This is a genomic window from Roseococcus pinisoli, from assembly GCF_018413645.1.
In the GTDB taxonomy this organism is placed as follows: Bacteria; Pseudomonadota; Alphaproteobacteria; order Acetobacterales; family Acetobacteraceae; genus Roseococcus; species Roseococcus pinisoli.
The window spans coordinates 1,716,670-1,772,330 of the sequence record NZ_JAHCDA010000001.1 but is presented as its reverse complement, the minus strand read 5'-3'; the positions used below and the strand labels follow the sequence as shown (position 1 = coordinate 1,772,330).

General features: G+C 70.3%; 54 protein-coding genes and 1 tRNA gene (2 of these 55 only partly in view). 35 read left to right on the top strand and 20 right to left on the bottom strand.

Annotated features, from left to right (window positions below):
• From KHU32_RS08675 to KHU32_RS08665, 3 genes are all read left to right on the top strand, one after another.
• Positions 1-703, top strand: the 3' portion of a protein-coding gene (locus KHU32_RS08675; protein WP_213669586.1) for a sulfurtransferase. 272 nt of this gene lie to the left of the window's left edge; the window shows 703 of its 975 coding nt (coding positions 273-975); its start codon lies beyond the left edge, outside the window; it ends in the stop codon at positions 701-703.
• A 17-nt stretch (positions 704-720) separates the two neighbouring features.
• Positions 721-1,860, top strand: a complete 1,140-nt coding sequence (locus KHU32_RS08670; RefSeq protein ID WP_213669585.1) for a YeeE/YedE family protein — start codon at positions 721-723, stop codon at positions 1,858-1,860.
• A gap of 90 nt (positions 1,861-1,950) precedes the next feature.
• Positions 1,951-3,372, top strand: coding sequence for an FAD/NAD(P)-binding protein (locus KHU32_RS08665; protein ID WP_213669584.1), 1,422 nt, complete (start codon positions 1,951-1,953; stop codon positions 3,370-3,372).
• 40 nt (positions 3,373-3,412) lie between these two features.
• On the opposite strand, the gene KHU32_RS08660 is transcribed toward KHU32_RS08665, so the two are convergent.
• The 4 genes from KHU32_RS08660 to KHU32_RS23435 all read right to left on the bottom strand — a co-directional run bounded on the left by KHU32_RS08660 (position 3,413) and on the right by KHU32_RS23435 (position 8,265).
• The gene (locus KHU32_RS08660) at positions 3,413-4,603 is read right to left on the bottom strand and encodes an MFS transporter (protein ID WP_213669583.1); all 1,191 of its coding nucleotides are present in this window, start codon (positions 4,601-4,603) and stop codon (positions 3,413-3,415) included.
• A 259-nt stretch (positions 4,604-4,862) separates the two neighbouring features.
• Complete coding sequence (locus KHU32_RS08655; protein WP_347265520.1) at positions 4,863-6,116, bottom strand: MFS transporter; 1,254 nt, start codon at positions 6,114-6,116, stop codon at positions 4,863-4,865.
• A gap of 138 nt (positions 6,117-6,254) precedes the next feature.
• Positions 6,255-7,193: a 2-hydroxyacid dehydrogenase gene (locus KHU32_RS08650; protein WP_213669582.1), complete on the bottom strand. Its 939-nt coding sequence runs from the start codon at positions 7,191-7,193 to the stop codon at positions 6,255-6,257.
• 73 nt (positions 7,194-7,266) lie between these two features.
• Positions 7,267-8,265, bottom strand: a complete 999-nt coding sequence (locus KHU32_RS23435; protein WP_213669581.1) for a GlxA family transcriptional regulator — start codon at positions 8,263-8,265, stop codon at positions 7,267-7,269.
• Positions 8,266-8,375: 110 nt separating this feature from the next.
• Here KHU32_RS23435 and KHU32_RS08640 point away from each other — a divergent pair, with 110 nt between their 5' ends.
• From KHU32_RS08640 to KHU32_RS08620, 5 genes are read left to right on the top strand one after another with little or no spacing between them, the layout of a single operon-like run.
• Positions 8,376-9,359, top strand: a complete 984-nt coding sequence (locus KHU32_RS08640) for an aminotransferase class IV (RefSeq protein WP_249680633.1) — start codon at positions 8,376-8,378, stop codon at positions 9,357-9,359.
• 18 nt (positions 9,360-9,377) lie between these two features.
• Positions 9,378-11,009, top strand: coding sequence for an ABC transporter substrate-binding protein (locus KHU32_RS08635; RefSeq protein ID WP_213669579.1), 1,632 nt, complete (start codon positions 9,378-9,380; stop codon positions 11,007-11,009).
• A gap of 55 nt (positions 11,010-11,064) precedes the next feature.
• A complete protein-coding gene (locus KHU32_RS08630) occupies positions 11,065-12,093 on the top strand; it encodes a putative FMN-dependent luciferase-like monooxygenase (RefSeq protein ID WP_213669578.1) in 1,029 nt (342 codons plus the stop codon).
• 25 nt (positions 12,094-12,118) lie between these two features.
• On the top strand, positions 12,119-12,700 hold the full coding sequence (locus KHU32_RS08625) for a CMD domain protein (RefSeq protein ID WP_213669577.1): 582 nt from the start codon (positions 12,119-12,121) through the stop codon (positions 12,698-12,700).
• A gap of 14 nt (positions 12,701-12,714) precedes the next feature.
• Complete coding sequence (locus KHU32_RS08620) at positions 12,715-13,314, top strand: alkylhydroperoxidase domain protein (RefSeq protein WP_213669576.1); 600 nt, start codon at positions 12,715-12,717, stop codon at positions 13,312-13,314.
• 27 nt (positions 13,315-13,341) lie between these two features.
• Here the strand turns inward: KHU32_RS08620 and KHU32_RS08615 are convergent, their stop codons facing one another.
• From KHU32_RS08615 to KHU32_RS08600, 4 genes are read right to left on the bottom strand one after another with little or no spacing between them, the layout of a single operon-like run.
• On the bottom strand, positions 13,342-13,704 hold the full coding sequence (locus KHU32_RS08615; RefSeq protein ID WP_213669575.1) for a DUF2155 domain-containing protein: 363 nt from the start codon (positions 13,702-13,704) through the stop codon (positions 13,342-13,344).
• Entirely contained in the window at positions 13,701-13,913 is a 213-nt protein-coding gene (locus tag KHU32_RS08610) for a hypothetical protein (RefSeq protein WP_213669574.1), read from the bottom strand. Before KHU32_RS08610 ends, KHU32_RS08615 begins: the two co-directional genes overlap by 4 nt.
• A complete protein-coding gene (mlaD, locus tag KHU32_RS08605) occupies positions 13,910-14,434 on the bottom strand; it encodes an outer membrane lipid asymmetry maintenance protein MlaD (protein ID WP_213669573.1) in 525 nt (174 codons plus the stop codon). The genes KHU32_RS08610 and mlaD overlap by 4 nt, the downstream gene beginning before the upstream one ends.
• Positions 14,435-14,486: 52 nt before the next feature.
• Positions 14,487-14,840, bottom strand: coding sequence for an NADH-ubiquinone oxidoreductase subunit NDUFA12 family protein (locus KHU32_RS08600; protein WP_213669572.1), 354 nt, complete (start codon positions 14,838-14,840; stop codon positions 14,487-14,489).
• 137 nt (positions 14,841-14,977) lie between these two features.
• Between KHU32_RS08600 and KHU32_RS08595 the strand changes: the two genes are divergently transcribed.
• The 5 genes from KHU32_RS08595 to KHU32_RS08575 all read left to right on the top strand — a co-directional run bounded on the left by KHU32_RS08595 (position 14,978) and on the right by KHU32_RS08575 (position 21,272).
• Positions 14,978-16,477 carry a TSCPD domain-containing protein gene (locus KHU32_RS08595; RefSeq protein ID WP_213669571.1) on the top strand — a complete coding sequence of 500 codons (1,500 nt, stop codon included), beginning with the start codon at positions 14,978-14,980 and terminating at the stop codon, positions 16,475-16,477.
• A gap of 124 nt (positions 16,478-16,601) precedes the next feature.
• Entirely contained in the window at positions 16,602-17,075 is a 474-nt protein-coding gene (locus KHU32_RS08590; RefSeq protein ID WP_213669570.1) for a RidA family protein, read from the top strand.
• 91 nt (positions 17,076-17,166) lie between these two features.
• Entirely contained in the window at positions 17,167-18,315 is a 1,149-nt protein-coding gene (locus KHU32_RS08585) for a GNAT family N-acetyltransferase (RefSeq protein ID WP_213669569.1), read from the top strand.
• Between the two features lie 3 nt (positions 18,316-18,318).
• Positions 18,319-19,197 carry a DMT family transporter gene (locus tag KHU32_RS08580; protein WP_456315939.1) on the top strand — a complete coding sequence of 293 codons (879 nt, stop codon included), beginning with the start codon at positions 18,319-18,321 and terminating at the stop codon, positions 19,195-19,197.
• Positions 19,194-21,272, top strand: coding sequence for a DNA/RNA helicase domain-containing protein (locus KHU32_RS08575; RefSeq protein ID WP_213669567.1), 2,079 nt, complete (start codon positions 19,194-19,196; stop codon positions 21,270-21,272). The genes KHU32_RS08580 and KHU32_RS08575 overlap by 4 nt, the downstream gene beginning before the upstream one ends.
• 15 nt (positions 21,273-21,287) lie before the next feature.
• On the opposite strand, the gene KHU32_RS08570 is transcribed toward KHU32_RS08575, so the two are convergent.
• The 4 genes from KHU32_RS08570 to KHU32_RS08555 all read right to left on the bottom strand — a co-directional run bounded on the left by KHU32_RS08570 (position 21,288) and on the right by KHU32_RS08555 (position 26,525).
• Positions 21,288-21,809, bottom strand: coding sequence for a GNAT family N-acetyltransferase (locus KHU32_RS08570; RefSeq protein ID WP_213669566.1), 522 nt, complete (start codon positions 21,807-21,809; stop codon positions 21,288-21,290).
• Positions 21,810-21,824: 15 nt separating this feature from the next.
• On the bottom strand, positions 21,825-23,504 hold the full coding sequence (gene ettA / locus KHU32_RS08565) for an energy-dependent translational throttle protein EttA (protein ID WP_213669565.1): 1,680 nt from the start codon (positions 23,502-23,504) through the stop codon (positions 21,825-21,827).
• Between the two features lie 214 nt (positions 23,505-23,718).
• On the bottom strand, positions 23,719-24,342 hold the full coding sequence (locus KHU32_RS08560) for a redoxin domain-containing protein (RefSeq protein WP_213669564.1): 624 nt from the start codon (positions 24,340-24,342) through the stop codon (positions 23,719-23,721).
• 122 nt (positions 24,343-24,464) lie between these two features.
• Entirely contained in the window at positions 24,465-26,525 is a 2,061-nt protein-coding gene (locus KHU32_RS08555) for a protein-disulfide reductase DsbD family protein (RefSeq protein WP_249680631.1), read from the bottom strand.
• 171 nt (positions 26,526-26,696) lie between these two features.
• Here KHU32_RS08555 and KHU32_RS08550 point away from each other — a divergent pair, with 171 nt between their 5' ends.
• Complete coding sequence (locus KHU32_RS08550) at positions 26,697-27,857, top strand: OmpA family protein (RefSeq protein ID WP_213669563.1); 1,161 nt, start codon at positions 26,697-26,699, stop codon at positions 27,855-27,857.
• 212 nt (positions 27,858-28,069) lie between these two features.
• Here the strand turns inward: KHU32_RS08550 and KHU32_RS08545 are convergent, their stop codons facing one another.
• Positions 28,070-30,187 carry a sodium-translocating pyrophosphatase gene (locus tag KHU32_RS08545; protein WP_456315936.1) on the bottom strand — a complete coding sequence of 706 codons (2,118 nt, stop codon included), beginning with the start codon at positions 30,185-30,187 and terminating at the stop codon, positions 28,070-28,072.
• Between the two features lie 171 nt (positions 30,188-30,358).
• Here KHU32_RS08545 and ppa point away from each other — a divergent pair, with 171 nt between their 5' ends.
• From ppa to KHU32_RS08530, 3 genes are all read left to right on the top strand, one after another.
• Positions 30,359-30,907 (top strand): inorganic diphosphatase, encoded by a 549-nt coding sequence (gene ppa, locus KHU32_RS08540; RefSeq protein WP_213669562.1) that lies wholly within the window; start codon positions 30,359-30,361, stop codon positions 30,905-30,907.
• Positions 30,908-31,030: 123 nt separating this feature from the next.
• Positions 31,031-31,104, top strand: a tRNA-Ile gene (locus KHU32_RS08535).
• Between the two features lie 209 nt (positions 31,105-31,313).
• Complete coding sequence (locus tag KHU32_RS08530; protein WP_213669561.1) at positions 31,314-31,487, top strand: hypothetical protein; 174 nt, start codon at positions 31,314-31,316, stop codon at positions 31,485-31,487.
• Positions 31,488-31,530: 43 nt separating this feature from the next.
• Here KHU32_RS08530 and KHU32_RS08525 read toward each other — a convergent pair whose 3' ends face one another.
• From KHU32_RS08525 to dnaG, 3 genes are read right to left on the bottom strand one after another with little or no spacing between them, the layout of a single operon-like run.
• A complete protein-coding gene (locus tag KHU32_RS08525) occupies positions 31,531-32,103 on the bottom strand; it encodes a GNAT family N-acetyltransferase (protein WP_213669560.1) in 573 nt (190 codons plus the stop codon).
• Complete coding sequence (gene rpoD, locus KHU32_RS08520) at positions 32,100-34,013, bottom strand: RNA polymerase sigma factor RpoD (protein ID WP_213669719.1); 1,914 nt, start codon at positions 34,011-34,013, stop codon at positions 32,100-32,102. Before rpoD ends, KHU32_RS08525 begins: the two co-directional genes overlap by 4 nt.
• A 43-nt stretch (positions 34,014-34,056) precedes the next feature.
• Positions 34,057-35,844: a DNA primase gene (gene dnaG / locus KHU32_RS08515; RefSeq protein WP_213669559.1), complete on the bottom strand. Its 1,788-nt coding sequence runs from the start codon at positions 35,842-35,844 to the stop codon at positions 34,057-34,059.
• A 91-nt stretch (positions 35,845-35,935) separates the two neighbouring features.
• Here dnaG and KHU32_RS08510 point away from each other — a divergent pair, with 91 nt between their 5' ends.
• Genes KHU32_RS08510 through KHU32_RS08495 form a run of 4 tightly spaced genes read left to right on the top strand, consistent with a single transcriptional unit; the run spans position 35,936 to position 39,577 of the window.
• Positions 35,936-36,559, top strand: coding sequence for a GbsR/MarR family transcriptional regulator (locus KHU32_RS08510; protein WP_213669558.1), 624 nt, complete (start codon positions 35,936-35,938; stop codon positions 36,557-36,559).
• Between the two features lie 2 nt (positions 36,560-36,561).
• Entirely contained in the window at positions 36,562-37,905 is a 1,344-nt protein-coding gene (locus tag KHU32_RS08505; protein WP_213669557.1) for a cytochrome ubiquinol oxidase subunit I, read from the top strand.
• Positions 37,906-37,910: 5 nt separating this feature from the next.
• Positions 37,911-38,921, top strand: a complete 1,011-nt coding sequence (locus KHU32_RS08500) for a cytochrome d ubiquinol oxidase subunit II (protein WP_213669556.1) — start codon at positions 37,911-37,913, stop codon at positions 38,919-38,921.
• Positions 38,918-39,577 carry a DUF2459 domain-containing protein gene (locus tag KHU32_RS08495; RefSeq protein WP_213669555.1) on the top strand — a complete coding sequence of 220 codons (660 nt, stop codon included), beginning with the start codon at positions 38,918-38,920 and terminating at the stop codon, positions 39,575-39,577. Before KHU32_RS08500 ends, KHU32_RS08495 begins: the two co-directional genes overlap by 4 nt.
• On the opposite strand, the gene KHU32_RS08490 is transcribed toward KHU32_RS08495, so the two are convergent.
• Positions 39,578-39,769 carry a hypothetical protein gene (locus KHU32_RS08490; protein ID WP_213669554.1) on the bottom strand — a complete coding sequence of 64 codons (192 nt, stop codon included), beginning with the start codon at positions 39,767-39,769 and terminating at the stop codon, positions 39,578-39,580.
• 133 nt (positions 39,770-39,902) lie between these two features.
• Between KHU32_RS08490 and KHU32_RS08485 the strand changes: the two genes are divergently transcribed.
• Entirely contained in the window at positions 39,903-40,118 is a 216-nt protein-coding gene (locus KHU32_RS08485; protein WP_213669553.1) for a DUF3126 family protein, read from the top strand.
• A gap of 55 nt (positions 40,119-40,173) precedes the next feature.
• Here KHU32_RS08485 and KHU32_RS08480 read toward each other — a convergent pair whose 3' ends face one another.
• Entirely contained in the window at positions 40,174-40,626 is a 453-nt protein-coding gene (locus KHU32_RS08480) for a GatB/YqeY domain-containing protein (RefSeq protein ID WP_213669552.1), read from the bottom strand.
• Between the two features lie 95 nt (positions 40,627-40,721).
• On the opposite strand from KHU32_RS08480, the gene carA reads away from it, so the two are divergent.
• From carA to KHU32_RS08430, 10 genes are all read left to right on the top strand, one after another.
• The gene (carA, locus tag KHU32_RS08475) at positions 40,722-42,107 is read left to right on the top strand and encodes a glutamine-hydrolyzing carbamoyl-phosphate synthase small subunit (RefSeq protein ID WP_213669551.1); all 1,386 of its coding nucleotides are present in this window, start codon (positions 40,722-40,724) and stop codon (positions 42,105-42,107) included.
• 19 nt (positions 42,108-42,126) lie between these two features.
• Positions 42,127-42,876, top strand: a complete 750-nt coding sequence (locus tag KHU32_RS08470; protein ID WP_213669550.1) for an SDR family NAD(P)-dependent oxidoreductase — start codon at positions 42,127-42,129, stop codon at positions 42,874-42,876.
• Positions 42,873-43,307: a hypothetical protein gene (locus KHU32_RS08465; protein WP_213669549.1), complete on the top strand. Its 435-nt coding sequence runs from the start codon at positions 42,873-42,875 to the stop codon at positions 43,305-43,307. Before KHU32_RS08470 ends, KHU32_RS08465 begins: the two co-directional genes overlap by 4 nt.
• Positions 43,307-43,936: a LysE family translocator gene (locus KHU32_RS08460; protein ID WP_213669548.1), complete on the top strand. Its 630-nt coding sequence runs from the start codon at positions 43,307-43,309 to the stop codon at positions 43,934-43,936. The genes KHU32_RS08465 and KHU32_RS08460 overlap by 1 nt, the downstream gene beginning before the upstream one ends.
• Positions 43,936-44,583, top strand: a complete 648-nt coding sequence (locus tag KHU32_RS08455; RefSeq protein ID WP_213669547.1) for a LysE family translocator — start codon at positions 43,936-43,938, stop codon at positions 44,581-44,583. The genes KHU32_RS08460 and KHU32_RS08455 overlap by 1 nt, the downstream gene beginning before the upstream one ends.
• Entirely contained in the window at positions 44,583-44,840 is a 258-nt protein-coding gene (locus KHU32_RS08450) for a hypothetical protein (protein WP_213669546.1), read from the top strand. Before KHU32_RS08455 ends, KHU32_RS08450 begins: the two co-directional genes overlap by 1 nt.
• A complete protein-coding gene (locus KHU32_RS08445) occupies positions 44,837-45,145 on the top strand; it encodes a hypothetical protein (RefSeq protein ID WP_213669545.1) in 309 nt (102 codons plus the stop codon). Before KHU32_RS08450 ends, KHU32_RS08445 begins: the two co-directional genes overlap by 4 nt.
• Positions 45,146-45,148: 3 nt before the next feature.
• Positions 45,149-48,394, top strand: a complete 3,246-nt coding sequence (gene carB, locus KHU32_RS08440; RefSeq protein WP_213669544.1) for a carbamoyl-phosphate synthase large subunit — start codon at positions 45,149-45,151, stop codon at positions 48,392-48,394.
• A gap of 106 nt (positions 48,395-48,500) precedes the next feature.
• Positions 48,501-48,974 (top strand): transcription elongation factor GreA, encoded by a 474-nt coding sequence (gene greA, locus KHU32_RS08435; protein WP_213669718.1) that lies wholly within the window; start codon positions 48,501-48,503, stop codon positions 48,972-48,974.
• Between the two features lie 4 nt (positions 48,975-48,978).
• A complete protein-coding gene (locus KHU32_RS08430) occupies positions 48,979-50,181 on the top strand; it encodes a threonine ammonia-lyase (RefSeq protein WP_213669543.1) in 1,203 nt (400 codons plus the stop codon).
• A gap of 149 nt (positions 50,182-50,330) precedes the next feature.
• Here KHU32_RS08430 and KHU32_RS08425 read toward each other — a convergent pair whose 3' ends face one another.
• Positions 50,331-50,789, bottom strand: coding sequence for an Lrp/AsnC family transcriptional regulator (locus KHU32_RS08425; protein WP_213669542.1), 459 nt, complete (start codon positions 50,787-50,789; stop codon positions 50,331-50,333).
• 157 nt (positions 50,790-50,946) lie between these two features.
• Between KHU32_RS08425 and trxB the strand changes: the two genes are divergently transcribed.
• From trxB to KHU32_RS08410, 3 genes are all read left to right on the top strand, one after another.
• The gene (trxB, locus tag KHU32_RS08420; protein ID WP_347265519.1) at positions 50,947-51,918 is read left to right on the top strand and encodes a thioredoxin-disulfide reductase; all 972 of its coding nucleotides are present in this window, start codon (positions 50,947-50,949) and stop codon (positions 51,916-51,918) included.
• On the top strand, positions 51,918-52,811 hold the full coding sequence (locus KHU32_RS08415) for a LysR family transcriptional regulator (protein WP_213669540.1): 894 nt from the start codon (positions 51,918-51,920) through the stop codon (positions 52,809-52,811). The genes trxB and KHU32_RS08415 overlap by 1 nt, the downstream gene beginning before the upstream one ends.
• Before the next feature lie 404 nt (positions 52,812-53,215).
• Complete coding sequence (locus KHU32_RS08410) at positions 53,216-54,886, top strand: GGDEF domain-containing protein (RefSeq protein WP_213669539.1); 1,671 nt, start codon at positions 53,216-53,218, stop codon at positions 54,884-54,886.
• An 18-nt stretch (positions 54,887-54,904) separates the two neighbouring features.
• On the opposite strand, the gene KHU32_RS08405 is transcribed toward KHU32_RS08410, so the two are convergent.
• Positions 54,905-55,661, bottom strand: the 3' portion of a protein-coding gene (locus tag KHU32_RS08405; RefSeq protein WP_213669538.1) for a heterodisulfide reductase-related iron-sulfur binding cluster. Its footprint extends 74 nt past the window's final position; the window shows 757 of its 831 coding nt (coding positions 75-831); the start codon falls outside the window, past its right edge; it ends in the stop codon at positions 54,905-54,907.

The window sequence follows — 55,661 nt, the reverse complement described above, 5'->3', positions numbered from 1 at the left end:
GCGGCGTGACATCGCCAGCCGCGACCAGATCCAGAACCTGCTGCGCCGCGCCGGCGTGACGGAGGACAGCACCGTCGTCCTCTACGGCGACAACAACAACTGGTTCGCCGCCTGGGGCGCCTGGGTGTTCGACATCTACGGCGTGCGCGACGTCCGCCTCCTCGACGGCGGCCGCCGCAAGTGGGAGGCGGAGGGCCGCGCGGTCTCGACCCGCCCCGTGCAGCCCACGGCGTCGAACCTGACCCTTGCGGCAGCGCCCAACCTGGCACTGCGCGCCCGTCTCACCGACGTCGTGCCGATCGCGCAGAACCAGGCGGCCGAGGTGAAGCTCCTCGATATCCGCAGCCCCGACGAGTATTCCGGCCGCATCTTCGCGCCGCAGGGCTTCCAGGAGCTCGCGATCCGCGCCGGGCACATCCCGGGCGCCGTGAACGTGCCCTGGGGTCAGGCGGTCCGCCCGGACGGCACCTTCAAGAGCGTCGACGAGCTCCGCGCCCTCTACGCCGCGGTGGGCATCGACGGCAGCAAGCCGATCGTAGTCTATTGCCGCATCGGCGAGCGCAGCAGCCATTCCTGGTTCGCCCTGAAGCGCCTGCTCGGCTACCAGAATGTGCGCCAGTACGACGGCTCCTGGACGGAGTACGGCAATGCGGTGGGCGTGCCCATCAGCAATCCGGCCGGCACCGTCTGGGGCGCCACCTGACCCCTTCGCGCGCGACGATGGGATGGGCGGCGGCGGCGACGGGAGTCGTCGCCCTTGCTGCCATCTGGGCCGCCGTCGCGGAGGATCGGGCCCTCGTCTTCGCGCTGGTGCTGGGCGCGGGCTTCGGCCTGGTGCTGCAGCGCAGCCGCTTCTGCTTCCTCTGCCTCCTCCGCGACGCGGTCACGGGCGGCGACCCGCGCGGCCTGCTCGGGCTGCTCGCGGCGTTGGCCGTGGGCACGCTCGGCTATGCGGTGGTCTTCGGCGCCTGGCTGCCGGTGCCGCTGCGCCCGGGCTTGCCGCCGGACGCGCATATCGGGCCGGTCTCCTGGGTCCTTGTCCTGGCCGGCATCGCCTTCGGCCTGGGCATGACGCTCTCCGGCTCCTGCGTCTCGGGCCATCTCTACCGCCTGGGCGAGGGCTCGCTGCGCGCGCCCGTCGCGCTGCTGGGCACGGGGATCGGCTTCGTGGCGGGGCTGGCGAGCTGGCCGGGCCTCTACGAGGCCGGCATCCGGGACGCGCCGGTGGTCTGGCTGCCGCATCACCTCGGCTATGCCGGCAGCATCCTGCTGACGCTGGCCGTGCTGGCGCTGCTCGCCCTGCCGCTTCTGCGGCGGCTGCCGGCGGCCGAGGCCGGCCGGACGGGCGGGCTCGACCTCGGCGACGTCCTGCACCGCGTGTTCCGGGCGCGCTGGCCGGCCTGGCTGGGCGGCCTGGCGGTCGGCGCCATCGGCACGGTCGCCTATCTGCGCACCGAGCCCCTCGGCGTCACGGCGGCGATCGGCGGCTGGTCGCGGCAGGCCGGCGCGGGCCTGGGGCTGGTGCCGGACCGCCTGCCCGGCCTCGACGCCTTCGCCGGCTGCGGGACGGCGCCGGATGCGATCATCGGCAACGCCACCTTCGTCGGCGCCATGGTCGCGGCCTCCTTCGTCGCGGCGGGGATCGCCCGGCAGGTGAGCTTCGACTGGCCGGGCTGGCGCAAGCAGGGGCGTACCCTGGCCGGCGGCGTCCTGCTGGGCTGGGGCTCGATGACGGGGTTGGGCTGCACGGTCGGCACGTTGCTTTCCGGCGGCATGGCCGCCGCGCTCTCCGGCTGGGTCTTCGGCCTCGCCTGCATGGCGACCGCGGCGGTCACCCTGCGCTGGGGATGGGACCGCTGAAACGCTCCCGGGGCGCCGCGCCCCGGGGCTCCCCGAATCGCGCCGGCGCCATGTGGTAGGCTTCCCGACAGAACAGGTCAGGAAAGCCATATGAACCAGCAGACTGTCGCCGTGATCGGCGCCGGCTTCAGCGGTGTGCTGCTGGCGCTTCAGCTGCTCCGGCGATGTCCGGCGACGACGAGCGTCACGCTGATCGAACGCAACGGGGGCTTCGGCCGTGGCCAGGCCTATTCGACCGAAAACCCCAACCACCTCCTGAACGTGCCGGCGGGGCGCATGAGCGCCTTCCGCGACCGGCCCGACGACTTCATCGACTGGCTGCGCCAGCGCGCCGCCGCCGACCCTGCCCTATCCGGCGTGAGCCCCGGTTCCTTCGTTCCGCGCGCCCTCTTCGGGCAGTACATGCGCCACCTCCTCGAGGTCGAGCGGAGCATCCCCGAGCGCGGCGGCCGGCTGACGCTGCTCCGGGGTGAGGTCGTGGCGCTGCGCAAGCAGCCCGACAGCCTGTCCCTGGATCTCGCCGATGGCCGCGTGCTGCGCGCGGGGCTGGCGGCGCTGGCGGTCGGGAACTTTCCGCCCGGGCGGCCTCCAGGCTCCGATCCCGACATCGCCGACCGCCCTTGGTACCGACCCGACCCCTGGGCGCCGGAGGCCTTCACCGGCCTCGATCCCGAGGCACCGGTGCTGCTGATCGGCACCGCGCTGAGCATGATCGACGGCGTCGTCTCGCTGCTGGACCTCGGGCATCGCGGGCCGATCCATGCGGTCTCGCGCCGAGGACTCGTGCCGCGCCCCCATCCGGCGCAGGCCGATCCGCTGCCGGCCTCCCCCATCCCGCCGCTGCCGACCGACATGTCCGAGCTGCTGCGCCTGGTCCGGCAGGAGGCGCGCCGGCGTCTGGCCGATGGCGGATCCTGGCACGCCGTGGTGGATGCGCTGCGGCCCTCGACCCAGGATCTGTGGCAGGCCATGACGCTGGAGGAGAAATCGCGCTTCCTGCGCCATCTCCGCCCCTGGTGGGACGTGCATCGCCACCGCATGGCCAACCCAGTCGCCCGGAGGGTCGAGGAGGCCCGCGCCTCCGGCCAGCTGCGCATCCATGCCGGCCACCTGCGCACCATCGCCGATGCCCCGGGCGGCGCGGCCGTGACCTTCTGCCGCCGCCAGGACGGCGTGGAGGAAACGCTGACGGCCGCGCGGCTCGTGAACTGCGCCGGCCCCGCCGGGGACTACGATCACCTCGACGATCCGCTGGTGCGGGACCTGCTGGCCAGCGGCCATGCGCGGCTGGACGCCCTGCGCCTCGGCCTGGACGTCACCTCGGCCTGCGCGCTGCGCGATGCGAATGGCGCGGTCTCGCGCCGGGTCTTCGCGATCGGGCCGGTGACCCGGGCCGCCTTCTGGGAGATGACGGCCGTGCCGGATATCCGCCGGCAATGCGAGGTGCTGGCCGATCACCTCGCCGCGGTCAGCGCCGTCGCACCGCCGCTCATGGCCTCGGCGGCCTCCTGACCGGGAATGGCGGCGGCCGGTTCGGTCACCGCCGTTTCCCTCAGGCCGCGACCCGGCGCCGGCCCTGGAACTGCAGCCAGCTGACCGCCACCACCGCCACGGCCAGCAACACCAGGGCGAAGGCGTTCAGCTGCACCCAGCCCAGGCGTTCCTGGAGCATGCCCGCCAGGAAGCTGGCCGAGGCCGTCGTCCCGAAGATCAGGAAGTCGTTCAGCGCCTGGGCCTTGCCGCGCTCATTGGGCGTGTAGCAGGTGGTGACGAGCGCGGTCGCGCCGACGAACAGGAAGTTCCAGCCCACGCCGTTCAGCATCAGCGCGGTGCGGAAATGCCACTCGCTCAGCCCGGTCACCGCCGCCACGACGCCGAAGGCCAGCAGCGCGATGCCGCAGAACATCACCTGCGTGGTGCCGAAGCGGGTGATGAGGTTTCCGGTGAAGAAGGCCGGCACGAACATGCCCATCACATGCAGGAAGATCACCCAATGCGCCTCGGAATGCGGCAGGCCGCAGCCGACGATCGCCAGGGGCGAGGCGCTCATCAGGAAGGACATGGTGCCGAAGGCCACCATGCCGGCGATGACCGAGGCGATGTAGCGGGGCTGCGTCGCGATGACGTGCAGCGGCCGCGGCGGGGCGACCGGGGCCGCGGAAGCGCTGGCCGCCGCCTGCTGCTGCGGCGAGGGGAACTCGATGAAGGACATGATGGTGAAGACGACGAGGTGGACGACGACCATGCTCGCGAAGGTCGCGAGGTAGAGCGGCATCCACATGTCGTAGGTCAGCCGGGCGATGCCGGGGCCGACGATCGCGGCCACGACGCCGCCGGCCGTCACCCAGGAGATGGCCTTGGCGCGATAGCCGGAAGGCACGAGTTCCACCGCCGCGAAGCGGTACATCTGCAGGCTCGCGACCGCATAGCCGAGCAGCGCCCCGCCGACGCACATCAGCGGAAGGTTCGCCAGGTAGAGACCGGTCCCGGCCACCGCCGACCCGGCCATGCCGAAGAGCGATCCGATCCGGAAGCCGAAGCGCCGCCCCCGGCGCTGCATCAGCATGGCGGCCGGGAAGACCCAGAGCATGACGCCGAGATGCTGCATGGTGATGGGCAGCGTCGCGAGGTCGCGGTCCGGGTAGAAGGTGATGACCGACAGCGCCGTGGCCGAGAACATGAGCGTATTGCTCGACTGCCCGATCGCCTGGCAGCAGGCGAGCAGGAAGAGGTTGCGTCTCATTCGACCGGACAAGGTCGAGGGCTGGTCAGCCCCTCCACCCGGCGCATCGCCCCGTTCCGGTGATTGGGAACGCGCGGCGTGTTGAGGCTTGGTCATGGAACCTTCGCGATTTGCGCGCATTACGGATCAAATCATCAAGCGAGGGAAAGTCCAGACCGGTCCATAGGACCAAACGCTGAGCTGCCGCGCGGAAAACGACCTACTCCGGATAATCGGACAAATTTTCTGCCTCTCCCTCTCCTTTGGGAGAAAAGCCGTTTTACCCGCCGTTGCTCGGCGCATGCTTGGGCCAGAGGTCCGACCACCAGTAGAGGAGCACGGCCAGGGTGCAGGCAGCACCCAAGCCTCCATAGAGCGTCGCCGTCCCCGCGAAGCCGATCCGCTCGATGAGCGGCCCCGCGACGAGCAGGCCGACCGGCAGGCCGTAGATCGCCAGCGTCCGCATGCCCATGATCCGCCCGCGCAGCGCCGGCGGCGCGCCGCGCAGCAGCAGCACCGACATGGGCAGGGTGCAGAGGCCCTGGGCCAGGCCGGTCAGCACCAGCAGGATCAGGCCGGCCTCCAGGCTCGTCGTGTGCCCGAAGGCGATGACCATGGCGTGCCAGACGAAGCAGAAGATCACCATCATGCGCGCCGCCCGCACCGAGGTGCCCATCCGGCTGACAATGAGCGAGGCGGCGATGGCGCCAATGCCAACGGCGGCGGCCATGTAGCCGAGGTCGGCCTGGGTCGCGCCATAGACCTCCCGCGCCACATAGGGCAGCAGGCCGATGGTGAAGGGGAAGACCGCGAGGTTCACCAGCACGGCCAGGACCATGGCGGCAAGCTGCGGCGGCGCCTCCCACACGGCGCGGGCGGCGTCGCGCAGGCCCTGGAGCGGGGCGAAGGGCTGCGCCCGCGCCGCCGAGGCGGCCTCCACGCTTCGCTTCGCCACGCCCAGCGTGAGCAGGGCGCCCAGCAGATAGAGCAGGACCACGACGATATAGGCCTGCCCCATCCCCACCGCCGCGACCATGCCCGCCCCGGCGATGGCGCCGGCGACACGGGCGGAATCCGTGGTGATGCGCGAAAGCCCGACCGCGCTCATCAGGCGGTCGGCCGGCATGGTCTCGCCGATGATCACGTTGCGGACGTTCATGTCCGAGGGGCGCACCATGCCGGCGATGCCCGCGACCACCAGGGCCAGGACCGGCGTGAGCCCGTCGGAAAGGATGACCACCGTGAGCACGACGGCCAGCAGCGCATAGAGCAGGCGCATCAGCACGATCACGTTGCGATGGCCGATCCGGTCCCCGGCCAGGCCAAAGGCCGGCGCGATCAGCGTGCCGCCGAACTGCAGGGAGGCGAAGAGCGTCAGCAGCAGGACGGAGCCGGTCTCGACCAGGATGAACCAGCCCAGGATCAGCGTCTCCATCTCGAAGGCCCAGGAGGTCGCGAGATCCGCGGGCCACTGGAAGCGGTAGCTGCGGATGGCGAAGGGCGCGAGCATGGACGGGCGGGGGGTCTGGCTCACGCCGGCACGCCTTCAACCGCGCGCGCCCGGATCGGCGCGGCGGACCAGGATTTTCCGGTCACGTTTCCTCCGGGTTCACAGGAAGGGAGAAGAGGGCCGCGCGCCGCCGCCCGAGGCAGCCGGCACGACGCCCGGCCGTCAGTAGCCGCGGCCCGGATCCACCAGCGCCGTCAGCGGCTGACCGCTGCGGAACCGCGCGACATTCTCCAGCGCGATCCGCGAGGCCGTGCTCGGCTCGCTATAGGCGGCGACATGCGGCAGGACCGTGATGCGCGGGTGCTGCCAGAAGGCGTGGCTGGCCGGCAGCGGCTCCTGCCGGAAAACGTCCAGCACCGCGTGGCTGACCTGGCCGCTCTCGAGCGCGGCGAGGAGGTCCTCCTCCACCAGATGGCCGCCGCGCGCCAGGTTCACCACGCCGGCGCCGCGCGGCAGACGCGCGAAGAGCTTCGCGTCCAGCACATTGGCCGTCTGCGGCGTCAGCGGCAGCAGGTTCACGAGGATCTCGGCCTCCGAGACCAGCCGGTCGAAGCCCTCCGCGCCGCTGAGGCAGCTCACGCCGGCCACCTCGCGCGAGCTGCGGCTCCAGCCCGAAACCTTGAAGCCCACCGTTGAAAGCCCGCGCGCCGCGGCGCTGCCGAGCTCGCCCAGGCCGAGCACGCCCACCCGCCGCTGGCTCGCCAGGGGCTGGGACAGCTGGCGCCACTCGGCCCCGGCCTGCTGGCGGGCATAGGCGGGAAGCTGGCGGTGCAGGAACAGCACGCCGGCCAGCGCGCATTCCATCATCGCCTGCGTCAACGCGGGATCGACCAGCCGGGCGATGGGCAGCTTCCGCGGCAGCTCGGGGTCTGACAGCATCCGGTCCACGCCGGCCCAGAGGCTCTGCACGAAGCCCAGCCGCGGATAGCGCGCCAGCGTGCCGTGCGGCGGATTGGCGACGAGCGCGACTTCCACCGCCGCCGGATCATGCGGCTCGCCGGCCAGGACGAGTTCCTCGCCGGCGGGAAGGTGCGCCAGGATGTGCTGGCGCCATTCCGCGTATTCTTCGGCGTCGAGGGAACCGATCAGAAGGATGCTCAAGTTTTCGGCCTCAGGATGGTGTCGGGCGCCCTAGGCGCGGAGCGGCCCAGCCTCGGCGGCCCGGCCCGGCCCGTCAATCCGTCGGTACCCTGCCCAGGCGAAACCTGCCCGCCAGGACGGGCGCGAGGCGATTGGCGTAGAGCGCGCGGTACTTCCGCGCCGACATCCCGGCCCTGCCCCGGAAGGTGCGCGCAAAAGCCGTCGCGGAGGCGAAGCCGCAGGCGAGCGACACCTCCACCACGCTCAGCGGCGAGAAGCGCAGCAGCGTCCGCCCCCGGTCGAGCCGGAGGTCCAGGTAGAGGTCGCGCGGCGCCCGCCCGGCCTCGCGCAGGAACACCGCATGCAGCTGCCGCGCGGAAAGGCCGGCTTGCGCCGCGATGGCCCCGATGGGCAGCGGATTCTCGATCCGCTCCTCCATGAGGGCGACGGCCCGCAGGAAGCGCGGGTCGCGCGCGGCGCGCACCTCGGTCGCGGCGCCCACACGCTGGGGCGTCGCGGCCTCGCGCGGAGGCGGCGCCAGCATCTCCAGCGCGACGAGGCGGCGGACATCCTCGCCGCAAAGCTCGCCGATCACCTCCAGCACCACCTCGGTCCAGGCGAGGTGCCCCGCGCAGGTGAGGCGCTGGCGATCGCGCACGCGCAGGGTCTCGACGAAGCGGATGCGCGGGAATTCCTCCCGCATCGCCTCGCCGATGTCCCAGTGCGTCGTCGCGACATGGCCGTCGAGCAGGCCGCAGGCGGCCATGATCTGCGTGCCGTAGTCAGCGCCGCCGATCAGCGCGCCGTGCCGCGCGACCTTCGCGATCCACGGCCTGACCCGCTGCCAGGAGGCCCGCGGCGAGCGGAGGTTCGAAAGGATGAGCAGTACGTCCGGCAGGCCGGCCGGCGCCTCGGCCTGGGTCGGCTCGACCATCCGCCCGTTGATGCAGGGGACCGGCCCGCCCGTCGCCGTCAACACGACGATCTCGGGCGGGGCCGTTGCGAAGAGCCCGGCCACGCGCAGGAGGCCGTGGCAGAGCGCGAAATCCAGGTCCGTCACCGGCGGAATGACGAGCAGGGCGATGCGGGCCACGGACCGGCTCCTTCGGCGGACCGCCGAATCTGTCAGATCTGCCGCCGGTTTCGTCAAGTAGAAGGGGGGACGCCCCTCCTAGGCTGCCGCCATCAGACAGGAGAATGGGAATGGATCAGGCAACCAGCGTGCAGACGGCCTATCGCGGTATCGCCTGGGTCGAGGGGGCCTTCGTACCGGCCGAAGAGGCGAAGGTCTCGGTCTTCGACTACGGCTTCTCCCGCTCCGACGTCACCTACGACGTGGTGCATGTGTGGGACGGCCGCTTCTTCCGGCTGGAGCATCATCTCGACCGCTTCATGGCCTCCATGGCCGCGCTGCGCATGAGCCCGGGCCTCGACCGCGAGGGGCTGCGCCAGGTGCTGCTGGAGTGCGTCGCGCGGTCGGGGCTGCGCGATTCCTTCGTGGCGATGCTCTGCACCCGGGGGCGGCCGCCGCAGGGCTCGCGCGACCTCAGGCTCTGCCGCAACAAGCTGATCGTCTATGCGGTGCCCTTCGTGTGGGTCGTCCCGCCCGAGCGCCAGGCCAGCGGCATCAGCGCCATCATCAGCTCGATCCCGCGCATCGGCGCGGAATCCGTCGATCCCACCGTGAAGAACTACCATTGGCTCGACCTCGATCGCAGCCTCTTCGAGGCCTATGACCGCGGCGCCGACACGGCGATCCTGCTCGCGCCCGACGGCAGCGTGGCGGAGGGGCCGGGCTTCAACGTCTTCATCGTGCGCGACGGGCGCGTCATCACGCCCGATGCCGGCGCGCTGGAGGGCATCACCCGCCGCACCGTCCTGGACATCTGCGCCGAGCGCGGCATTCCAACGGAAGTGCGCCCCGTCTCGCGCGAGGAGCTGCTCGACGCCGACGAGATCCTGACCTGCACCACCGCCGGCGGCGTGATGCCCGTCGTCCGCATCGAGGACCGCATCCTCGGCAATGGCGCGCCGGGCCCCGTCTCCATGGCCCTGCGCGAATTCTACTGGGCGCGCCACGCGGATCCCGCCGAGACGACGCCCGTCCCCTATCCCGAGGACGGCACCGACCCCGAGGCGCCCGAGCTGCGTGCCGCGGGCCGCGCCTTCATCCCCTCCCCCAGATAGACCGGCAGGAAACGGACCATGCAACGAGAGGACAACGCGGCGGCGGGCCTGGGCCGGCGCGCCGCGCTGGCGGGGCTCGGCGCCCTGCCGATGGCCGCCGCCCTGCCCGCCGCCGCCCAATCTGCCGCCGGGGCGCGGTCCAAGGTCATCCGCTTCGCCGCCTCCACCGAGCCGACGACGCTGGACCCCGTGGTCAGCCCCCTCCTGGTCACGCAGGAGCACAGCTACCTCGTCTACGACACGCTCTTCTCGTTGGACGCGCAGTTCCGCCCGCAGCCGCAGATGGTGGAGAGCGTGGAGGCCGATCCGGGCCACGCCGCCTGGACCATGCGCCTGCGCGAGGGCCTCGCCTTCCACGACGGCTCGCCCGTGACCTCGGCCGATGTGCTGGCCTCGATCGCGCGCTGGGCCACGCGCGACACGGCGGGGCGCCAGCTCGCCACGCTCGGCCTGAAGACCGAGGCGGTGGATGCCCGGACCTTCCGCCTCCGCCTCGACACCGCCACGCCCTTCCTCTTCGAGGCCCTGGCGAAGCCGACCTCCTCCGCGCTTTTCATCATGCGGGAGCGCGAGGCGCGGGGGGATGCCAACCGCCCGGTGGCCGAGATCGTCGGCTCCGGCCCCTTCCGCTTCGTGAAGGAGGAGCATCGGCAGGGCTATCGCCTGGTCTATGAGCGCAACGCCGCCTATCGCCCGCGCGCGGAGCCGGCCTCCTACCTGTCCGGCGGCAAGGACGTGAAGATCGACCGCGTGGAATGGATGGCGATGCCCGATGCCGCCACCGCCTTCGCGGCCGTGCAGCGCGGCGAGCTCGACATCTGCTCCGCCCCGCCGCTCGACCTGCTGCCGACGCTGCGCGGCCGGCGGGACGTCGTCGTCGCCACCACCAATCCCCAGGGCTGGGTGCCTTTCGCCCGGATGAACTTCCTGCACCCGCCCTTCGACCGGCCGGAGGCGCGCCGCGCGCTGCAGCTCGCCGTCCGGCAGACGGATATCGTCCGGGCCGCGGGCGCCGACGAGGCCTATGGCCTGCGGGAATGCCACAGCTACTTCGGCTGCGGCGGCGCCAACGAAAGCCAGGCGGCCACGGAAGCGCTGCGCGGGGCCGAGCGGGACGAGGCCCGGCGCCTGCTGCGCGCCATTGGCTATGACGGGACGCCGGTGGTCTTCATCGCGCCGGGCGACAACGACATCCTGCGGATCATCGCCACCGTCACGGCCGGGCAGATGCGCGAGGCCGGCTTCACCGTGGACCTGCAATTCTCGGACTTCGCCTCCATGATGGCGCGCCGCAACCGTCGCGAACCGCCGGCCCAGGGCGGCTGGAACATGTTCCCCATGCAGGCCTTCGCCTTCGAGCTGGACAGCCCGGCCTCGAACTTCCTGCTCTCCACGCCCTGCGACGGCAGCGGCTATGCCGGCTGGGCCTGCGACCCGGCCCTGTTCGACACACGGGAGGCCTGGCTGCGCGAAGCCGACCCGGCCCGCCGGCGGCAGCTCGTGGAGCGCATGCAGGTGGAGGCGGCGCGGCTGGTTCCGGCCGCGCTGCTCGGCCAATACGTGCGGCCGATCGTGCATCGCCGGCAGGTGCAGGGGCTGGTGCAGGCGCCGGTCACGGTCATGTGGAACATCGACCTTGCGGCCGCCTAGCGCCTTTCGCGCAGCCATCTGGGCGGGGGCCGCGAGGGCTGCCTAGTATGGCCGAATGAGCAGCCCTCCCCGCCTCGGCTTCTTCACGCGTCTCCTGGACGAGGTGGGGGCGGCCGAGCGCTACCGGCTGGCCACGGAACAGATCGTCCATGCCGAGCGCTGCGGCTTCGACTCGGCCTGGATCGCCCAGCACCACTTCCACGAGGACGAGGGCGGCCTGCCCGCGCCCTTCGTCTTCCTGGGCCATCTTGCGGCGCGGACCTCGCGGATCCGCCTGGGCACCGGCATCGTCACCCTGCCGCTGGAGCTGCCGCTCCGCGTGGCCGAGGACGCCGTCGTGCTGGACCTGATGAGCAACGGCCGGCTCGAGCTCGGAATCGGGCCGGGCGGCAATTTCTCGGCCTTCCGGGCCTTCGGCCTGGACAGCACCGATCGCGGGCCGATCTTCGCGGCCCATACACAGGCGCTGCGGGACGCGCTCGCCGGCCAGGCCCTGCCAGGCGGCGACCAGCTGTATCCGCCGCCGCCGGCCAGCCTGCCGGATCGGATCTGGCAGGCGACCTTCACGGTCGAAGGCGCGCGGCGGGCCGGCGCCGCCGGGGACGGGCTGCTGCTCTCCCGCACGCAGCCGCGCCCGGCCGACCAGCCCGGCCTCACGCTGTCCGATATCCAGAATCCGATGATCGATGCCTATCTGGCGGCGCTGCCGCCGGGCCGCGCCCCGCGCATCCTCGCCTCGCGCACCGTCTTCGTCGCGGACGAGGCGGCCGACGCCCTTCGCTTCGCGGAGAGCGGGCTGCAGCGCTACCACCGGCGGCTGGTCGGCCTCGGCCGCGCCAGGGGGAGCGCCAGCACCACCTCGCTCATCGCCTCGATGGACGTGCATCTCGGCACGGTCGAGGCGGTGGTCGCCTCGCTCAGGCAGGACAGCGCGCTGGCGCGCTCCACGGATTTCGCGGTGCAGGTCCATTCCATCGACCCGCCGCACGCCTTCATCCTGCGGTCCATCGAACTGGTGGCCGAGAAGGTGGCGCCGGAATTCGGCTGGCGCCGCGACGCCGAGGGAATGCGCCAGGTCGCCTGACCTGGCCGGAGAGGGAGGAACCAACATGACCGTCGATGTGATCGACAGGCTCGTCGGCATCACGCCGGGCTCGCCGCTGGACGGGATCCGCGCGCAGCGGCCCGAGGCACGAACCCATGCGCAGAAGAGCTACGAGGCGCTTTTCACCCCCGCTGATGCGGGCGGCGTGACCTCCGCCGAGCGTTTCGCCCTCGCCTTCTACGTCGTGGGGCTGCATGGCGAGGCCGAGACGGCCGCCTTCTACGGCGAGGGCCTGCCCCCTGGCGGACTGCGTGAAGCCGTGGAGTCGGCGGTCGCCCAGACCCGCACCCATGGCCCCTATGGCGCCTTTCCGGCCGGCCCGCTGAGCCGCGAGGACAAGGCGGGCCCCGCCTATGCGGTCGACGCCGCGACCACCTCCGCCCTGGGGCCGCGCCTCGCCGCCGCCTTCGCCCATGCGCATATGCTGGTCTACCACCCGCGCGATGCCGGGCCGGACACCCTGGCCGCCATGCTCGCCGCCGGCTGGACGACGACGGACGTCGTCACCCTGTCGCAGATCGTCTCCTTCCTGTCCTTCCAGATCCGGGTGGTCGCGGGCTTTCGCGTGCTGCGCCGCGCATCCTGACCGAGGAGAGCCCCATGCCCGACACCACCCTCACCCCGCCCGCGCATACGGTGCCCGTCGCCTTCACCCGCGCCCAGGTCGACTGGTTGCCCTGGCTGGAGCCGATGGCGCCCGAGGAGATGACGGAGCGGCATCGCCTGGCGCTGGTCGACGCCGTGCGGATCAAGTCGCCCTATTTCCGGCTGCTGGCGCGCGACCCCGATGCGCTCGAGGCGCGCACCCGCGCCGACAAGGACATCTTCTACAACACCAATGCCGGCCTGCCGCGCGCCGAGCGCGAGCTTGCCGCCACCGCAGTGTCCCGCCTCAACGGCTGCGTCTACTGCGCCTCGGTGCATGCGCGCTTCTCCGCCACCTATTCGAAGCGCGAGGCCGACGTGGACCGGCTGCTGGCCGAGGGCGTGGGGACGGATCTCGGCGAGAGCTGGAATGCGGTGGTCGCGGCCTCGGTCGCGCTGACGGAGACGCCGCTGGCCCTCGGGCCGGAGCATGTCGCGCGCCTGCGCGCCGATGGGCTGGATGATCTCGCCATCGCGGACGTCATCCAGTCCGCCGCCTTCTTCAACTGGGCCAACCGGCTGATGCTTTCGCTCGGCGAGCCCGCCTTGCCCTGATCCCCGGCGGGGCCGGGCAACCGGCCCTCAGCGGCAGCTGAGGATGCGCAGGTCGTAGACCGGATGTTCGAACATGTTCACCGCGGGCGCGTCGGCGAACATCCAGCCGCGGAACACCGGGCCGGCGCCGGGGGCGCTGCGCTCGTCGGTGATTTCCATGAAGGCGGCCGCATCCGGCACCTCGTCGGCCGGGCGGGCATGGCAGGCCTGGACGAGGATCGTCAGCGTGCCGAAGCGCGCGGGCTCGCCCACCGTGGCGGTCAGCGTCAGGACGCGGGCATTCACCTTGTCGAGCGCCTGGATCTCGGCCGTGCGGCGCGGCGTCCATTCCTGCGCGCTCGCGACGCCGGGCAGGGCCAGCAGCAGCGCCAGCAGAGCTGCGCGGATCATCGGCGCCTCGGGCTCGGCAGGCCGGCCACCATCTCGGTGAGGATCCGGCGCATCGCGGCCTCGTCGACCCCCATCAGCACGGCGTCCTCGAAGGCGTCGCGCAGGATCTGCTCCGCCTCGGCGTGGTTCTCGTTCAGCACCTTGACCTTCTCGCGGCAGGAGACGGGCTCGCCATCGGCACCGGGCCAGATGGTCGGCACGGCGGTCACGGCGCGGGCGCCGCGCCGCCCGGAGCTGCGGGGGCGGGGGCAGCGCCGCCGGGTGCGGCGCTGGCGGAGTTCATCTGCGTCACCGAGAAGATGAAGCGGCCGAGCAGGCTCTCCAGGCTCACCGAGCCCTGGGTCTCGGTGATGCGGCCGCCATTGCGCAGCAGGGTATCGCTGCCGCCAGGGACGATGGAGATGTACTTACCGCCCAGCAGCCCCTCGGAGGTCACCTCGGCCGAGCTGTCGGCCGGCAGCGCCAGGTCCGAGCGGACGCGAAGCGTGACCTCGGCCTGGAAGCTGCGCGGATCGATGCGCAGATCCGTGACGGAGCCGACCTTCACGCCGCCGATCCGCACATCCGCGCCGTCGTTCAGGCCGTCGATGCGGTCGAACTGCGCCGAGAGCGCGATGCCGCCGGTCTGCGGCGTGCGGCCGGCATGCACGACGGCATAGACCAGGAAAGCCCCGGCGGCGGCCAGAACCACGGCGCCCGTGGCGACCTCGGCGATGCTGCGGCCCTTCATGCGTGAGAAATCCTCATCAGCCCATCCCTGCCATCACGGGAGAGATGGCGCCTCAGGCGCCCGGCGTCCAGGCTTCGTAGTCGCCGCCCGTCACCCGGCGCTGGCCGCCGGCATAGTCGTGCCCCTTCGGGCGCCACGCCATCGGCGTGCCCGTCAGGTTCGGCTGGTGCGGCTTCTGCCAGGCGTATTTCGGCCCGTCGAGCGGCGCGTCGGTGGTGTGATGCAGCCAGGCATGCCACTCGGGCGGCACGATCGAGCTGTCCGAGCCGCGGGCCAGCGCCACCGTACGGCGCGGGCGGCCATAGATCGGATCCGGACGGCGGCTCTCGTAATAGGTGTTGCCGACGTCGTCGCGACCGACCTTGCGGGCCGTGAACTTGGTGGAGAGAAGCTGCAGGAACGACATGCCCCAGCATCGCACGAAATCGCCTCGCGGAAAAGGCGGGCGCGCCGCAAGTTTTCCACAAGATGTTGTGGCTGATTCGTCAGCTGGCCACATCATGCGGCTTCACCTGAGAAGCGCCTCTCGCTAGGCTCCCTCCCATGGCACGTCTCGACGGAACCTTGTGGGAAGGGGTGGCGCTTCGGCGCACCCGTATCGGCGCGGACCCCGACGCGCCGCCGCGCGCCCTGGCGCTGCCCGCCAACTGGGAGGAGGAAGCCGCCGCCGCGCTGGCCGCCCTCGCCCCCGGTGCGGGCCCGGCCAATCTGCCGCGCGCGGCCGAGTCGTGGATCGCCCGCGCCCTGGCGCGGGGCGAGAAGTCCGGCCTGCTGGGGCCGAAGGAGGCCGCGCATCTGGCCGAAGGCTGGCGCGCGCTGCTGCTCAGCCGCCGCGGCAGCCCGGGTGCCGAGACCTGGCGTGGCGATGCCCGCGCCGAGCCGCGCTTCGTGCTGAACCTGCCCGCCTTCCTCGAGCCCGACGGCGCCTTCGACCTCGAGGGCTATGCCGAGGCCTGCGCCCTGGGCGTGATGTTCCTGGAAGCCGTGACCGGCGGGAAATCCGCCCGGCTTCGGCTGGGTTTCGCCGACCTCGCCGGCCTGCTGGCCATGCTCGATCTCGTCTATGACAGCACCGAGGCGCGCCAGGTGGCGGCCGGCATCGCGGCGCTGACCCGCGGCGCCGCCGAGTCGCAGAGCGGCCGCCTCGCGGCCCGGCTGGGCGCGCGCGAGCCCGTGGCGCTGATCTGGCCGACGCCTCCCGCCTCCACCCCCCTGCCCGGCCTTGCCGCCGCAGCCCGCGCGGCGCTCGATTCGGCCGCCGCCGCCCCCGGTCTGCGCCATATCGGACTGGTCGCGCTGGCGCCGGCCGATGCGACCGAAGCCCTCCTCGGTGCCGAGACGGCCGGGATCGCCCCTGCCCCCGGCGCCACCCGCACGGTGGAGACCGAGGCCGGCATCGTGGACGTGCCGACCCGCGCGGCGCTGCGTGCGCCGCAGGCCCGGGTCCCCGCGCTGCTCGGTCCGGTCAGCGAACGCGCGCGGACAGCCATGATGGCCGTCGTCTCGCCCTTCCTGCATGCGGCCCCGCCGGCCCCGGTGGCCGCGCCCGCCGCCCCGCGCCCGGCGCCCGCGCCGCGTCCCGCCCTGCGCCGCCAGGCCGGCCAGACCCTGCATGTCTCGGTCGGCGGCCATAAGGTCGCGCTGCGCACGGCCGAGGAGGATGGCGCGCTGCGCGAGATCGCCTTCAGCCTCTCGAAGGAAGGCGCCAACTACCGCAGCCTGATGGACGCCTTCGCCCAGGCCGTCTCGACCGGGCTCGCCCGCGGCGTGCCCCTGGCCGACTACGTGGATGCGTTCGCCTATACCCGCTTCGGCCCGGCCGGGCTGGTGGAGGGCGATCCGGACATCCCCCGCGCCACCTCGGTGCTCGACTGGGCCTTCCGGCGGCTGGCCATCGACTATCTCGGCGGCGCGCTGCCCCAGCCCGAGGCCGAGGACGTCGCGCCCGACAGCGCCGCCCGCGCGATCGAGCAGTCGCCCCTGCTGCCGCTCGACCTGCCGGCCGTCGCCCCCAAGGGGCGGCACCTGCGCATCGTCGCCTAGAGCCGGCATTTTTCGAATCGGGGCGCCCAGCCTGGGTGGCCCGGATGGGGTGGCGTCCTTCGCGACGCCCCCCTTGCCTCGGCGGCCCCGGCTTCGCGGGCCGCGTTCCAGAAAGGATTTCCGCATGTCCAAGATCGAAGCCCGCCTCTCCGAGCTCGGCCTGACGCTGCCCGAGGCCACCGCCCCGATCGCGAACTACGTGCCCTTCACCGTCACGGGCACGACTGTCTACATCTCGGGCCAGGTGCCGCGGAAGGACGGGAAGATCTTCCCGGTGGGCCAGGTCGGCGATGCCGTCTCGGTGCAGGACGCCCAGGCCGCGGCGAAGAACTGCATGCTGTCGATCCTGGCGCAGGCCAAGGCGGCGGCCGGCGGCGACCTCGACCGGATCGCCCGCGTGCTGCGCGTCACCGGCTACGTGAACTCCGCCCCGGGCTTCGGCGATCAGCCGGCCGTGATCAACGGCGCCTCGGACCTCGCGGTCGAGGTCTTCGGTGAGGCCGGACGGCATGCGCGCAGCGCGGTCGGCGTGGCGGCCCTGCCGGGCGGCGCCGCGGTCGAGGTCGAGGCGATCCTCGAGCTCCGCGCCGCGGGCTGAGCGGAAGCCGGGCCTCCGGCGAAGGACAAGCGGCCATCTCCCACCAGGGGATGGCCTGCTTTTTCCGGCGACCGGGCCCATAATCGGGGCAATGGACTCCCTCCCCGAGCTCACCCTCTCGCTGCACCGGGCCATCGCCGAAATTCCGGCGGCGGATTGGGACGCCTGCGCGGGCGACAATCCCTTCGTCTCCCACGCCTTCCTCTCGGCGCTCGAGGATAGCGGCAGCGTCTCGACCAAGACCGGCTGGCTGCCGCAGCATGCGGCGCTGCGCGACGCCGGCGGCCAGATCGTGGCCTGCGCGCCCTGCTACGCCAAGTCGCATTCCCAGGGCGAATACGTCTTCGACCATGGCTGGGCCGATGCCTATGAGCGCGCGGGCGGGCATTATTATCCCAAACTGCAGGTGGCCGTGCCCTTCAGCCCGGTCCCCGGCCCGCGGCTGCTGCGGCGCCCGGGAATTCCCGTCGCGGCGCTGGCGCAGGGCCTCGCCCAGGCCATGCAGGCCATCGAGTGCTCCTCCGTCCATGTCACCTTCTGCACCGAGGAGGAGTGGCACGCGCTCGGCGAGGCCGGCTGGCTGCAGCGCCTCGGCCTGCAGTTCCACTGGCACAATCACGGCTACAAGGATTTCGACGATTTCCTGAACGCGCTCAGCAGCCGCAAGCGCAAGGCCCTGCGGCGCGAGCGGCGGTCGGTTGCGGAAAGCGGCCTGACCCTGCGCACGCTGCGCGGCGCCGAGATCACGCCCGCGCATTGGCAGGCCTTCTACCGCTTCTACCGCAACACGGTGGATGGCCGCTGGGGCGGCGCCTATCTGACCAGGTCCTTCTTCCCCCTGCTCGGCGAGCGGCTGGGCGACCGCGTGGTGCTCATGTGGGCCGAGCGCGAGGGCACGCCCGTCGCCGGCGCGCTGAACCTGCTGGGCGACGAGGCGCTCTACGGCCGCAACTGGGGCTGCGAGGAGGAAGTGCCCTTCCTGCATTTCGAGCTCTGCTACCTGCGCGCCATCGACTTCGCCATCGAGCACGGCATCGGCCGCGTGGAGGCCGGGGCGCAGGGCGAGCACAAGATCCAGCGCGGCTACCTGCCGGCCCCCACCTATTCCGCGCATCTCATCGCCCATCGCGGCCTCTCCCGCGCCGTGGCGGAATTCCTGGAGGCCGAGCGCACGGCGATCCGCGAGCGCATGGAAGACCTGGCGACGCTGTCCCCCTATCGGCACGACGACGAGGGCTGAACCATTTCCCTTCGCTTCGCCTACGCGCAACTCGCGCTTTCGATGATGCTGGTCGGCGCGAATGTCGCCGTCGCCAAGGTCCTGGCCGAGGCGCTGCCCATCGCGCTCGTCGCCTTCCTGCGCTGCGTGCTGGCGGTGGCGGTGCTCTGGCCGCTGGCGCGCATGATGGAAGGGCGCGTGCGGATCTCCCCGTCGGCGAAGCGCAACCTCTTCCTTCAGGCTTTGTTCGGAACCGCCATCTACAATGCGGGCCTCCTGGCCGGACTCCGGCTGACTTCGGCGCTGGAGGGCGGGATGGTGCTGGCGACGCTGCCGGCGGTGGTGGCGATCGGCAGTTTCCTCTGGCTGCGGGAGCGGCTGTCCGGCCGCCAGTGGGCGGCGGCGGCGCTGGCCGGCTTCGGCATGGCCGCGATCACCCTGGCGCGGCTGGATGCGAGCGGGCATGGCTCGGTGCTGGGGAACTTCCTCATCTTCCTCGGCGTCGGCGGCGAGGCGATCTACGTCCTGCTCGCCAAGCGCATCGTCGGCGCCGTGCCGGTGATCACGGCCTCGCTGTGGATGCAGGCCTTTTCCGCGCTCGTCCTGCTACCCTTCGCGGCGCCCGGCCTAGGCGCGACGGCCGCGCTGGCGGATCCCGCGATGCTCGGGCTGATGCTCTTCCACTCCCTGACCGCGAGCGTGCTGTGCCTGCTGCTCTGGTACAAAGGGCTGGAGCGCGTCCCGGCCGGGGTCGCCGGCGTCTTCACCGCCTTCCTGCCGGCGACCGCCGCGGTGACGGCGGTGCTCTTCCTCGGCGAGAGTTTCGGCGCCGTCCACCTCGCCGGCTTCACCTTGATGATGGCCAGCGTGATGCTCGCGACCTGGCCGCGGAAAACGGCATGAGGGCCTGGCTGTCGATGACGGTGGGAGAGCTGCTCCAGCGCTCGCCGCAGAACATCGCGGCCAGCCTGGCCGCGGCGCAGATGTCGCGCCGGCTCGCCGGCGAGCCCGCCCAGCTTCGTGCCTGGGAGGCCGAGGTCGCGCTGCTGCAGGAGGTGCTGTCCGCGCCGCGCTGGCAGGGCGCCACCCTCGCGCTCGAATACGACATGCTGCGCCTCGAGCGGCGCATCGATGCCGTGCTGCTCACCGAACGCGCCATCTTCGTTCTGGAGTTCAAGGTCGGCCAGGGCAGCGTGACCCCGGCCATGCTCGCCCAGGTCGAGGACTACGCCCAGGATCTCTGGGACTTTCACGCGCAGAGCCGCGGCCATCCCATCCTGCCGGTCCTGGTCCTGACCCAGGCCGCCCGCGTCGCGCCGCTCCAGTTCGGCCTGCCGATCGGCGGCGTCGCGCCGGTCGCGCAGGCCAATGCCGTCAATCTCGGCCAAAGGCTCGCCGCGCTGCATGACGCGCTGCCCGCCCCGGTACGTCCGCTCCGCGGCCAGGCGTGGTTGGACGCCAGCTACAAGCCGGTGCCCACCATCGTGGAGGCCGCGGCCCGGCTCTTCGCGCGGAACAGCGTGGCCGACATCGCCGAGGCCCGGGCGGATACCGACAATCTGGGTGCCACCACCGCCGCCATCCTCCGTGCCCTCGAAACCGCCCGCGCAGAACAGGAACGGGTGGTGATTTTCGTCACCGGCGTGCCGGGGGCAGGGAAAACCCTTTGCGGCCTCAACATCGTCTTCGGCGAGGCCCGCCGCGAGGGAACCGCTTTCCTCACCGGCAATGCGCCGCTGGTCGCGGTGCTGCGGGAGGCGCTGGCCTGCGACCGCGCGGGCATCGATCTGGCCATCGGCCCCAGCAACGATCCCGATCGCCGCTCGCGCAGCGGAAGGCTGCGCCAGGCCCGGCACGAGACTTCGCAGGCGCTGCAGAACGTGCATCGCTTCCTGGCGGATAATGCGCATGCCGCCGCCCCTCCGGCCGAACGCGTCATCGTCTTCGACGAAGCGCAGCGCGCCTGGGACGCGGCGCAGGCCGGCCGCGACACGCAGCGCCGCAAGAGCGTCCTCACGCTGAGCGAGCCCGCCCACGCCCTCGCCATCATGGCGCGGCATGACGGCTTCACCGCGATCGTGGCGCTCATCGGCCAGGGGCAGGAGATCAATACCGGCGAGGCCGGGCTCGCCGAATGGGGCCGCGTCATCGCGGCCTCACCGGGATGGCGCGCGGTGGCCGCGTCCCGGGCGCTTTCCTCGCCGGAGCCGGCGCAGCGGCTCAGCGAAGGCCCGGCTCCCTGGCTCAGCATTGACGATGCCCTGGACCTGACCGTGCCGATCCGCAGCGTGCGCTCCACGGCCGGCGCGGCCTGGGTGGATGCGGCTCTCCGCAACGATGCCCCCTTGGCCGCACGCATCGCCGCCGAGGCCGGCGGGGTTCCCTATTTCGTGACGCGCTCGCTGACTGCCGCGCGCGCCGCGCTGCGCGACATGACGCCGGGGCTGCGGCGGGCGGGCTTCGTCCGCTCCTCCGGCGCGCGTCGCCTGCGAGCCGAGGGCTTCGATGCCCAGCTCGTCGGAACTGAGGAGCCGGTCGCCTGGTTCCTGGAACGCTGGCCGGATGTCCGCGCCTCGGATGCGCTGGAAGTCTGCGCGACGGAATATGCCTGCCAGGGGCTGGAGCTGGATGCCGTGGGCCTGGCCTGGGGCGGCGATCTGATGCGGGCCAGCCAGGGATGGGGATGCCGGCGTTTCGCCGGACGCGGCTGGCAGGCCGTAAAGGCCGCGGAAGAAATCGAGTTCGTCAGGAACACCTATCGCGTCCTGCTGACCCGGGCGCGCTACGAGACGGTGATCTGGGTACCCCCCGGCAGCGCCGAGGACGATCCCTTCCATGACCCGACCCGGCCAAGCGCTGAGATGGATCGGATCGCGCGACATCTTCTCGATTGCGGCGCACGGCCGCTGGCGCCCACGGTCCCGGCCGAGCCTGTCGCCCGGCCGGCTCTTCACTTCGCCCTGGCCGCCGAGACCTGACGCCCAAAGCCTGACTCAGGCGGGCGCGAAGCTCTCATAGACGATCATGCGATGGCCGCGATTCTCGAACTCGTCGCATTCCCGCATGCCGATATCCATCAGCACCGCGCGCGAGGCGTGGTTGGTCTCCCGCGCCACGCCGATGATGCGGCCGAGCCCCGCCGCATGGCCGAAATCGAGCGCCGCCCGTGCGGCCTCCCGCGCATAGCCCTTGCCGCGGCAGGCCGGCCAGAGCGCGAAACGAACGGCGACGCCGCGCCCGTCGGGCCGTTCCATCAGCCCGGCGATGCCCAGGAAATCGCCGGATTCCCGGAGGAAGACGCTCCAGGTGCCGTAGCCGCGCACCTGCCAGAAGGCGATGTCGTCCTCCAGCTCCTCGCGCACGCGCTCGGCCGAGCGCGTGCCGTGCAGCATGAAGCCGAAGACGGCTTCGTCGGTCTTCAGGCGGATGAGTTCCGGCAGCTGCTCCCGCCCTGGAGGCAGGAGCGAGAGCCGCGCCGTGGCGATCGTCCGCGGCGAGGACATCAGGCCATGCATGTCGACATCTCCCCGCTACCGGACGAGGGGCCGGTACTTGATCCGATGGGGCTGATCCGCGTTGGCACCAAGACGTCGCTTCTTGTCGGCCTCGTAGGCCTGGAAGTTGCCCTCGAACCACTCGACGTGGCTGTCGCCCTCGAAGGCCAGGATGTGCGTCGCCAGGCGATCCAGGAACCAGCGATCGTGGCTGATGACCACCACGCAGCCGGCGAATTCCATCAGCGCCTCTTCGAGCGCGCGCAGCGTATCGACGTCGAGGTCGTTGGTCGGTTCGTCGAGCAGCAGGACGTTGTGCGGCACCGACAGCATCTTCGCGAGGTGCACGCGGTTGCGCTCGCCGCCCGAGAGCACGCCCACGCGCTTCTGCTGGTCGCTGCCCTTGAAGTTGAAGGCGGCGGTATAGGCGCGCGAGGCGATGCTGCGCTTGCCGATGTTGATCTGGTCGTCGCCGCCCGAGATCTCCTGCCAGACGGTCTTGTTGTCATCCAGGCTGTCGCGCGACTGGTCGACATAGCCGAGGCGCACGGAATCGCCGACCTTCAGCGTGCCGGCATCCGGCGTCTCGTTGCCGGTGATCATGCGGAACAGCGTGGTCTTGCCGGCGCCGTTCGGGCCGATGACGCCGACGATGCCGCCGGGGGGCAGCTTGAAGGTCAGGTCGTCGATCAGCAGGCGGTTGCCATAGGCCTTCCGCAGGCCCTCGGCCTCGATGACGATGTTGCCGAGGCGCGGCGGCGGCGAGATGAGGATCTCAACCTCGCCCAGGCCCCGGTCCTGGCTCTGCTCCAGCAGCTCCTCGTAGCGGGAGATACGCGCCTTGCTCTTGGCCTGGCGGGCGGAGGGGCTGCGCCCGATCCACTCCTGCTCCGCCGCCAGCGTGCGGATGCGGGCCGTGTCCTCGCGGTTCTCCTGCTCGAGGCGCTTGCGCTTCTGCTCGAGGTAGGCGGAGTAGTTGCCCTGGTAGGGGAAGCCGCGGCCGCGATCGACCTCGAGGATCCAGTTGGTCACGTTGTCGAGGAAGTAGCGGTCGTGGGTCACGATCAGCACGGCGCCGGGATAGTCGCGCAGCGTGTGCTCGAGCCAGGAGACGCTTTCCGCATCCAGGTGGTTGGTCGGCTCGTCGAGCAGCAGGAGGTCCGGCTTCTCGAGCAGCAGGCGGCACAGGGCCACGCGGCGCCGCTCGCCACCCGACAGATGCTCCACCGAGGATTCCGCGGGCGGGCAGCGCAGCGCGTCCAGCGCGATGTCCACGCGGCGGTCGAGCTCCCAGCCGTCGGCGGCGTCGATGGCCTCCTGCAGGGTGCCCTGCTCGGCGAGGAGATCGTTCATCTCCTGCTCGGTCATCTCCTCCATGAAGCGCTCGGAGATCTCGTTGAAGCGCTTCAGCTGCGCCTCGAGCGTGGCGAAGGCCGCGCGCACGTTCTCGCCGACGTTCTTGGTCGGGTCGAGCTGCGGCTCCTGCGCGAGATAGCCCACGCGCGCGCCCTCGGCCGCCCAGGCCTCGCCACCGAAATCCTTGTCCATGCCGGCCATGATCTTCATCAGCGTGGACTTGCCGGCGCCGTTCGGGCCCAGCACGCCGATCTTCACGTCCGGCAGGAAGGAGAGCGTGATGCCTTTGAAAACCTCGCGACCGCCCGGATAGGACTTGGTGAGGTCCTTCATGACATAGACGTATTGGTAAGCGGGCATGGCGCGCGGAGCCTCAGTGCTGGAAACGTGGGGCGCTTCTACCCCCTGTGGGCCGGGGGGGAAAGCTTGGGCGGGTGGCCAGCGGAAAAGCCGGGTGCCCGGGCCCTGCGAGGGGGCCTGGGCCATCAACGCCAAACGCCCCGCGAAAGCGGGGCGGGCGAGACAGGCGGACACCCGGGCCCGGAGGCCCTGGGCGCTTATCCCGGATGGCGGCCTAGCTGTTCACGTATTTGATGACGCAGCCATAGGGCGGGGTGACCCCGCGCTCGAGCGGGCGGCCTTCGCGCACGGCGATCATGGCGTCGCGCAGGAAGGGTTCCGCGCGGGGCACATCCTCGACGCGGGTGGAGCGGATGCTGTCGATCGCGCCCATGTAGCGCAGCTTGCCCTCGCCATCGATCACGAACATGCCGGGCGTCGTGGTCGCGGCATAGGCGCGCGCGGCCTGGCTGCGGTGGTCGAGGAGGACAGCTGTCGGCGCGGCGTTGCGGCTGGTGGTGAGCTCGCGCGCCTGCGGGCCGGTCACATGGCCCTGCTCGCCTTCCGGCGACGAGGCGATGGAAAGCCACACGATGTCGCGCGAGGCGGCCTCCCGCTGGAGGTTCTGCATGTTGCTGCTGTTGTAGTGCTTCCGCACATAGGGGCAGTCATGGTTCGTCCATTCCAGGACGACGACGCGGCCGCGGAAATCGGCCAGGCGGCGGACCGTGCCGTCCTGGTCGGGCAGCGCGAAGTCGGGCGCGGCGGCGCCCACGGCAGGCGCGGCGAAGGCCAGGGCGGGAATGAGGGGAAGCGTGGCGGCACCCAGCAGGGCGCCTCGGCGGGTCATCTGGACCATCTCATGCTCCTCTTCGATATGGGCTTCGCGCGATGGTTACCGCGCCCGGCCCCGCCGCGGCAAATGAATTATGAAATTCATGACATGATCGCGCCGCCGCGGCCCCGGCAAATATGCCGGCGTTACGCGCCCGGCGTCGCCGCCGCGATCGCCTGGAGCACCATGCCCTCGGTCAGGATCTGCGGCAGGATGGCAGGCTCCCCGCCGCCGGCCGGGTAGAAGAGGTAGAGAGGCACGCCGTCCCGCCCATGGGCGCGGAGCAGCGCGGTGATCGCCGGCTCGCCATTGGTCCAGTCGCCGGTCAGCACCGTGACGTTCGACGCGGCGAAGGCGGCGCGCACCGCCGTGGTGTCCAGCGCCACGCGCTCATTGACCTTGCAGGAGATGCACCAGGCCGCCGTCAGGTTCACGAAGACCGGGCGCCCTTCCCCGCGCAGGGCGTCGACGCGCGCCGCGGTCCAGGGCTCGCCGAGCTGCGCCGAGGCCGTCGCCCCGGCGGTGCCGGCGCTGCGCAGCATCGGCAGCAGCGCCAGCGCGGCGATGAGGGAAAGGGCGGCACCGGCCATGAACCAGCGCCGGGCCGAGCCCTGCTGCGCCAGGCCCAGCGCCCAGGCCGCCATGGAGACCAGCACGGCGCCCACCAGCACCATCAGCGTGCCGTCCGGCCCCGCCTGCTGGGCCACGACCCAAACGAGCCAGGCGGCCGCCAGGTACATCGGGAAGGCCAGGAACTGCTTCAGCCGGTCCATCCAGGCGCCGGGCCGCGGCAGGACGCGCGCGAAACCGGGGAAGACGCCCAGCAGCGCATAGGGCAGCGCGAGGCCGAGGCCCATGGCGGCGAAGACCGCCAGCGTCGAGGAGGGCGGCATGGCCAGCGCGGCCCCGATCGCCGCCGCCATGAAGGGCGCGGTGCAGGGCGTCGCGACCAGCACGGCCAGCACGCCCGTGAAGAAGCTGCCGGCCTTGCCGCCCTTGGCCGCGAGGCCGGAGCCGGCCGAGACCGGCCCGCCGATGGCATAGACGCCCGAGAGGTTCAGGCCCACGGCCAGCATCAGCCAGGCCATGGCGCCAACGAAGAGGGGCGAGGTGAACTGGAAGCCCCAGCCCGCCGCCGCCCCCGCCGCCCGCACGCCCAGCAGCGCGGCGCCGATGGCAACGAAGGAAAGGACCACGCCCGCCGTGTAGGCGGCCGAATGCGCGCGCACCACGGACCGGTCGGCGCCGGAGAGGCGGGCCACCGCGATGGCCTTCATGGCCAGGATCGGGAAGACGCAGGGCATGAGGTTGAGGATCACCCCGCCCAGCGCCGCGAAGAGCAGCGCCTGCCAGAGCGGCATGCCCCCGCCAGCCGCCGGCATCGGCCCCGGCACGGCGCTCACCCAATAGGCCCCGCGCACGCCGGCGGCATCGGTGATGGCGACGACGCCCTCGACCGTGGCGGGAATGGCGCCCGCGGCCCGGGTGAGGCCGAGGGTGAAGCCGCCCTCCCGCGCCGTCAGGGGCTGCGGCGCGGCATTCTCGACGACGAGCTGCTCCAGCGGGAAGAAGAAGGCCTCACGCAGCGCCTGGGCGGTAATGCCCGGGCCTTCCAGGCTGATGGCGCCCTGCCCGCCCTCGAAGCCGATGCGGGCGGTGAAGGCGGCGGCGCGCGGCAGGGCCGCCTCGGCCGCGGCGAAGAGCACCTGGGCGGAGGGGCGGGCCGTCGCCTCGACGGGGATGTCGAGGGTGAAGCTGCCTTCCTCGGGGATGCAGACGCGCTCGCAGATCAGCCAGTCCGCGCTGGCCTCCAGGCGCTGGACCTGGCCGGGCACGAGGTTGGCCGGCGGGCGGATCTCCATGAGGAAGACCGCCTCGTCCTCGTAGCCGAAGTTCACCAGAGGGCCGAAGGGGATGCGGTGGGGCGCGGGGAATTGCAGCTCGCCCGCGGTCCAGCCCTCGGGGAGCTGCAGGGTCAGCTCCGGCGGCTGCCCGGCATCGCCCGGGTTGCGCCAATAGGTGTGCCAGCCCGGCGCCATGCGCTGGCGAAGCGCCACCCGGAAAGGCTGGCCGGGCGCCATGGCGGCCACGTCGGAAACCAGCGTGACGGTGGCGCGCGGCGAGGTGACCGGGGCTGATTCCAGCGCCCCTGCCATGCCCGGCAGGGCCATGAGAAGAAACCCGAGGACGGCGAGAAGAGCGCGCATGCGGCAACTGCTAACGCCGGGGCCCTGCCAGGGGCAAGCGCCAATTCCCCACCTTCCCATGCGGGAGGGCGTGACAAAAACATCACAGGGCATTCAAGTTGACATAATCCCGGAAACCCCAATCTCCTCACTCGGTTGACGTCGAGACCACCGAGTATCCGGAGAGCGATCATGTCACATCTCAAGAACCACCTTTTGGCGGGCGCTGCCCTGCTGGCCCTGCCAGCGGTTGCCAGCGCGCAGCCGGCAGAAGGCTTTTTCGACGGCTTCCGTCTCGCGCCTCAGCAGACGGTGAGCGGCCTGTATATCGGCGCGGGCGCCGGCGCCAACTTCACCAACAACACCCAGCTTCGCAGCGACAGCAGCCTCGCCGCCGGCCTTGCCGCGAATGGCATCGGCGGGCGTGGCCGCGCCGTGTTCGAGACGGGCTGGACCGGCGTCGCGTCCCTGGGCTGGGGCTTCGGCAACGGCCTGCGCGTCGAAGTGGAAGGCAACTTCCGCCAGAACGACTTCGACAAGGTCAATCGCGTCAACGGCGCGAACCTGAACGGGCGCGCTGGCGGCTTCCAGCGGACCTACGGCGCCATGGCCAACGCGCTGTATGACTTCCGCATCCCGGGCGTGCCCTGGTTCGTCCCCTATGTCGGCGGCGGCGTCGGCTATGCGTGGCGCGACTGGGATCCGCTGCGGGTGAACGGGCCGGACGGCGCGGCGATCTCCAATACCTCGCGCGGCGGCTTTGCCTATCAGGCCATCGGCGGCGCGGCCTTCCCGATCGCCTCGGTGCCCGGCCTCGCGATCACGGCGGAGTATCGCTACTTCGCCATGGAACCGACGGACATGCGGACGAGCGTCATCAACGCGTCCGGCGCGACGGTTGCGGCGGGCCGCATCCGCTCCGTGAACGAGAACCACTCGGTCCTCGTGGGTCTTCGTTACGCCTTCAACCAGCCTGTCCCGCCGCCGCCGCCGGCCCCGGTTGCCGTGGCTCAGCCGGCTCCGGCCCGCACCTACCTGGTCTTCTTTGACTGGGATCGTGCGGACCTGACCGACCGTGCCCGCCAGATCATCGCCGACGCGGCCCAGAATGCGCGGGTCGTGAGCTCGACGCGGATCGAGGTCTCGGGCCATGCGGACCGCACCGGTACGGCGGTCTACAACCAGCGCCTGTCGGTGCGCCGCGCCGAGGCGGTGGCCAACGAGCTGGTTCGCCACGGGATCGGGCGCAACGAGATCACGGTCCAGGGCTTCGGCTTCGAGCGTCCGCTGGTTCCCACGGCCATGGGTGTCCGCGAGCCGCAGAACCGGCGCGTGGAGATCGTCCTGCGCTAATCCAGCCGCAGGTCGAAACGAATGGGGCCGCCGGAGCAATCCGGCGGCCCTTTTCTTTTGGCAGCAGCGGCATCGCCGAAGGCCGGAGCCACTCCCTAAGAGGATCCGGCCGCAACGCGGCCGGCGCCGCCCCACCGACTTGTCCGTCAGCACGCCCTCCGTGCGGCGAAGCCAAGCGCGCGGAGCGCGCGCCCGGCGTTTGAGGGCAAAACCTAATGCGCCAAAATGGCCAATAGCAGCAGCGCCACGATGTTCGTGATCTTGATCATCGGGTTCACGGCCGGACCGGCGGTGTCCTTGTAGGGGTCGCCCACCGTGTCGCCGGTCACCGCGGCCTTATGGGCCTCGCTGCCCTTGCCGCCGTAGTGACCCTCCTCGATGTACTTCTTGGCGTTGTCCCAGGCGCCGCCGCCGGTGGTCATCGAGACGGCGACGAAGAAGCCCGTCACGATCACGCCCAGCAGCATCGCCCCCAGCGCCGAGAAGGCCGCCGACTTGCCCGCGATGGAATAGATCAGGAAGTACCAGACGATCGGGCTCAGCACCGGCAGCAGCGAGGGGATGATCATTTCCCGGATCGCAGCCTTCGTCAGCATGTCCACCGCGCGCCCATAATCGGGCTTGTCGGTGCCTTCCATGATGCCGGGCTTCTCGCGGAACTGGCGCCGGACCTCCTCGACCACCGCCTGCGCGGCGCGGCCGACCGCGGTCATGCTCATGCCGCCGAAGAGATAGGGCAGCAGGCCGCCGAAGAGCAGGCCGACCACGACGTAGGGATTGGCCAGCGAGAAGTCGATCGCGCCGATTCCCGCGAAATAGGGATAGAGCGTCGGGTTCGCGATGAAATGCGCCAGGTCCTGCGTATAGGCCGCGAAGAGCACCAGTGCGCCGAGGCCCGCCGAGCCGATCGCATAGCCCTTGGTGACGGCCTTGGTGGTGTTGCCCACGGCGTCCAGCGCGTCGGTCGTGACGCGCGTCTCCGGGGGCAGCCCGGCCATCTCCGCGATGCCGCCGGCATTGTCCGTCACCGGGCCGAAGGCATCGAGCGCGACGATCATGCCGGCCAGGGCCAGCATCGTCGTGGTCGCGATGGCGATGCCGTAGAGGCCCGCCAGGCTGTAGGAACAGATGACGCCGGCGATGATGATGAGCGCGGGGATGGCCGTGCTCTCCATGCTGACGGCGAGGCCGCGGATCACGTTGGTGCCGTGCCCCGTCTGCGAGGCCTCGGCGATGCTCTGCACCGGGCGGAACTGCGTGCCGGTGTAGTATTCGGTGATGATGACGATCAGCGCCGTCACCCCGAGGCCCACCGCCCCGCAGAGGAAGAGGCTGAAGGCGCCGAAGACATGCCCGCCTGCCGTGACCATGCCCGTCCCGAAGAAAATGAAGGACAGCGGCAGCAGCGCCACGAGGCTGAGCAGCCCCGTCACGATCAGGCCGCGATACATCGCGCCCATGATCGACTGGCTCGCCGGCAGCTTCACGAAATAAGTGCCGACGATGGAGGTCAGGACGCAGACCGCGCCGATGGCCAGCGGGAAGAGCATCGCATTGACGCGCCCCGCCTCGGTGAAGCTGATCGCGGCCAGGACCATGGTGGCGACCGCCGTGACGGCATAGGTCTCGAAGAGGTCGGCCGCCATGCCGGCGCAGTCGCCGACATTGTCGCCCACATTGTCGGCGATGGTGGCGGGGTTGCGGGGGTCGTCCTCGGGGATGCCGGCCTCGACCTTGCCGACCATGTCGCCGCCGACATCGGCGCCCTTGGTGAAGATGCCGCCGCCGAGGCGCGCGAAGATGGAGATGAGGGAGGCGCCGAAGCCCAGCGCCACGAGGCTGTCGATCACGACGCGGTCATTGACCGCATAGCCGCTGATCACGACGAGCACGAAGAAATAGACGGCGACGCCCAGCAGCGCGAGGCCGGCCACCAGCATGCCGGTGATCGCCCCCGACTTGAAGGCGAGGTCCAGCCCCGCCGCCAGGCCGTGCGTGCTGGCCTCGGCCGTGCGGACATTGGCGCGAACCGAGACGTTCATGCCGATGAAGCCCGCCAGGCCCGAAAGCACCGCGCCGATCAGGAAGCCGATGGCGACCGTGGCCCCCAGCAACAGGAAGACAAGGATGAAAAGGACGATTCCCACCGCGCCGATGGTGAGGTACTGCCGCTTCAGATAGGCCGAGGCGCCTTCCTGGATCGCCTGGGCGATTTCCTGCATGCGCGCATTGCCGGCCGGCTTGGCCATGATCTCCTTGGTGGTTATCCAGCCATAGGCGAGCGACGTCGCCCCCAGCAGGATCACCAGCAACAACGTCACTGTGATCACTTAGACTCCCCTCTTCTTCTTTTGCTTCGCCGCCTTTTGGAAGCGGTTTCCAGGAGGTTAGGCCGCGCTTCGCGCGCCGCGCAACAAAAGGCGCCCATCCCTCGCGCGCGGAACGTTTTTGTGGTTTGACCCTCGCACAACCGCCATCCGCCCCGCTTCGGAGCCCATCTGATGAACCTGAACGCCATCCCCATCGGCAAGAATCCGCCGGAAGACCTGAACGTCATCATCGAGGTGAGCATCGGCGGCGAGCCCATCAAATACGAGATGGACAAGGAGGCCGGGGCGCTCTTCGTCGACCGGTTCCTGTACACGCCGATGCGCTACCCGGGTAACTACGGCTTCGTGCCGCACACGCTGAGCGACGACGGGGACCCGATCGACGTGCTCGTGGCCAATACGCGCCCGATCGCGCCCGGCGCCATCATCAACGTCCGCCCCGTGGGCGTGCTGAAGATGGAAGATGACGGCGGCGGGGACGAGAAGATCATCGCCGTGCCCTCGCCCAAGCTCACGCAGCGCTACGTGAACGTGAACACGATCTCGGACCTGCCGCAGATCACGCTCGACCAGATCCGGCACTTCTTCGAGCACTACAAGGATCTCGAGCCCGGCAAGTGGGTGAAGGTCCTGGGCTGGGGCGGCGCCGACGAGGCGAAGGTCCTGATCCAGCAGGCCATCGACCGCGCCAAGGCCGCCCGCGCGGACAAGCAGGCCTGATCTCGCCTTCTTCCTAAGCCTTCCCCCGGTCCTGCCCAACGGCATGACCGGGTTCCGCGTCATCGTCCCGGCCCGGCGTCTTGCCGTCAGGCCGGGAAATGCCGCACAAAACGCCTCCCCTTCGCGCCCGTAGCTCAACTGGTTAGAGCGGGCCGCTCATAACGGCTTGGTTGCGGGTTCAAGTCCTGCCGGGCGCAAGGGAGCCGACCCCCACATCCTCCGGATTTCCGTGCTGCCGTCCCGCGCCGTTCACGCGCCTGCGGAGCCACACGCAGAGCGGGTGATATTCATGGACATGCAACCAGGAGTATTATAAGGGTCACAAACACCCCCGAAGGTTGCCGTCCTGCCCGAAGGACGACGCCGTACCGGTCCCATGGTTCAAATCCAGGAAGGTCCGATCGCGATGCCCCCACAGCGCGCCATGGCTCCGGCCATGTTTCTCCGGCCCAGCCGCAACCGCGTCATCCGCTCCAGCAAGCCGGAGGAAGGCACCATCAACGGAGAGTTCTGGGTGGTCGCCCGGGCCGCGCTGCTGCTTTGCGGCGGCATCGTTGTCATCGGCTGGCTGCTGAGCTAGCCCAGGCCGGAATTACCCGGGCCGTCGCCGGCCCGGTTTAGCCCTAGATTTTCAGCCGGTCCGGAATGGGAAGGCCCAGCCGGTCGGGCACCGGCCATTCCTCACGCACCGTCCGCAGCTTCCGGAAGCCGGCCCTGACATAGTTGGGCAGGGCGCGGGGGTGATCGGCCGTGCAGGTATTCACGGTCAGCGCCGCGCAATTCTCGCCCCAGGCGGTCGCGATGGCGTGATGCAGGAACGGCATGCCGACGCCGAGGCCAATCCCCCGCCCCATCAGCCCGAAATAGGCCAGGTTGATGACGGGCCAGGACCGCCGGTCGAGCTCGTAGAAGCCGATCTCGCCTTCCGCGTCCCGCAGCACGCTGATGCTGATCGCCCGGTCGTCCAGAATCTGGTCGAGCTCCCGGTCGGTCAGCGTCCGCCGCAGCCACCAGACGTAGTCGTTGCCCACTTCCGCGTAGAGGTGCCGGTAATGCGGCACGCTGCAGCGCGGAAACAGGCGTTCCACCTCCAGCCCGGGCGGCAGGGCGGGCGCGCGTTCCTTGGGCGCCTCGTCCATCCGCAGGAAGGTCACCTCGACGGCGACCCGCGTGGTGGGTTCGACCAGCCGGATCATGTTTCCAGGAAGCTGCGCAGCTTGCGGGAACGGCTGGGGTGCTTGAGCTTGCGCAGCGCCTTGGCCTCGATCTGGCGGATGCGCTCGCGCGTCACGTTGAACTGCTGGCCGACCTCTTCCAGCGTGTGGTCGGTGTTCATGCCGATGCCGAAGCGCATGCGCAGCACGCGCTCCTCGCGCGGCGTCAGCGAGCCGAGCACGCGGGTCGTGGCCTCGCGCAGGTTGGACTGGATCGCGGCATCCAGCGGGATGATCGCGTTCTTGTCCTCGATGAAGTCGCCGAGGTGGCTGTCCTCCTCGTCGCCGATCGGCGTCTCGAGGGAGATCGGCTCCTTGGCGATCTTCAGGACCTTGCGGACCTTCTCCAGCGGCATGCCGAGCTTCTCGGCCAGTTCCTCCGGCTGAGGCTCCCGGCCGATCTCGTGCAGCATCTGGCGGCTGGTGCGGACCAGCTTATTGATCGTCTCTATCATATGGACCGGGATGCGGATGGTCCGCGCCTGGTCGGCGATGGAGCGCGTGATGGCCTGGCGGATCCACCAGGTCGCATAGGTCGAGAACTTGTAGCCGCGGCGGTACTCGAACTTATCCACGGCCTTCATCAGGCCGATATTGCCCTCCTGGATGAGATCCAGGAACTGCAGGCCGCGGTTCGTGTACTTCTTGGCGATGGAGATCACGAGGCGGAGGTTCGCCTCGATCATTTCCTTCTTCGCCTGGTTCATGTCCCGCTCGCCGGCGGAGACCGTCTTGTAGACGCGGCGGAACTCGCCGACCGGCAGGCCCGTCGCACCGGCGATGGCGCCGATCTCGACGCGGACATGCTCCAGGTCGTCCCGGGACTTGAGCGCGAAGGCCGGCCAGGCCTTGCCCTTCAGCTTCGCCACGCGGTCGATGAAGCCCGGATCCAGCTCGGAGCCGATCCAGTTCTCCAGGAACTCCTCGCGGCGGACCTTCTGGGCCAGCGCCATGCGCAGCACCTGGCCGTCCAGCGTGTTGAGCTTGCGGTTGAGGCCCTTGAGCTGCTCGACCAGCTCCTCGATGCGGTTGTTGTGGAGGTGGACCTTCTCGACCAGCAGCACCAGCTCCTGGCGCGACTTCTCGTAGGTCTTCTCCGAACGGCCCACCAGCTCCTCGCCGGAGGTGTAGGCGTCCATCCGCTTCGAGGAGAGCTTGTTCAGCTTGGTGAAGATGGTCTGGATGGCCTCGAAATTCGCGAGGACCTCCGGCTTCAGCTTCTCTTCCAGCGCGGAGAGCGACAGGCCGACATTCTCGCCTTCCTCGCCTTCCTCGAACTCTTCCGGCTCCGGCGGCGCGCCCTCGGGATTGTCGGCGTTGTTCGTCGCCTCGAGGTCGATCACGTCGCGGAGCAGCATGCGGCCTTCCTTGACCGCGTCATGCCAGGCGACGATGGCCTTGAAGGTGAGCGGGCTCTCGCAGAGCCCGCCGATCATCATGTCGCGGCCGGCCTCGATGCGCTTGGCGATGGCGATCTCGCCCTCGCGGGAGAGCAGCTCCACGCTGCCCATCTCGCGGAGGTACATGCGGACGGGGTCGTCGGTGCGGCCGAGGCTTTCCTCGTCCACATTGCCGCCGGACTCCTCGTCCTCCTTTTCCTCGCCCTCGCCCTCGGCCTTGGCGGTCTTCGCCTCGCCGTCCTCGCTCTCCTCGGCTTCGACGACGTTGATGCCGGCTTCCGAGAGGGAAGAAAGGGTGTCCTCGATGAATTCCGAGCTCACCTGCTCCTGGGGCATCGCGGCGTTCACCTCGTCATAGGTGACGTAGCCGCGCTCCTTGCCCCGGGCGATGAGCTTCTTGACGGCAGCAGAGGTGATATCGAGCAGCACGCCCTCGACCGCTTCCTCGCGGGCCTCGGCCGTCTCGCTGCCATTCGCCGTCTTGCTCGCCATCCGCTGCTCCTTCGTCACGGGGGAGCCCTCCCCCTCTAGCTCACTACTCAATCGTCTCGTTCGGCTCGGCCTCGACCTCACCGCGCCGCAGCGCGTCGAGCGCCTCGGTCAGCCGGATCAGCCGGGTTTGGGTGGCGACGTCGCCCTGAGCCTCAAACGCCTCCCGCGCTGCCCGAGCATCCTCGGCCAGCTCCGCCTCGCCTCGCAGAAAGCCAAAGAACTGCCAGAACGCATCAAGCGCCTCCTTGGGCTGCCCGCCCGGACCCGCCTCCTGAGGCAGGTCGGGAACCTTCAACACCCATTGGCTGGCTGATGCGGCCTCACCGCTCGCGAGGTGGGCGATCAACTCATCCGAGTCAAGGCGTGAAGCCTCTGGAACCCAGGCCAAAAGCGCATTCCTCACCTGCTGTGGCGCTCCTGCCGGTAAATCCAGGAGCAGCAGGGGCTCCTCGATGTCCGCCAGCAGCTCGGGGTGATGGAGGCAGATGGCCAGCAGGATGCGCGCCCGCTTGGCCTGCGCGGCCTCCCGGTCGGGCTCCGGCCGGGGGTGGCGCGGCACGGCCCGGAGGCCCGGGCGCTTGGTGAGGGAAAAGAAGCGGTCCAGCAGGGAGCGGCGGAATTCCGAGGCCAGCGCCTTGTCCGGGATGGTCTGGGCGGCGGCGGAGAGGCGGTTCCGCAGCGCGGCGCGGGCTTCCGGCGCCGTGGGGGCCTTGCCGCCGACGATCAGGCCGAACAGTGCCTCGGACAGCGGCTGCGCCGCCTCCAGCGCCGCCTGGAAGCCCCGCGCGCCGCTCCGGCGGATCAGCGTATCCGGGTCCTCGCCCGCCGGCAGGGTCATGAAGCGGAGCGAGCGCTCGGGCGCCAACAGCGGCAGGGCCAGCTCCGCCGCGCGGGCGGCGGCGCGGGTGCCGGCGGCATCGCCGTCGAAGCAGAGCACCGGCTCCGGGCTGACCTGCCAGAGCGCGTTCAGCTGCTCCTCGGTCAGCGCCGTGCCGAGGGGCGCGACCGCGCCGCCGAAGCCCGCCTGGTGCAGGGCGATCACGTCCATGTAGCCCTCGACGACGAGCAGGCTCGCGCCACGGAACACCCCCTCCCGCGCCAGATCCAGGGCGTAGAGGTTGCGCCGCTTGGAGAAGAGCGCCGTCTCGGGCCCGTTCACGTATTTGGGCTGGCCGTCGCCGAGGATGCGGCCGCCGAAGCTCACGCTGCGCCCGCGGCGGTCGCGGATGGGGAACATCACGCGGTTGAAGAAGAGGTCGACCGCGCGCCCCTCCTCGCGCTCCTGCATGAGCCCGGCCTCGAGCAGCTGGGACTGCTGGATGCCCTCCTCGCGCAGCTCGGCGGCCAGGGCGCCACGCCCCGCGCCGGACCATCCGAGGCCGAACTTGCGGATCGTCTCGTCGGTCAGACCGCGGTTGCGGAGATAGGCCAGCGCCTCCGCGCCCTCGGGCAGGTGGAGCCGCCGGGCATAGGCGGCCTCGGCCGCTTGGAGGACGCCATGCAGGTCCCGGGCGCGGCGGTCGCGGGCCGCGGCCTCGGGCGTGGGCTTGGGGATGTCGAGCCCGGCCTCCCCCGCCAGGCGCTCGACGGCCTCCATGAAGCCGCCGCCCTCGGCGCGCATGACGAAGGCGAAGGCATCCCCGTGCGCGCCGCAGCCGAAGCAGTGGAAGCTGTCCTCGTAGACATAGAAGGAGGGCGACTTCTCGTTGTGGAAGGGGCAGAGGCCCTTCCAGTTGCGGCCGGATTTCGAGAGGCGCACGCGGCGGCCGACAAGGCTCGCCATCGGCGTGCGGACGCGCAGCTCGTCCAGGAAGTTTTGTGGGAGTGCCATGGGGGCTGCGATCCTAGTGGTTCGGAATTCGGTACGGAACCGCGATTTCCCTATATTGAATTTTCAGAAATTACTGAACATACTGACGCTCATGGATCTCCCTCCCGCCACCGCCGCCTTCGTCCTCCATTTCGGCGAGATGGGCTCCCGATGGGGGATCAACCGCACCGTCGGCCAGATCTACGCCCTGCTCTTCCTTTCCGACCGGCCGCTCAACGCCGACGACATCGTGGCCTCGCTCGGCTTCTCCCGCTCCAACGTCTCCATGGGCCTCAAGGAGCTCGAGACCTGGCGGCTCGTGCGGCTGCAGCACCTCCCCGGCGACCGGCGGGAGCATTTCTCCACGCCCGAGGACGTCTGGCAGATCGTCCGCATCCTCGCCGAGGAGCGCCGCAAGCGCGAGATCGACCCCACCCTCACCCTGCTGCGCGACGTCCTGCTGCAGAAGCCCTCGACCGAGGCCGAGCGCCATGCCCAGGGGCGCATGCACAACCTCCATGACGTCATTTCTTTGCTGACGGGATGGGCCAACGACGTGCAGGGTCTCCCGGACGAGCGCCTCATCGCGCTGCTGAAGATGGGGGGCCGCGTCGCCAAGGTCCTGGAGGCGACCGACCGTTTCCAGCAGATCGTCACCGGCAAGGGCCGGCGCCGCGGCAAGGCCGATGCGGCGCCACGCCGCTCGGCGGAGAACGAGAAGAAGAAGGACGCCTGACCATGGACCCGCTCTTGCTTGCCCGCATGCAGTTCGCGGCCAACATCTCCTTCCACATCCTCTTTCCCACCATCACCATCGCCACCGGCTGGTTCCTGCTGTTCTTCAAGCTGCGCTTTGACGCCACGAAGGACAGCGCCTGGATGGACGCCTACCGCTTCTGGGTGAAGGTCTTCGCGCTGAGCTTCGCCATGGGCGTGGTTTCCGGCGTCACCATGAGCTTCCAGTTCGGCACCAACTGGCCGGGCTACATGCAGCATGTCGGCAATATCGCCGGCCCCCTGCTGGCCTATGAGATCATCACGGCCTTCTTCCTCGAGGCCTCCTTCCTCGCCGTCATGCTCTTCGGCTACGGCCGCGTGCCCAACTGGTTCCACACCTTCGCGACCGTGCTGGTCGCCGGCGGGACCACGCTCTCGGCCTTCTGGATCCTGGCGCTGAATTCCTGGATGCAGACGCCGGCCGGCTTCGAGATGCGCGACGGCATCGCCCATGCCGTCGACTGGTGGGCCATCGTCTTCAACCCCTCCATGCCCTACCGCCTGGCGCATATGCTCCTCGCCTCGGGCCTGACCGCCGCCTTCCTGATCGCCGGGCTCTCGGCCCTGCGCTGGCTGCGCGGCGACCGCTCGGCCGGCGTGCTGCGCGCGCTGCGGACCGGCGTGACCGTCGCGGCCGTGCTGGTTCCCGTGCAGATCTTCGTGGGCGACCTGCACGGGCTGAACACGCTGGAACACCAGCCGCAGAAGGTCGCGGCGATGGAAGGCGTCTGGGAGACCGAGCGCGGCGCCGGGCTGCGGCTTTTCGCCATCCCCGACGAGGCGACCCGCAGCAACCGCTTCGAGATCGAGATCCCCAACCTCGCCAGCTGGATCCTGACCCATTCGGCCGATGGCGAGATCCGTGGCCTGAACGAGTTCATCGGCAATCACCCGCCCGTGGCGCCGGTCTTCTTCGCCTTCCGGATCATGGTCGGCATGGGCGTGCTCATGCTGCTCGTCTCCTGGTGGTCGCTGTGGAAGCTGCGCCGCGGCGTCACGCCCTGGATGGCCCGGGCCCTGGCGGCGATGACCTTCTCCGGCTGGGTCGCGACCCTGGCCGGCTGGTACGTCACCGAGATCGGCCGCCAGCCCTGGCTCGTCACCGGCGTGCTGCGCACCCATGACGCGGTGGGCCCCACCCCGGCCGGGACCGTGCTGAGCTCGCTGATCATGTACCTGCTGCTCTATGGCGGCCTGCTGATCGCCTATGTGCTGACGCTGATGCACCTGGCCAAGCGGCCCGCCTCCCCCGAGCCGGAGGAGCTCGGCCCCTCCGATCCCCTCAAGCCCCTGGTCGCGGAGTAACCGAGATGGAACTCCTTCCCGAAGGCGCCTGGCTGCCCATCACCTTCGCGGTGCTGATGGCCGTCTCCATGCTGCTCTACGCCGTACTCGACGGCTTCGACCTCGGCGTCGGCGTCCTGCTGCGCTCCACCTCGGACGAGGCGACGCGCGACCGGATGATCGCGAGCATCGGTCCGTTCTGGGACGCGAACGAAACCTGGCTCGTGCTCGGCGTCGGCATCCTGCTCGTGGCCTTCCCGGCCGCGCATGGCCTCATCCTGACGGCGCTCTACGTTCCCGTGGCGCTGATGCTGATGGGGCTGATCCTGCGCGGCGTGGCCTTCGAGTTCCGCGTCAAGGCGCCCGCAGCCCAGAAGCCGCGCTGGGACATGGTCTTCCAGGGCAGCTCCATCCTGGCGGCCTTCAGCCAGGGCTGGATGCTCGGCTCCTATATCCTGGGCTTCGCGCCGGGCTGGATGCCGCTGGCCTTCGCCCTGCTCACCGGCCTTTTCACCGTCGCGGGCTATACGCTGATCGGCGCCTGCTGGCTGATCTGGCGCACCGAGGGGGAACTGCAGCTGATGGCCGCGCGCTGGGCCCGCCGCGCCCTCTACGCCACCTGGGCGGGCGTGATCGCGGTGAGCGCGGCCACGCCGCTGGCCAGCCCGCGCATCTTCGAGCGCTGGTTCGGCCTGCCGCAGATCTTCGGCCTCGCCCCCATCCCGCTGGCGAGCGGCGCGCTCTTCCTGCTGCTGCACATCTTCCTCAAGCGCTACCCGCGGCCCGACCATTCGCTGGACTGGGTGCCCTTCGCCTCCACCGCGACGATCTTCGTGCTGTGCTTCCAGGGGCTGGCCTATAGCTTCTGGCCCTATGTCGTGCCCGGGCGCATGACGATTTTCGAGGCGGCGAGCGCGCCGGAATCGCTGATCATCATCCTGGTCGGCGCGCTGGCGGTGCTGCCCCTGATCGGCGTCTACACCTTCTTCATCTGGCGCATCTTCGGCGGCAAGGCACGGGAGCTGAAGTACTATTGAGCCTGCCGAGACGCGCCTTCCTGGCCGGGGCCGCGGGCCTCTCGGCCTGCGCCACCCTGCCCGAGCCCGCCGCCTGCACGGCCGCAACCGGCCATCCGGCGATCTGGGTGGTCGAGCGGTCCTGGCATACGGAGATCGGCATCCCGGCCGCCGCGATGGGATCCTTCGCGACGGTCTTCCCCGGCGCGGCCGCCCTGATGTTCGGCTTCGGCAAGCGGAACTTCATGATTTCGCCGGCGCGGGGCTTCGCCGAATGGCTCGCCGGCCCTTTTCCGGGCCCGGCGGTCATGCAGGTCACCGCGCTCAACGTCCTGCCGCCCGAAGCCTTCGACGCCCCGATGATCGCGCTCCCTGCGACATCGGCGGCGCTGGAGGGGCTGGTGGCCGCCCTTTGGCGCAGTTTCGCGCCCGGCCCGCAGGGAGAGCCGGTCTTCCTCAACCTTGTCCAGGGCAGCGCCTTCTACGAGGCGGCGCGCGGCTACAGCCTCGCCTACACCTGCAATGCCTGGACGGCCGAGATGCTGACGGCGGCGGGCTTCCCGGTCCATGCCGAGCCCGCCATGCTGCCTGGCGCCGTGATGCGCCAGCTTCTTCCCTTGGCCGGGACCTGCCGCCCGCGCGGCCCGGTCAACCCGGCCCGATCGGCGGCCGCCTGATCAGCAGGGCGGCGTCCGGCCGTCGACGCAACGGACGCTCGCGCCCGGCGGGATGGGGCTGCCGGCCGGCAGGATGATGACCTCGCGGCTGGGCGATCCGCCGCCACCGAAGCTCGGGCTGCACGCGGTGACCAGGAGCGCCCCGCCGGTGAGGGTGAGGACGCTCAGCGCGAGACGGCCAAAATGCATCATGAAGACGGTTCCCGGAATCGACGGTGACGAAAGCAGCAGGCGCCGACCATGCCACGCGTCATCGGCCTGTGCCAGAGAAGGTCGACCACCATCTCGATTGCCAAGGCGCGCCCACGGGTCTAATCGGCGCCGCATGAAACCCGCCGAAATCCAGGCCGTCCAGGCCCATCTCCGCCGCCTGCTGGGCAGCCCGAACCTCATGATCCGCGCCGCGCAGACGCGCAACGGCCCCGTCGAAGTCCTGGCCGGCGCGGAGACCATCGGCACCGTCGACCGCGATGCCGAGGATGGCGAGGTGGCCTACCACGTCACCATCACGGTGCTCGCCGAGGACCTGCCCCTCCAGTAAGCCGCGAGGCCCGGCGGTCGCAGGACCGCCGGGCCCGCCCTTCCGGGCGCGCCGCTCAGCCGCCGAGCGCCGCCTTCACCGCCGGACCGGCCTTGGCCATGTCCAGGCTCGCGGCGTGCTTCGCCTTCAGCGCGGCCATCACCTTGCCCATGTCCTTGATCGTCGTCGCGCCCGTCTCCGCCACGGCGGCGGCGACGGCCGCCTGCAGCCCGGCCTCGTCCATCTGGGCCGGCAGGAAGCTCTCGATCACGACGATCTCGGCCTCCTCCTTCGCCGCCAGCTCCTCGCGGCCGCCCTGGCGGTAGAGCTCGACGGATTCGCGGCGCGACTTCGCCATGCCGCGCAGCATCGCGATGATGGCGGGCTCATCGACCGGCGGGCCGGGGCGGGCGGCGATGTCCACGTCCTTCAACTTGGCCGTGATCAGGCGGAGCGTGCCGGTGGTGGCGGCGTCGCGGGCCAGCATCGCGGTCTTCAGCTCGGTGGTGAAACGGCTCCGCAGATCCATCGTCTGAATTCCTTGCATCGTGATTCTGGAGGGAATTTCCCAGACCAGTTGAGTCTTGCTTGAACTGGGAAAAGATTTCCCACATAGTCTAGCCCATGCGCAGTGTGGAAGACATCCTCGCCCTCCTGGGCGGGGCCGAGGCCGCCGCCGGCCAGCTGAAGGTCGGGACCGAGGCCGTCCGGAAATGGCGGCAGTCCCGCTCCATCCCGGCCAAGCATTGGCCCGTCATCCTCGCCGCCACCGGCCTGTCCCTCGCCGACCTCACCTCGGCGCCCACCGGCGCGACCGCCCCTTCTCAGGACACGACCATGCCGAACCTTCCGCCCGATGGCGCCACCGCCTGCCTCGTGCTCGACGACGGCTCGGTCTTCTGGGGGCTGGGCATCGGCGCCCACGGCACCCAGGTCGCCGAGATCTGCTTCAACACGGCCATGACCGGCTACCAGGAGACGCTGACCGACCCCTCCTATGCCGGGCAGATCATCAACTTCACCTTCCCGCATATCGGCAACGTCGGCACCAATGTCGAGGACATGGAAGGCGCCACGCCCGCCGCGCGCGGCCTGATCATCAAGCAGGATGTCACCGAGCCCGCGAATTACCGCGCGACCCTGCACCTCCAGGAATTCCTGAAGCGCCACAACATCCCGGGCATCTCCGGGGTCGACACGCGCGCCCTGACCGCCCGCATCCGCGACGGCGGCGCGCCCAACGGCGTGCTGAGCTTCCCCGCCGATGGCCGCTTCGACGTCGACGCCCTGCTGGCGCAGGCCAAGGCCTGGCCCGGCCTCGAGGGCATGGACCTCGCCAAGGAGGTCACCGCCCGCCAGTCCTACCAGTGGGACGAGACCGTCTGGTCCTGGGGCAAGGGCTTCGGCAAGCAGACCGCGCCGACCCACAAGGTCGTCGCCATCGATTTCGGCGCCAAGCGCAACATCCTGCGCTGCCTCGCCGATGCCGGCTGCGCCGTGACCGTGCTGCCGGCGACGGCGACGGCCGAGGAGATCCTGCGCGAGAAGCCGGACGGCGTCTTCCTCTCCAACGGCCCCGGCGACCCGGCGGCGACCGCCGTCTACGCCGTGCCCGCCATCCAGGGCGTGCTCGAGGCCGAGGTGCCGATCTTCGGCATCTGCCTCGGCCACCAGCTGCTGGCCCGGGCGCTCGGCGCGCAGACCTACAAGCTGGAGCGCGGCCATCGCGGCGCGAACCAGCCCGTGCAGGACCTTACGACCGGCAAGGTCGAGATCACCAGCCAGAACCATGGCTTCGCCGTCGACGCGAAGTCCCTGCCCGCCGGCGTGGAGGTGACGCATGTCAGCCTCTTCGACGGCAGCAACGAGGGCATCGCGGCCCCCGCGAAGCACGCCTTCTCCGTGCAGTACCACCCCGAGGCCAGCCCTGGCCCGAGCGATAGCCACTACCTGTTCCACCGTTTCGTGGGGATGATGGACAAGGCGCAGGGGAAGAACCCCGCCGCCTGATACAGGGAAGGATACGCGGATGTTCGATCTCAGCGGGCGCGTCGCGCTCGTCACCGGCGGAAATGGCGGCATTGGCCTCGGCCTGGCCAGGGGCCTCGCGGCCTGTGGCGCACGCGTCGTCATCACCGGCCGGGACCACGAGAAGAACGCCGCGGCGCTGAAGGCGCTGGGCGGCGACGCCCATGCCATCGCGGCCGACCTGGCCCAGCCCGGCGAGACCGACCGCGTGCTGGCCGAGACGCTGGCGCTGGGCGGCGGCCTCGCCATCCTGGTGAACAATGCTGGCACCAATCTCCGCGTCCCGCCGCACGAGGTAACGGACGAGCAGTGGAACACGGTGCTCGAGATCAACCTCAACAGCGTGATGCGCCTCACCCGCGCCGCCTATCCGGCGCTGAAGGCCAGCGGCCATGGGCGCGTGATCAGCACGGGCTCCATGCTCTCCATCTTCGGCATGGAGTTCTCGCCGGCCTATGGCGCCAGCAAGGGCGCGATCGTGCAGTACACCAAGTCGATCGCGGTGGCCTGGGCGAAGGACGGCATCACCGCCAACGCCATCCTGCCCGGCTGGATCGACACCGAGCTCACGCGCCGCGCGCGCCAGTATTCCAGCCCCCTGCACGACAACGTGCTGCGCCGGACCCCCGTGGGCCGCTGGGGCGACCCTTCCGACTTCCTCGGCATCGCGGCCTTCCTGGCCAGCGATGAGGCGGCCTACGTCACCGGGACGGCGATCCCGATCGACGGCGGCTTCTCCACGCAGGGATGAACGCCCGGCCGACATTCCTGTGGGGCGCGGCCGGCGCCGCGCTGGCGGTGCTCGCGATCGGCGCGGCATGGCCCCAGCAGGGATTCGGCTGCGGCACGCCCTTCCTGCAAAGCGAGAGCCCGGATGGCCGTCACAGCGTGACCGTCTGCCGCCAGCCCCGGCTCTTCGCCATGCCGGGCCAGGGCGGCGACGCCCCGGCCCTGGTCGTGCTGCGCGATGCGGGCGGCACCATCGAGGGGGCGGTGCAGCTCTCCATGCTCGGCGAGATCGGCCATCCGCTCGAATGGACGCCGGACCGCGCGCGGCTTCCCCTGGCCGCGGAATTCGATCTGAACGAGGCAGGGACGTCCCTGCCCCGCTGGCTCGCCAATGCGGCGTGGCGCTGGCGTTCATGGCTGGGCCTGCTGCCCGGCAGTTCGGAGTTCCGCTGATGCCCGCGACCGAAACCCTGCTGCTTTTCGCCGCCCTCTCCCTCGGCATGGTGCTCACGCCGGGGCCGAACATGGTCTATCTCGTCAGCCGCTCCATCGCGCAGGGGCGTCTGGCCGGGCTGCTCTCGCTCATCGGCGTGGCGCTGGGCTTCGTCTTCTACATGCTCTGCGCGGCGCTTGGCATCACGGCCTTCCTGGCCACGGTGCCGCTGGCCTATGACGCGATCCGCTTCGCCGGCGCGGCCTATCTCCTGTACCTCGCCTGGCAGGCCTTCACCGGCCGCGCCGCGCCCTTCGCGCCCCGCAACCTGCCGCCGCATGACGGGCGGCGCCTCGTCGCGATGGGCCTGCTGACCAACCTGCTCAACCCCAAGATCGCGGTGATGTACCTGTCGCTGCTGCCGCAGTTCATCGACCCGGCGCGCGGCGGCGTCTTCGGGCAGGCCGCGGCCCTGGGCCTCGTGCAGATCTGCGTGAGCGTCGCGGTGAATGCCGCGATCGTGATGGCGGCGGCACATGTCGCGGCCTTTCTCGCCGGCCGCCCCCTCTTCGCCCGGATCCAGCGCTGGCTGATGGGGACGGTGCTGGCCGGCCTCGCGGCGCGCATGGCCACGGAGGCCCGGCCCTGATGCCCTCGATCGAAGCCCTGCTGGTCTTCTCGGCGCTCGCGGTCGGCCTCGCGGTCACGCCGGGGCCGAACATGATCTACCTGGTCAGCCGCGCCCTGGCGCAGGGGACCCGGGCCGGCATGATCTCGCTGGCCGGCTGCGCGCTCGGCTCGGCCGCAATCATGCTCTGCGCCGCGGCCGGGATCACGGCGGCGCTGGTCGCCGTGCCCTATGCCTGGGACGCGCTGAGGATCGGCGGCGCCGCCTATCTGGCCTGGCTCGCCTGGCAGTGCCTGAAGCCCGGTGCCGAGCCCATCTTCGCGCCGCGCAGCCTGCCGCGCGAGTCGAATGGGAAGCTCTTCGCGGTGGGCTTCGCCACCGCCGCGCTCAACCCCAAGGTCGCGCTCTTCTACATGGCGGTGCTGCCGCCCTTCATCGACGCTTCCGCCGGCAACGTGCTGGTGCAGGGCGCGGTCCTGGGCGGGCTGCAGGTCGCGATCGGCGTCGTCTTCGACGCGCTGCTGGTCTATGGCGCGGCCGGCGCCGCCCGCTTCCTCGCCACGCGGCCGGCCTGGCTCGCCGCGCAGCGCTACGTGCTGGGCGTGGCCCTGGCGCTCATCGCGGCCAAGCTCGCCTTCGGCGACAGCTTCCGCGGGGTGCGCGGCTGATGGCTGCCGCCTTCGCCTGGTTCGGCGGGGTCGTCGTCGCGATCCTGGTCGCGATCGTGCTGACCACCGCGCTGCGCCGCATCATTCCGGGGCTGGAGGCCGCGCTCGGCCTCTCCATGCTCCTCATGGGCTCGGCGCTGCATGTCTCCGGCCTCTTCGCCGGGACCGGCCCCTGGCCGGTGGTCATCCTCGTGGCGGTGAGCCACGCCATCGCCGGAACAGCGATGTGGCAGCGCCAGAAGCTGCGCGGATCATGAGCGATGTCAGGATCAACCTGGATCCGCTGTTCTATGGCAGCGCCATCGGCCTGCTGGTGGCGCTACTCGGCACGCCGGCCCTGTGGCGCCTGCTGCGCGGCGTGCCGCCTGCGGGGCGCGCCCTGGCCGTACCCCCTTTGGCCGTGAACCTCGCCTGCATCGGCCTCGCCGGGCTGCTCGCCCTGCCCTTCGTCTTCTACGCCTCCAGCCTCACCGAGACGGTGCTCTTCGCCGCCCTCGCCTCCGGCGCGCTGCAAGGCGCCCTCTTCCTCATCCTTCTTCTCTTCTCGCCCAAAAGGCCCTGAACCATGCCCAAGCGCACCGACATCAAGTCCATCCTCATCATCGGCGCCGGCCCCATCGTGATCGGCCAGGCCTGCGAGTTCGACTATTCGGGCGCCCAGGCCTGCAAGGCGCTGCGCTCCGAGGGCTATCGCGTCATCCTCGTGAACTCCAACCCGGCCACGATCATGACCGATCCGGGCCTGGCGGACGCGACCTATATCGAGCCGATCACGACCGAGATCGTCGAGAAGATCATCGCCAAGGAGCGCCCTGACGCCCTGCTGCCCACCATGGGCGGCCAGACGGCGCTCAACACGGCGCTGAAGCTCGCCGAGGCCGGCGTCCTGGAGAAGTACGGCTGCGAGCTGATCGGCGCCAAGGCCGACGTCATCGACAAGGCGGAGGACCGGCAGAAGTTCCGCAACGCGATGACCAAGATCGGCATCGAGAGCCCCAAGAGCGAGATCGCGCACACGATGGAGGAGGCTTGGGCCGGCCTCGCCATCGTCGGCCTGCCCTGCGTCATCCGGCCCTCCTTCACGCTGGGCGGCACCGGCGGCGGCATCGCCTATAACCGCGAGGAGTTCGAGCAGATCGTGGGCGCCGGCCTCGCCGCCTCCATGACCAGCGAGGTCCTCGTCGAGGAAAGCGTGCTCGGCTGGAAGGAATACGAGATGGAAGTCGTCCGCGACACCGCGGACAACTGCATCATCGTCTGCTCCATCGAGAACCTGGACGCGATGGGCGTGCACACGGGCGACAGCGTGACCATCGCGCCCGCGCTGACGCTGACCGACCGCGAGTACCAGCGGATGCGCGATGCCTCCATCGCCTGCCTGCGCGAGATCGGCGTGGATACCGGCGGCTCCAACGTGCAGTTCGGCATCAACCCCAAGGACGGCCGCATGGTCGTCATCGAGATGAACCCGCGCGTCTCGCGCTCCTCGGCGCTGGCGTCCAAGGCCACCGGCTTCCCGATCGCCAAGATCGCGGCGAAGCTCGCCGTCGGCTACACGCTCGACGAGCTCAAGAACGACATCACCATGGTCACGCCGGCGAGCTTCGAGCCGACGATCGACTACGTGGTCGTGAAGATCCCCCGCTTCACCTTCGAGAAGTTCCCCGGCACGCCGGCCACGCTCACCACCGCCATGAAATCGGTCGGCGAGGCGATGGCCATCGGCCGCTCCTTCGCGGAAGCGCTGCAGAAGGGGCTGCGTAGCCTGGAGACGGGCCTCTCCGGCCTCGACGAGGAAGTCCCCCCCGGCGACGGCAGCGCCGAGGCCTTCCATGCCTCGCTGGCCATCCCCCGGCCGGACCGCATCCTCACCGTCGCCCAGGCGCTGCGCGCCGGCGTTTCGGTCGAGGACATCCACGCCGCCACCAAGTTCGACCCGTGGTTCATCCGCGAGATCGGGCGCATCGTGGACGCCGAGAAGGAGATCCGCGCCAAGGGCCTGCCCACCACCGCGCAGACGATGCGCCGGGTGAAGGCGCTCGGCTTCTCGGACAAGCAGCTCGGCAAGCTCATCGGCAAGGCCGAGGCGGAGGTGACCGCCCTGCGCGAGAAGCTCGGCGTGCGGCCGGTCTACAAGCGCATCGACACCTGCGCCGCCGAATTCGCCTCCGACACGCCCTACATGTACTCGACCTATGAGGGCGGCTTCGGCGAGCCTGTCTGCGAATCCCGGCCCACGGACCGCAAGAAGGTCGTCATCCTCGGCGGCGGGCCGAACCGCATCGGCCAGGGCATCGAGTTCGACTATTGCTGCGTCCATGCCTGCTACGCGCTGAAGGAAGCGGGCTTCGAGACCATCATGGTCAACTGCAATCCGGAGACGGTCTCCACCGACCCCGAGACGGCCGACCGGCTGTACTTCGAGCCGCTGACCGCCGAGGACGTGATCGCCCTCATCCGCAAGGAGCAGCAGAACGGCACGCTGCTCGGCTGCATCGTGCAGTATGGCGGGCAGACGCCGCTGAAGCTGTCCCAGGCGCTGGACAAGGCGGGCATCCCCATCCTCGGCACCTCGGCCGAGGCCATCGACATCGCCGAGGACCGCGAGCGCTTCCAGCTGCTGCTGAAGGGCCTTGGCCTGCAGCAGCCGCGCAACGGCATCGCCCGCACGCTGGACGAGGCCGAGGCCGAGGCCGCGCGCATCGGCTACCCCGTCGTGGTGCGCCCCAGCTACGTGCTGGGCGGCCGCGCGATGGAGATCGCCTATAACGCCGAGCAGCTGCGCCGCTTCGGCGCCGAGGCGGTGCGCGTCTCCGGCGAGAACCCCATCCTGATCGACCAGTACCTGCAGGACGCCATCGAGGTGGACGTGGATTGCGTGGCCGATGCGGATGGCGCGGTCTACGTAGCGGGCGTGATGGAGCACATCGAGGAGGCCGGCATCCATTCCGGCGACAGCGCCTGCTCGCTGCCGCCCTATTCGCTGCCGCCCGCCATCGTCACCGAGCTCAAGGCCCAGACCGAGGCGATGGCCCGCGCGCTGAAGGTACGCGGCCTGATGAACACGCAGTACGCCGTGAAGGACGGCGAGATCTTCGTGCTCGAGGTGAACCCCCGCGCCAGCCGCACCGTGCCCTTCGTCGCCAAGGCGACGGGCGTGCCCGTGGCCAAGATCGGCGCCCGCGTCATGGCCGGCACCAAGCTCTCGGAATTCAACCTGGACGATGACGCCGTGGCCAAGCACGTCGCGGTGAAGGAAGCGGTCTTCCCCTTCAACCGCTTCCCCGGCGTGGACGTGCTGCTTGGGCCAGAGATGAAGTCCACCGGCGAGGTCATGGGCCTCGACACCAGCTTCGAGCGCGCCTTCCTCAAGTCGCAGCTCGGCGCCGGCGTGAAGCTGCCGGAGAGCGGCACGGCCTTCGTCTCGGTGCGCGAGAGCGACAAGGCCGCGGCCGTCACCATCGCCCGGCGGCTGGCCGGCCTCGGCTTCAAGCTGATGGCCACCCGCGGCACGGCGGCGCGGCTGCGCGAGGCCGGGCTGGAGGTCCAGGTGGTGAACAAGGTGCTGGAGGGCCGCCCACACTGCGTGGACGCCATCAAGTCCGGCGAGATCCAGCTGGTGATCAACACCTCGGGCGGCGGCCGCAGCGTGACGGACAGCTTCGATATCCGCCGTTCGGCCCTCACGCAGGGGGTGCCGCACTACACGACCATCGCCGGCGCGCGGGCCGCGGCGGGGGCGATTGAGGCGCTTCGTGCGGGAACACTTGATGTGGCGCCGCTCCAATCCTACTCTACTGCGTCATTCTGACATTCGGGGGGAGGCGATCAAGCTTCCCCTCTCCTCCCTGCTCGTCGGCGTTTTTCGCAACGGGGTTGCCGACGGGGGAGGCATTGCTGCGAAGGAAGACCCTGCCGTGCAGAAGTTCCCGATGACCGCCGAAGGGCTGGCCAAGCTGGAAGAGGAACTGAAGCAACTGAAGTCCGTGGAGCGCCCCGCGATTATCGTGGCGATTGCGGAGGCACGCGCGCATGGCGATCTCTCCGAGAACGCCGAATATCATGCCGCGCGCGAACGCCAGTCCTTCATCGAGGGCCGCCTGGCGGAACTCGAATCCATCATCCCCTCGGTCGAGGTGATCGACGTCTCCAAGATGAGCGGCAGCCAGGTGCGTTTCGGCGCCCGGGTGACCATCGTCGACGAGGAGACCGAGAAGGAGACGACCTACCGCATCGTCGGCCAGTACGAGGCCGACATGAAGGCGGGCTCGATCTCGCTCTCCTCCCCGCTGGCCAAGGCCCTGATGGGCAAGTCGGTGGGCGACAGCGTGGAGGTGCCCGCCCCCGGCGGCGCCCGCGCGATCGAGATCACCGCCGTCGCGTTCTCCTGAACCGATGCCCGTTTCATTGGCTGATGTGCGCGCCGCCGCGGCGCGCATCCAGGGGCGTGTGCTTCGCACGCCCAGCATCCAGAACCCGGCGGTAGACGCCGCCTGCGGCGCGCAGGTGCTGCTGAAGCTGGATAACCTGCAGGCCATCGGGGCCTTCAAGGAACGCGGCGCCGCCAACCGGCTGGCGCTGCTGACCGAGCGGGAGCGCACGGCCGGCGTCATCGCCATGTCGGCCGGCAACCACGCCCAGGCGGTCGCCCGGCATTCGACGCTGCTCGGCGTCGCGGCCACCATCGTCATGCCGAAGTTCACCCCGGCGACGAAGGTCGTCCGGACCGAGCGCTTCGGCGCCCGCGTGGTGCTGCACGGCGAGACGCTGGCAGAGGCCGCGGCCCATGCCCATCAGCTCGCGCGCGAGCAGGGCCTGACCTTCATCCATCCCTATGACGACCCCGCGGTGATCGCCGGCCAGGGCACCATGGCGCTCGAGATGTTCGAGGACGCGCCGGAGCTCGACGCCATGATCCTGCCCGTGGGCGGCGGCGGCATGGTGGCGGGCTGCGCCATCGTCGCGGCCGAGCTGCGGCCGGGCGTGAAGGTCTTCGGCGTCGAGGTCGAGGGCTACCAGGCCATGCGCCAGCGCCTCGCCGGCCGGCCCGTCAGCGTGGGCGGCCCGACCATCGCCGAGGGCATCGCCGTGCGCGACGTGGGCGAGATGCCGGTCGACATCCTGCAGCGCCTCGGCATCGAGGTGCTGATGGTGCCGGAGCGCGCCGTCGAGCAGGCCATCGCCCTGCTGGTCGAGGGCGCCAAGACGGTGGCCGAGGGCGCCGGCGCCGCAGGCGTCGCGGCCCTGCTGACCTACCCGGACCGGTTTGCCGGCCAGCGGGTCGCCACGCCGGTCTGCGGCGGCAATATCGACCCGCGCATGCTCTCCAACGTCCTGCTGCGCAACCTGCTGCGGGACGGGCGGCTGCTGCGGCTGCACCTGGACATCCCGGACCGTCCGGGCGTGCTCGCCGACATCGCGACGCGCGTCGCGGCCGCCGGGGGCAATGTCATCGAGGTCAGCCACCAGCGCCTCTTCGCAGCCCCCTCCGTGCAGACGGCGGAGCTGGAGCTCATGATCGAGGTGCGCGATCGCGCCCAGGCGGATGCCATCGTGGCGGCCCTGGAAGCCGGCGAATACGTCGTCCGGCGGGGCTGAGCCCCGGCCGGCGGCCGCCAAGACCAGGGCACCCGTTCAGGGAATCCGGCCGCACAGCGGCCGGCGCCGCCCCAGTGACCTACCGGCCTGGCGCTCCGTAGCGCGGCGAAGCCAGGCGCCCGAAGGGCGCGCCGGCGCCTGAGGTCCGATTAAAACGGCACGCCGGCCGCGTTCTTGCCCGTCCGGATGGTCTGCAGGGTCTGGACCTTCAGCACATTCGCCGCGCTGGTCAGCCGGTTCGTCAGCTCGTTCTCGTGCGGCGTGCCACGAGCCACGAGGCGCAGCAGGAAGTCGCCCCCGCCGCGGATCATGTGGCACTCCCGCACCTCCGGCCAGGCGACCACATCCGCCTCGAAGGCGTCGAGCACGGCCTGCTTCTGGCTCTCCAGCCCGACGATGGCGAAGAAGGTGACCTCGAAGCCGAGCGCGGCCGGCTCCACATCGGCGTGATAGCCGCGCAGGACCCCGGCCTCCTCGAGCCGGCGCACCCGGCGGAGACAAGGCGGCGCCGAAAGGCCCACGCGACTCGCGAGCTCCACGTTCGTGATCCGCCCATCTGCCTGAAGCTCAGCGAGAATTCGCAGATCGATCGCGTCCAGCTCTGCCATGTGTCCCCAAACCGTTTTACGGCGCGTAGATTCATTGCCCGATATAAGATTACTGCGCAATATCATTGCGGAAGCGCGGATATGCAAGCCGCAGCCTTGTCCCGCAGGGCAAGATGGGCAGATATGCGTCCAACACACGCCATCACCGGATTCAATCGTGCCCGCTATATTGTCGACCCGTCTCCTCATCATCGGCGCCGGTCCCGCCGGCTACACCGCCGCCATCTATGCGGCCCGGGCGGGTCTCAAGCCCGTTCTCGTCGCCGGCATGCAGCCCGGCGGGCAGCTCACCATCACGACCGACGTCGAGAATTATCCGGGCTTCGCCACGGGCGTTCAGGGTCCGGAGCTCATGGAGCAGATGCGGGCGCAGGCGGAGCATGTCGGCACGGAGCTGAAGTACGACATCGTCACCAAGGTGGACCTCTCGCGTCGGCCCTTCCGCGCCGAATGCGACAGCGGCGACACCTATCTGGCCGAGTCCGTGGTCATCGCCACCGGCGCCCAGGCCCGCTGGCTGGGCATTCCGGGCGAGCAGGAGCTCTCGGGCTTCGGCGTCTCGGCCTGCGCGACCTGCGACGGCTTCTTCTTCCGCGGCAAGGACGTCGCGGTGATCGGCGGCGGAAATTCCGCCGTGGAGGAAGCGCTTTACCTCTCGAACCTTGCCTCGCATGTCACACTGGTGCATCGCCGCGACACGCTGCGGGCCGAGCGAATCCTGCAGCAGCGGCTCTTCGCCAAGGAGAACATCACCGTGCTGTGGGACATGGCGACCGAGGAGATGCTCGGCACCGATGCCGGCCGCCCCGTCGCCCGCGCGCTGAGCCTGCGCCACGTGAAGACGGGCGAGCGCCGCGAGCTGGCGGTGGACGGGATCTTCGTCGCCATCGGCCATGATCCCGCGACCGCGCTGTTCCGCGGCCAGCTCGACATGGACGAGTCGGGCTACCTCGCCGTCTCCCCTGGCGGCACGCGAACCAATATCGCCGGCGTCTTCGCCGCCGGCGACGTGGCGGATAAAATCTACCGCCAGGCCGTTACCGCCGCCGGCACGGGCTGCATGGCAGCCCTTGATGCGGAAAAATTCCTGGCGGAGCAGGAACACGCCCAAGAGAAGGCCGTCGCCTGATGCCATTGGACTGGGACAAGCTCCGCGTTTTCCACGCGGTCGCCGAAGCGGGAAGCTTCACGCATGCCGGCGAGACGCTCGCGCTCTCGCAATCCGCGGTCTCGCGGCAGATCCAGGCCCTCGAGGAGGCGCTGTCGGTTCCGCTGTTCCACCGCCATGCCCGCGGCCTGATCCTCACCGAGGCCGGCGAGACGCTCAACCGCACCGTGCGGGACGTCTTCGCCAAGCTCGCCATGACCGAGGCGCTGCTGACCGAGGGCCGGGAACGACCAGCAGGGCGGCTGAAGGTGACCACGACCACCGGCTTCGGCGGGTCCTGGCTGTCGCCGCGCCTGCACCGCTTCCTGGAAGCCTATCCGGAGATCAACGTCTCCGTGGTGCTGGACGATGCCGACCTCGACCTCGCCATGCGCGAGGCGGATGTCGCCATCCGCATGCACGCCCCGCGTCAGCCGGACCTGATCCAGCGGCACATCGCCACCTTCGCGTGGCGGGTCGTGGGCAGCGCCGACTACCTCAAGAAGCAGGGCATCCCGCAGCGGCAGGAAGACCTGGACGCGCACCGCCTGATCATCTGGGGCGACTACCGCCCGCCGGTGGAGGACATCAACTGGCTCGCCGAGGTGGGCCGCCGCCCCGGCCAGGCGCGCCGCGGCACGGTCGAGGTGAACAGCCTCAACGGCATGCTGCGCGCGGTGCAGTCGGGCCTCGGCCTCGCCGCCCTGCCGGACTACATGGGCCACGAGCTCGAAGGCCTCGTGACCGTGCTGCCGGAGCTGAAGGCGCCCAAGATCAATGCATATTTCGTCTATCCGGAAGAAATGCGGTCGTCGAAGCGCGTATCGGTCTTCCGCGACTTCCTGGTCTCGGAACTGACCGGGAACAGCAACTGAAGCCCTGCATGCATTTCGTGCAATGCTGACTCAAGGAAAGCCATCTTACACAGAGTTCAAAACCGTCTAAATTCGTAGGCATCGATGCTTCGGCGTCGATAGGGTCTCCCGATCCTGCGTCTTCCAGACGTGAAGTCTCCCTGTATGACTGCCCCGCTTGGCGAAAGCCTCGCGGGGCTTCTTTTTTGTCTGGTCCATCCGACAATTCTCCTCCAAGGGGAGATGGTGCGGCCCTTCGCTGGCGAAGCTGAGATCCGGACTGGCAGGCGCAGGGCTTTTTACTGTAATTTCAGACAAAATTTGCCGACCCGCCATGAAATTGGCCCGGTTTCAGCTGGAACATCCCGACGGCCGCTTTCGGCCCTGGGAGGACGGATGCGCAGCAGCGCGAGGACGGGCACGGCATGATCTTCCGCTTCTGGACAACGATCATCCTCGTGATGGCCTGCTGCCTGGCGCTGGGCACCGGCCTGATCCTTCAGTCCCATCGCGACCTGCAGGCCAGCCGGCGCAGCCTGGACAGCCTGGCCGCCTTCCGCATCGCCCTCGACGTCGCCAACCGGGTCTCGGCGGAGCGTGGTCCGTCCAATCGGGTGATGAGCGAGGATCCCGACCCCGACGGCCCCTCCTTCCGACTTCTGCGCGACGCCCGCGCCGCGACCGATGCCGTCATCGAACGGGCTGCGGGGACGCCGGCCCTCGCGCTCTCCATCCCCCCACTCCGGCGGGCCCTGGCGACCGCCCGCCGCGAGGTCGATCGGCTGGGCGACCTCGCGGTCGCCGCCTATGGCATGGAGGATGTCGGCGCCGCGGCGGAAGGCATGTTCTCGGCCTATGATGCGACGCGGCTGCTCATCGACCGCGGCATCGAGGTCCTGCTGGACACGGAGACCGATGTCGTGGGCCGCGCGCTGGTGATGCGCATGCTGAGCGAGCTCCGGGATTTCGCGGGGCGGCTCGGCTCCTATCTCGTCATCCCGATGGTCCATGGGCAGCCGATCGCCCCTCAGGACCTCCTGGCCTTCCACCGTACCGAAGGTCGGGTCCGCGAGCTCTGGCAGCTGGCGTCGCAGCTGACCGGCCCGAGCAGCGATCGCGCCACCCGCGAGGCCCATGCGGCGGTCGCCGCGCGCTTCATGGGCGAGGGGATGGATCTCCTGACGCGTTCCATCGATGAGGCGCAGTCGGGCGCCTATACCATGACCGCGACGGATCTGACCGCCTCCATCGTGCCGACCTTCCGGCCGCTCGAGGAACTGCGCGACGCCTATATCGACGCGACCATCGCCCTCCTGGAGACCCGTGCGGCGGCCGCACGACGGTCGCTCTTCTTCGTCGCAGCCGTCTCCGGCCTCGCGCTGATGCTGGTGCTGCTGCTGCTCGTCGCCAGCCAGACCCGCGTCTTCCGCCCCCTGCTCCGCGCCCGCCACAGGGTCGTCGAACTGGCCGACGGCAAGCTCGACGAGACCGCCGAACACACCCCGCCGCACGGCGAGATGCGCGACCTCTACGACGCGCTGGCCTCGCTGCGCACCAAGCTGATCGAGCGCATGGCCATGACCGAACAGCTCCGCCAGCAGGCGGAGACCGATGGGCTCACCGGCGCGCTCAACCGCCACGCGCTGGAAAGACTGGCGGAGAAGATGACCCAGGCGGGCGACGCCTCGCAGCGCATCAGCACCATCATGCTCGACATCGATCACTTCAAGAAAATCAACGACACCTTCGGCCATATGAGCGGGGACGAGGTGCTGAAGGAGACGGTGCGGCGCCTGCGCGCCGTTCTGCGGTCGGACGATATCCTGGCCCGCTTCGGCGGCGAGGAATTCTGCGTGATCCTGGCCTGCGACGAGAACCATGCGCCCGAATCCGCGGAGCGGCTGCGGCGGGCCGTGCAGGATTTCCCCTATCAGCTCGAGACCGGGCAGACCGTGCAGGTCACCGCCAGCTTCGGCACCGCGCAGGCGGAGCGCCAGCCGGGAATCTGGCCCCGGCTGGTCGCGGCGGCGGATGCGGCGCTTTACCGGGCGAAGCTGGAAGGGCGGAACCGCGTCGCCAGCCAGGACCTGGCCTGACCGGTCGGAACGTCGCGATCAGACCTGGCGCGGCCGCGTCAGCTCCGGCACCACGAGCTTCCTGACCGCCGCCTCGCCCGCCGCCGCCACGCGCGCCGGGCCGATGGCCGCCAGCGGGTCCTCGGCATTGCGCCAGGCCTTGTACTCGTCCTCGTAGGGCAGCCCCATGCCCTCCGCGAGGAGATGCACCCAGTTCACCACCCGGATGCCGTGGTCGCGTTCCAGCCCGATCATCTCGCGGTGGCAGGAGTGGAAGATGGTGATCAGCGTGTCCGCCCCCGTCTCCTTCATCGCCGCCAGGGTGGCGCGCTGGACGTCGGCCAGGGCACCGGGGATGGGGGCCAGGGCGAAGCACATGTAGCTCGGCGCGCGATAGGCATGGTCGGCGAAGCTGACGCCCGGGATCATCGACAGCAGCTCCGGGATGATCTCGTTCACCGGCACGCGTCCGTTGAAGCCCACATGCCGGTCCACGAGGAAGCGCGCCTTCACCGTCCGGGTCAGCAGGGGGGCCAGCGCCGCGCGGCGCTCGTACAGCGCCTCGCAGAGGTGCTGGCTGTCGAAATTCTGGTCGTTGGTCTGCCCCATGAAGTCGTCGAGATTCATATGGCAGGAGGGGCACCAGGTGATGACGCGCGGCGCCCCGCTCGCGTTGAAGGCCTTCATGGTGCGGTCGCCCATGGCCTCGGCGATCGGGGGCGTGCTCTCCTTGGTGCTGCCGCAGCAGGCCGAGGGCCCGCCCACCGGCGCGGCCTCGACCCCCACCGCCGCCAGC

Bases quoted from the DNA above. Each gene is read 5' to 3' on its own strand.
- KHU32_RS08670 (WP_213669585.1), top strand. From the start codon at position 721: ATGGGATGGGCGGCGGCGGCGACGGGAGTCGTCGCCCTTGCTGCCATC.
- KHU32_RS08665 (WP_213669584.1), top strand. From the start codon at position 1,951: ATGAACCAGCAGACTGTCGCCGTGATCGGCGCCGGCTTCAGCGGTGTG.
- KHU32_RS08660 (WP_213669583.1), bottom strand. From the start codon at position 4,603: ATGAGACGCAACCTCTTCCTGCTCGCCTGCTGCCAGGCGATCGGGCAG.
- KHU32_RS08640 (WP_249680633.1), top strand. From the start codon at position 8,376: ATGGATCAGGCAACCAGCGTGCAGACGGCCTATCGCGGTATCGCCTGG.
- KHU32_RS08635 (WP_213669579.1), top strand. From the start codon at position 9,378: ATGCAACGAGAGGACAACGCGGCGGCGGGCCTGGGCCGGCGCGCCGCG.
- KHU32_RS08630 (WP_213669578.1), top strand. From the start codon at position 11,065: ATGAGCAGCCCTCCCCGCCTCGGCTTCTTCACGCGTCTCCTGGACGAG.
- KHU32_RS08625 (WP_213669577.1), top strand. From the start codon at position 12,119: ATGACCGTCGATGTGATCGACAGGCTCGTCGGCATCACGCCGGGCTCG.
- KHU32_RS08620 (WP_213669576.1), top strand. From the start codon at position 12,715: ATGCCCGACACCACCCTCACCCCGCCCGCGCATACGGTGCCCGTCGCC.
- KHU32_RS08615 (WP_213669575.1), bottom strand. From the start codon at position 13,704: ATGATCCGCGCAGCTCTGCTGGCGCTGCTGCTGGCCCTGCCCGGCGTC.
- mlaD (WP_213669573.1), bottom strand. From the start codon at position 14,434: ATGAAGGGCCGCAGCATCGCCGAGGTCGCCACGGGCGCCGTGGTTCTG.
- KHU32_RS08600 (WP_213669572.1), bottom strand. From the start codon at position 14,840: ATGTCGTTCCTGCAGCTTCTCTCCACCAAGTTCACGGCCCGCAAGGTC.
- KHU32_RS08595 (WP_213669571.1), top strand. From the start codon at position 14,978: ATGGCACGTCTCGACGGAACCTTGTGGGAAGGGGTGGCGCTTCGGCGC.
- KHU32_RS08590 (WP_213669570.1), top strand. From the start codon at position 16,602: ATGTCCAAGATCGAAGCCCGCCTCTCCGAGCTCGGCCTGACGCTGCCC.
- KHU32_RS08585 (WP_213669569.1), top strand. From the start codon at position 17,167: ATGGACTCCCTCCCCGAGCTCACCCTCTCGCTGCACCGGGCCATCGCC.
- KHU32_RS08575 (WP_213669567.1), top strand. From the start codon at position 19,194: ATGAGGGCCTGGCTGTCGATGACGGTGGGAGAGCTGCTCCAGCGCTCG.
- KHU32_RS08570 (WP_213669566.1), bottom strand. From the start codon at position 21,809: ATGCATGGCCTGATGTCCTCGCCGCGGACGATCGCCACGGCGCGGCTC.
- ettA (WP_213669565.1), bottom strand. From the start codon at position 23,504: ATGCCCGCTTACCAATACGTCTATGTCATGAAGGACCTCACCAAGTCC.
- KHU32_RS08560 (WP_213669564.1), bottom strand. From the start codon at position 24,342: ATGGTCCAGATGACCCGCCGAGGCGCCCTGCTGGGTGCCGCCACGCTT.
- KHU32_RS08555 (WP_249680631.1), bottom strand. From the start codon at position 26,525: ATGCGCGCTCTTCTCGCCGTCCTCGGGTTTCTTCTCATGGCCCTGCCG.
- KHU32_RS08550 (WP_213669563.1), top strand. From the start codon at position 26,697: ATGTCACATCTCAAGAACCACCTTTTGGCGGGCGCTGCCCTGCTGGCC.
- ppa (WP_213669562.1), top strand. From the start codon at position 30,359: ATGAACCTGAACGCCATCCCCATCGGCAAGAATCCGCCGGAAGACCTG.
- KHU32_RS08530 (WP_213669561.1), top strand. From the start codon at position 31,314: ATGCCCCCACAGCGCGCCATGGCTCCGGCCATGTTTCTCCGGCCCAGC.
- KHU32_RS08525 (WP_213669560.1), bottom strand. From the start codon at position 32,103: ATGATCCGGCTGGTCGAACCCACCACGCGGGTCGCCGTCGAGGTGACC.
- rpoD (WP_213669719.1), bottom strand. From the start codon at position 34,013: ATGGCGAGCAAGACGGCGAATGGCAGCGAGACGGCCGAGGCCCGCGAG.
- dnaG (WP_213669559.1), bottom strand. From the start codon at position 35,844: ATGGCACTCCCACAAAACTTCCTGGACGAGCTGCGCGTCCGCACGCCG.
- KHU32_RS08510 (WP_213669558.1), top strand. From the start codon at position 35,936: ATGGATCTCCCTCCCGCCACCGCCGCCTTCGTCCTCCATTTCGGCGAG.
- KHU32_RS08505 (WP_213669557.1), top strand. From the start codon at position 36,562: ATGGACCCGCTCTTGCTTGCCCGCATGCAGTTCGCGGCCAACATCTCC.
- KHU32_RS08500 (WP_213669556.1), top strand. From the start codon at position 37,911: ATGGAACTCCTTCCCGAAGGCGCCTGGCTGCCCATCACCTTCGCGGTG.
- KHU32_RS08490 (WP_213669554.1), bottom strand. From the start codon at position 39,769: ATGATGCATTTTGGCCGTCTCGCGCTGAGCGTCCTCACCCTCACCGGC.
- KHU32_RS08485 (WP_213669553.1), top strand. From the start codon at position 39,903: ATGAAACCCGCCGAAATCCAGGCCGTCCAGGCCCATCTCCGCCGCCTG.
- KHU32_RS08480 (WP_213669552.1), bottom strand. From the start codon at position 40,626: ATGGATCTGCGGAGCCGTTTCACCACCGAGCTGAAGACCGCGATGCTG.
- carA (WP_213669551.1), top strand. From the start codon at position 40,722: ATGCGCAGTGTGGAAGACATCCTCGCCCTCCTGGGCGGGGCCGAGGCC.
- KHU32_RS08470 (WP_213669550.1), top strand. From the start codon at position 42,127: ATGTTCGATCTCAGCGGGCGCGTCGCGCTCGTCACCGGCGGAAATGGC.
- KHU32_RS08465 (WP_213669549.1), top strand. From the start codon at position 42,873: ATGAACGCCCGGCCGACATTCCTGTGGGGCGCGGCCGGCGCCGCGCTG.
- KHU32_RS08460 (WP_213669548.1), top strand. From the start codon at position 43,307: ATGCCCGCGACCGAAACCCTGCTGCTTTTCGCCGCCCTCTCCCTCGGC.
- KHU32_RS08455 (WP_213669547.1), top strand. From the start codon at position 43,936: ATGCCCTCGATCGAAGCCCTGCTGGTCTTCTCGGCGCTCGCGGTCGGC.
- KHU32_RS08450 (WP_213669546.1), top strand. From the start codon at position 44,583: ATGGCTGCCGCCTTCGCCTGGTTCGGCGGGGTCGTCGTCGCGATCCTG.
- KHU32_RS08445 (WP_213669545.1), top strand. From the start codon at position 44,837: ATGAGCGATGTCAGGATCAACCTGGATCCGCTGTTCTATGGCAGCGCC.
- carB (WP_213669544.1), top strand. From the start codon at position 45,149: ATGCCCAAGCGCACCGACATCAAGTCCATCCTCATCATCGGCGCCGGC.
- KHU32_RS08430 (WP_213669543.1), top strand. From the start codon at position 48,979: ATGCCCGTTTCATTGGCTGATGTGCGCGCCGCCGCGGCGCGCATCCAG.
- KHU32_RS08425 (WP_213669542.1), bottom strand. From the start codon at position 50,789: ATGGCAGAGCTGGACGCGATCGATCTGCGAATTCTCGCTGAGCTTCAG.
- KHU32_RS08415 (WP_213669540.1), top strand. From the start codon at position 51,918: ATGCCATTGGACTGGGACAAGCTCCGCGTTTTCCACGCGGTCGCCGAA.
- KHU32_RS08410 (WP_213669539.1), top strand. From the start codon at position 53,216: ATGATCTTCCGCTTCTGGACAACGATCATCCTCGTGATGGCCTGCTGC.